64 protein-coding genes (2 of these 64 only partly in view) are annotated in these 54,116 nt (G+C 58.5%); 25 read left to right on the plus strand and 39 right to left on the minus strand.

Going from position 1 to position 54,116, the window contains the following annotated elements; genetic code table 11:
• A protein-coding gene (locus ACR0LI_RS15990) for a LysR family transcriptional regulator (protein WP_171329880.1) crosses the window boundary here: on the minus strand, window positions 1–598 show its 5' portion. It extends 299 nt beyond the left edge of the window; 598 of the gene's 897 nt are visible here — the first part of the coding sequence; its start codon is at window positions 596–598; its stop codon lies beyond the left edge, outside the window.
• Window positions 599–735: 137 nt separating this feature from the next.
• On the opposite strand from ACR0LI_RS15990, the gene ACR0LI_RS15995 reads away from it, so the two are divergent.
• Complete coding sequence (locus ACR0LI_RS15995; RefSeq protein ID WP_171364712.1) at window positions 736–1,056, plus strand: monooxygenase; 321 nt, start codon at window positions 736–738, stop codon at window positions 1,054–1,056.
• Between the two features lie 43 nt (window positions 1,057–1,099).
• Window positions 1,100–1,480, plus strand: coding sequence for a hypothetical protein (locus ACR0LI_RS16000; protein ID WP_171329884.1), 381 nt, complete (start codon window positions 1,100–1,102; stop codon window positions 1,478–1,480).
• A 245-nt stretch (window positions 1,481–1,725) separates the two neighbouring features.
• Here ACR0LI_RS16000 and ACR0LI_RS16005 read toward each other — a convergent pair whose 3' ends face one another.
• Window positions 1,726–2,217 carry an RNA pyrophosphohydrolase gene (locus ACR0LI_RS16005; RefSeq protein ID WP_480718836.1) on the minus strand — a complete coding sequence of 164 codons (492 nt, stop codon included), beginning with the start codon at window positions 2,215–2,217 and terminating at the stop codon, window positions 1,726–1,728.
• A 137-nt stretch (window positions 2,218–2,354) separates the two neighbouring features.
• On the opposite strand from ACR0LI_RS16005, the gene ACR0LI_RS16010 reads away from it, so the two are divergent.
• Window positions 2,355–4,382, plus strand: coding sequence for an NADPH-dependent 2,4-dienoyl-CoA reductase (locus ACR0LI_RS16010; protein ID WP_171637327.1), 2,028 nt, complete (start codon window positions 2,355–2,357; stop codon window positions 4,380–4,382).
• 21 nt (window positions 4,383–4,403) lie between these two features.
• Here the strand turns inward: ACR0LI_RS16010 and ACR0LI_RS16015 are convergent, their stop codons facing one another.
• Together ACR0LI_RS16015 and ACR0LI_RS16020 are read right to left on the minus strand one after the other, a co-directional pair.
• Window positions 4,404–5,012, minus strand: a complete 609-nt coding sequence (locus ACR0LI_RS16015; RefSeq protein ID WP_210093663.1) for a LysE family translocator — start codon at window positions 5,010–5,012, stop codon at window positions 4,404–4,406.
• Between the two features lie 99 nt (window positions 5,013–5,111).
• Window positions 5,112–5,552, minus strand: coding sequence for a DUF4399 domain-containing protein (locus ACR0LI_RS16020; protein WP_210093662.1), 441 nt, complete (start codon window positions 5,550–5,552; stop codon window positions 5,112–5,114).
• A gap of 227 nt (window positions 5,553–5,779) precedes the next feature.
• Here ACR0LI_RS16020 and ACR0LI_RS16025 point away from each other — a divergent pair, with 227 nt between their 5' ends.
• On the plus strand, window positions 5,780–6,685 hold the full coding sequence (locus ACR0LI_RS16025; RefSeq protein ID WP_152459401.1) for a LysR family transcriptional regulator: 906 nt from the start codon (window positions 5,780–5,782) through the stop codon (window positions 6,683–6,685).
• Between the two features lie 52 nt (window positions 6,686–6,737).
• Here ACR0LI_RS16025 and ACR0LI_RS16030 read toward each other — a convergent pair whose 3' ends face one another.
• A complete protein-coding gene (locus ACR0LI_RS16030) occupies window positions 6,738–7,655 on the minus strand; it encodes a hydrogen peroxide-inducible genes activator (protein WP_171172024.1) in 918 nt (305 codons plus the stop codon).
• A 98-nt stretch (window positions 7,656–7,753) separates the two neighbouring features.
• Here ACR0LI_RS16030 and ACR0LI_RS16035 point away from each other — a divergent pair, with 98 nt between their 5' ends.
• Window positions 7,754–8,716: a sodium-dependent bicarbonate transport family permease gene (locus ACR0LI_RS16035; RefSeq protein ID WP_171637331.1), complete on the plus strand. Its 963-nt coding sequence runs from the start codon at window positions 7,754–7,756 to the stop codon at window positions 8,714–8,716.
• On the opposite strand, the gene ACR0LI_RS16040 is transcribed toward ACR0LI_RS16035, so the two are convergent.
• Genes ACR0LI_RS16040 through ACR0LI_RS16055 form a run of 4 tightly spaced genes read right to left on the minus strand, consistent with a single transcriptional unit; the run spans window position 8,709 to window position 11,625 of the window.
• Entirely contained in the window at window positions 8,709–9,611 is a 903-nt protein-coding gene (locus tag ACR0LI_RS16040; protein ID WP_210093660.1) for an OmpA family protein, read from the minus strand. The two genes, ACR0LI_RS16035 and ACR0LI_RS16040, sit on opposite strands and share 8 nt — an antisense overlap.
• Window positions 9,608–10,165, minus strand: coding sequence for a peroxidase-related enzyme (locus ACR0LI_RS16045; RefSeq protein ID WP_152459932.1), 558 nt, complete (start codon window positions 10,163–10,165; stop codon window positions 9,608–9,610). Before ACR0LI_RS16045 ends, ACR0LI_RS16040 begins: the two co-directional genes overlap by 4 nt.
• A gap of 30 nt (window positions 10,166–10,195) precedes the next feature.
• Window positions 10,196–10,906: a GNAT family N-acetyltransferase gene (locus ACR0LI_RS16050; protein WP_209835209.1), complete on the minus strand. Its 711-nt coding sequence runs from the start codon at window positions 10,904–10,906 to the stop codon at window positions 10,196–10,198.
• Window positions 10,903–11,625, minus strand: coding sequence for a competence/damage-inducible protein A (locus ACR0LI_RS16055; protein WP_171117137.1), 723 nt, complete (start codon window positions 11,623–11,625; stop codon window positions 10,903–10,905). Before ACR0LI_RS16055 ends, ACR0LI_RS16050 begins: the two co-directional genes overlap by 4 nt.
• 50 nt (window positions 11,626–11,675) lie before the next feature.
• Between ACR0LI_RS16055 and sfsA the strand changes: the two genes are divergently transcribed.
• Complete coding sequence (sfsA, locus tag ACR0LI_RS16060; protein ID WP_480718837.1) at window positions 11,676–12,383, plus strand: DNA/RNA nuclease SfsA; 708 nt, start codon at window positions 11,676–11,678, stop codon at window positions 12,381–12,383.
• 1 nt (window position 12,384) lies between these two features.
• On the opposite strand, the gene ACR0LI_RS16065 is transcribed toward sfsA, so the two are convergent.
• Window positions 12,385–12,780 (minus strand): RidA family protein, encoded by a 396-nt coding sequence (locus ACR0LI_RS16065; protein ID WP_245218178.1) that lies wholly within the window; start codon window positions 12,778–12,780, stop codon window positions 12,385–12,387.
• Between the two features lie 269 nt (window positions 12,781–13,049).
• Here ACR0LI_RS16065 and map point away from each other — a divergent pair, with 269 nt between their 5' ends.
• A complete protein-coding gene (gene map / locus ACR0LI_RS16070) occupies window positions 13,050–13,862 on the plus strand; it encodes a type I methionyl aminopeptidase (protein ID WP_171637336.1) in 813 nt (270 codons plus the stop codon).
• Here the strand turns inward: map and ACR0LI_RS16075 are convergent.
• The 4 genes from ACR0LI_RS16075 to ACR0LI_RS16090 form a co-directional block, all read right to left on the minus strand.
• Window positions 13,850–14,029 (minus strand): hypothetical protein, encoded by a 180-nt coding sequence (locus tag ACR0LI_RS16075; protein WP_171724698.1) that lies wholly within the window; start codon window positions 14,027–14,029, stop codon window positions 13,850–13,852. The genes map and ACR0LI_RS16075 overlap by 13 nt on opposite strands.
• Before the next feature lie 25 nt (window positions 14,030–14,054).
• Complete coding sequence (locus tag ACR0LI_RS16080; RefSeq protein ID WP_480486360.1) at window positions 14,055–14,690, minus strand: HAD family hydrolase; 636 nt, start codon at window positions 14,688–14,690, stop codon at window positions 14,055–14,057.
• An 89-nt stretch (window positions 14,691–14,779) separates the two neighbouring features.
• Complete coding sequence (rsmD, locus tag ACR0LI_RS16085; protein ID WP_171724700.1) at window positions 14,780–15,337, minus strand: 16S rRNA (guanine(966)-N(2))-methyltransferase RsmD; 558 nt, start codon at window positions 15,335–15,337, stop codon at window positions 14,780–14,782.
• Window positions 15,334–16,545: an NAD(P)/FAD-dependent oxidoreductase gene (locus ACR0LI_RS16090; protein ID WP_171233428.1), complete on the minus strand. Its 1,212-nt coding sequence runs from the start codon at window positions 16,543–16,545 to the stop codon at window positions 15,334–15,336. The genes rsmD and ACR0LI_RS16090 overlap by 4 nt, the downstream gene beginning before the upstream one ends.
• Before the next feature lie 99 nt (window positions 16,546–16,644).
• On the opposite strand from ACR0LI_RS16090, the gene ACR0LI_RS16095 reads away from it, so the two are divergent.
• From ACR0LI_RS16095 to ACR0LI_RS16110, 4 genes are all read left to right on the plus strand, one after another.
• Entirely contained in the window at window positions 16,645–17,130 is a 486-nt protein-coding gene (locus ACR0LI_RS16095) for a redoxin family protein (RefSeq protein ID WP_480718838.1), read from the plus strand.
• Window positions 17,131–17,232: 102 nt separating this feature from the next.
• Window positions 17,233–17,478, plus strand: coding sequence for a glycine zipper 2TM domain-containing protein (locus ACR0LI_RS16100; RefSeq protein WP_171637346.1), 246 nt, complete (start codon window positions 17,233–17,235; stop codon window positions 17,476–17,478).
• Window positions 17,479–17,489: 11 nt separating this feature from the next.
• Window positions 17,490–17,837: an EF-hand domain-containing protein gene (locus ACR0LI_RS16105; RefSeq protein WP_480718839.1), complete on the plus strand. Its 348-nt coding sequence runs from the start codon at window positions 17,490–17,492 to the stop codon at window positions 17,835–17,837.
• Between the two features lie 21 nt (window positions 17,838–17,858).
• Window positions 17,859–18,167, plus strand: a complete 309-nt coding sequence (locus tag ACR0LI_RS16110; RefSeq protein ID WP_171637348.1) for a hypothetical protein — start codon at window positions 17,859–17,861, stop codon at window positions 18,165–18,167.
• Here ACR0LI_RS16110 and ACR0LI_RS16115 read toward each other — a convergent pair.
• Genes ACR0LI_RS16115 through ACR0LI_RS16130 form a run of 4 tightly spaced genes read right to left on the minus strand, consistent with a single transcriptional unit; the run spans window position 18,164 to window position 20,906 of the window.
• Entirely contained in the window at window positions 18,164–18,457 is a 294-nt protein-coding gene (locus ACR0LI_RS16115; RefSeq protein ID WP_152459417.1) for a 4a-hydroxytetrahydrobiopterin dehydratase, read from the minus strand. The genes ACR0LI_RS16110 and ACR0LI_RS16115 overlap by 4 nt on opposite strands.
• Complete coding sequence (locus ACR0LI_RS16120; RefSeq protein WP_171637349.1) at window positions 18,454–19,641, minus strand: GNAT family N-acetyltransferase; 1,188 nt, start codon at window positions 19,639–19,641, stop codon at window positions 18,454–18,456. The genes ACR0LI_RS16115 and ACR0LI_RS16120 overlap by 4 nt, the downstream gene beginning before the upstream one ends.
• Window positions 19,642–19,686: 45 nt before the next feature.
• On the minus strand, window positions 19,687–20,454 hold the full coding sequence (locus tag ACR0LI_RS16125) for a glycerophosphodiester phosphodiesterase family protein (protein ID WP_480718840.1): 768 nt from the start codon (window positions 20,452–20,454) through the stop codon (window positions 19,687–19,689).
• Entirely contained in the window at window positions 20,451–20,906 is a 456-nt protein-coding gene (locus ACR0LI_RS16130) for a RidA family protein (protein WP_152459420.1), read from the minus strand. Before ACR0LI_RS16130 ends, ACR0LI_RS16125 begins: the two co-directional genes overlap by 4 nt.
• 345 nt (window positions 20,907–21,251) lie before the next feature.
• On the opposite strand from ACR0LI_RS16130, the gene ACR0LI_RS16135 reads away from it, so the two are divergent.
• Together ACR0LI_RS16135 and ACR0LI_RS16140 are read left to right on the plus strand one after the other, a co-directional pair.
• A complete protein-coding gene (locus ACR0LI_RS16135) occupies window positions 21,252–22,022 on the plus strand; it encodes an MlaA family lipoprotein (RefSeq protein ID WP_171117280.1) in 771 nt (256 codons plus the stop codon).
• Window positions 22,012–22,611 carry an MlaC/ttg2D family ABC transporter substrate-binding protein gene (locus tag ACR0LI_RS16140; RefSeq protein WP_171637351.1) on the plus strand — a complete coding sequence of 200 codons (600 nt, stop codon included), beginning with the start codon at window positions 22,012–22,014 and terminating at the stop codon, window positions 22,609–22,611. The genes ACR0LI_RS16135 and ACR0LI_RS16140 overlap by 11 nt, the downstream gene beginning before the upstream one ends.
• A 103-nt stretch (window positions 22,612–22,714) precedes the next feature.
• Here the strand turns inward: ACR0LI_RS16140 and fliP are convergent, their stop codons facing one another.
• Genes fliP through fliF form a run of 4 tightly spaced genes read right to left on the minus strand, consistent with a single transcriptional unit; the run spans window position 22,715 to window position 25,902 of the window.
• Window positions 22,715–23,443 carry a flagellar type III secretion system pore protein FliP gene (fliP, locus tag ACR0LI_RS16145; protein ID WP_171637353.1) on the minus strand — a complete coding sequence of 243 codons (729 nt, stop codon included), beginning with the start codon at window positions 23,441–23,443 and terminating at the stop codon, window positions 22,715–22,717.
• Window positions 23,443–23,730, minus strand: coding sequence for a FliM/FliN family flagellar motor switch protein (locus ACR0LI_RS16150; protein WP_152459423.1), 288 nt, complete (start codon window positions 23,728–23,730; stop codon window positions 23,443–23,445). The genes fliP and ACR0LI_RS16150 overlap by 1 nt, the downstream gene beginning before the upstream one ends.
• Complete coding sequence (locus ACR0LI_RS16155) at window positions 23,723–24,322, minus strand: FliH/SctL family protein (protein ID WP_253283337.1); 600 nt, start codon at window positions 24,320–24,322, stop codon at window positions 23,723–23,725. Before ACR0LI_RS16155 ends, ACR0LI_RS16150 begins: the two co-directional genes overlap by 8 nt.
• Entirely contained in the window at window positions 24,319–25,902 is a 1,584-nt protein-coding gene (gene fliF, locus ACR0LI_RS16160) for a flagellar basal-body MS-ring/collar protein FliF (RefSeq protein WP_480718841.1), read from the minus strand. The genes ACR0LI_RS16155 and fliF overlap by 4 nt, the downstream gene beginning before the upstream one ends.
• 119 nt (window positions 25,903–26,021) lie before the next feature.
• Here fliF and ACR0LI_RS16165 point away from each other — a divergent pair, with 119 nt between their 5' ends.
• The 5 genes from ACR0LI_RS16165 to ACR0LI_RS16185 are packed head-to-tail and all read left to right on the plus strand — an operon-like array spanning window position 26,022 to window position 30,635.
• Entirely contained in the window at window positions 26,022–26,519 is a 498-nt protein-coding gene (locus ACR0LI_RS16165; protein WP_171637356.1) for a flagellar basal body-associated FliL family protein, read from the plus strand.
• A gap of 9 nt (window positions 26,520–26,528) precedes the next feature.
• Window positions 26,529–27,005 (plus strand): hypothetical protein, encoded by a 477-nt coding sequence (locus ACR0LI_RS16170; RefSeq protein ID WP_480718842.1) that lies wholly within the window; start codon window positions 26,529–26,531, stop codon window positions 27,003–27,005.
• Window positions 27,002–27,586 (plus strand): MotE family protein, encoded by a 585-nt coding sequence (locus tag ACR0LI_RS16175; RefSeq protein ID WP_480718843.1) that lies wholly within the window; start codon window positions 27,002–27,004, stop codon window positions 27,584–27,586. Before ACR0LI_RS16170 ends, ACR0LI_RS16175 begins: the two co-directional genes overlap by 4 nt.
• A 47-nt stretch (window positions 27,587–27,633) precedes the next feature.
• Complete coding sequence (gene motA, locus ACR0LI_RS16180) at window positions 27,634–28,503, plus strand: flagellar motor stator protein MotA (protein WP_171637362.1); 870 nt, start codon at window positions 27,634–27,636, stop codon at window positions 28,501–28,503.
• A complete protein-coding gene (locus ACR0LI_RS16185) occupies window positions 28,500–30,635 on the plus strand; it encodes a hypothetical protein (protein ID WP_480718844.1) in 2,136 nt (711 codons plus the stop codon). Before motA ends, ACR0LI_RS16185 begins: the two co-directional genes overlap by 4 nt.
• 595 nt (window positions 30,636–31,230) lie before the next feature.
• On the opposite strand, the gene betB is transcribed toward ACR0LI_RS16185, so the two are convergent.
• Window positions 31,231–32,685: a betaine-aldehyde dehydrogenase gene (betB, locus tag ACR0LI_RS16190; RefSeq protein WP_480718845.1), complete on the minus strand. Its 1,455-nt coding sequence runs from the start codon at window positions 32,683–32,685 to the stop codon at window positions 31,231–31,233.
• 187 nt (window positions 32,686–32,872) lie between these two features.
• Between betB and ACR0LI_RS16195 the strand changes: the two genes are divergently transcribed.
• Window positions 32,873–33,202: a hypothetical protein gene (locus tag ACR0LI_RS16195; protein WP_152459432.1), complete on the plus strand. Its 330-nt coding sequence runs from the start codon at window positions 32,873–32,875 to the stop codon at window positions 33,200–33,202.
• A gap of 7 nt (window positions 33,203–33,209) precedes the next feature.
• Here the strand turns inward: ACR0LI_RS16195 and ACR0LI_RS16200 are convergent, their stop codons facing one another.
• Both ACR0LI_RS16200 and trhO read right to left on the minus strand, forming a co-directional pair.
• Window positions 33,210–33,719 (minus strand): potassium channel family protein, encoded by a 510-nt coding sequence (locus ACR0LI_RS16200; RefSeq protein ID WP_480621475.1) that lies wholly within the window; start codon window positions 33,717–33,719, stop codon window positions 33,210–33,212.
• A 65-nt stretch (window positions 33,720–33,784) separates the two neighbouring features.
• A complete protein-coding gene (gene trhO / locus ACR0LI_RS16205) occupies window positions 33,785–34,690 on the minus strand; it encodes an oxygen-dependent tRNA uridine(34) hydroxylase TrhO (RefSeq protein ID WP_209835193.1) in 906 nt (301 codons plus the stop codon).
• 96 nt (window positions 34,691–34,786) lie between these two features.
• Between trhO and pncA the strand changes: the two genes are divergently transcribed.
• Window positions 34,787–35,380 carry a bifunctional nicotinamidase/pyrazinamidase gene (pncA, locus tag ACR0LI_RS16210; RefSeq protein WP_480718846.1) on the plus strand — a complete coding sequence of 198 codons (594 nt, stop codon included), beginning with the start codon at window positions 34,787–34,789 and terminating at the stop codon, window positions 35,378–35,380.
• Here pncA and ACR0LI_RS16215 read toward each other — a convergent pair.
• Window positions 35,377–35,907 (minus strand): hypothetical protein, encoded by a 531-nt coding sequence (locus ACR0LI_RS16215; protein ID WP_480718847.1) that lies wholly within the window; start codon window positions 35,905–35,907, stop codon window positions 35,377–35,379. The genes pncA and ACR0LI_RS16215 overlap by 4 nt on opposite strands.
• Window positions 35,908–36,071: 164 nt before the next feature.
• Here ACR0LI_RS16215 and pncB point away from each other — a divergent pair, with 164 nt between their 5' ends.
• Both pncB and ACR0LI_RS16225 read left to right on the plus strand, forming a co-directional pair.
• On the plus strand, window positions 36,072–37,364 hold the full coding sequence (gene pncB, locus ACR0LI_RS16220; protein ID WP_480621473.1) for a nicotinate phosphoribosyltransferase: 1,293 nt from the start codon (window positions 36,072–36,074) through the stop codon (window positions 37,362–37,364).
• A gap of 234 nt (window positions 37,365–37,598) precedes the next feature.
• Complete coding sequence (locus ACR0LI_RS16225) at window positions 37,599–38,612, plus strand: hypothetical protein (protein ID WP_480718848.1); 1,014 nt, start codon at window positions 37,599–37,601, stop codon at window positions 38,610–38,612.
• Between the two features lie 16 nt (window positions 38,613–38,628).
• On the opposite strand, the gene ACR0LI_RS16230 is transcribed toward ACR0LI_RS16225, so the two are convergent.
• The 6 genes from ACR0LI_RS16230 to ACR0LI_RS16255 form a co-directional block, all read right to left on the minus strand.
• Entirely contained in the window at window positions 38,629–40,080 is a 1,452-nt protein-coding gene (locus tag ACR0LI_RS16230; protein WP_480492013.1) for an aldehyde dehydrogenase family protein, read from the minus strand.
• Window positions 40,081–40,113: 33 nt separating this feature from the next.
• Window positions 40,114–41,712 (minus strand): ABC transporter ATP-binding protein, encoded by a 1,599-nt coding sequence (locus ACR0LI_RS16235; protein WP_480718849.1) that lies wholly within the window; start codon window positions 41,710–41,712, stop codon window positions 40,114–40,116.
• Complete coding sequence (locus tag ACR0LI_RS16240) at window positions 41,709–42,524, minus strand: ABC transporter permease (protein ID WP_480492016.1); 816 nt, start codon at window positions 42,522–42,524, stop codon at window positions 41,709–41,711. Before ACR0LI_RS16240 ends, ACR0LI_RS16235 begins: the two co-directional genes overlap by 4 nt.
• A complete protein-coding gene (locus tag ACR0LI_RS16245) occupies window positions 42,521–43,468 on the minus strand; it encodes an ABC transporter permease (protein ID WP_171724716.1) in 948 nt (315 codons plus the stop codon). Before ACR0LI_RS16245 ends, ACR0LI_RS16240 begins: the two co-directional genes overlap by 4 nt.
• Before the next feature lie 40 nt (window positions 43,469–43,508).
• Complete coding sequence (locus tag ACR0LI_RS16250; protein WP_209835186.1) at window positions 43,509–44,579, minus strand: ligand-gated ion channel; 1,071 nt, start codon at window positions 44,577–44,579, stop codon at window positions 43,509–43,511.
• 62 nt (window positions 44,580–44,641) lie between these two features.
• Entirely contained in the window at window positions 44,642–46,129 is a 1,488-nt protein-coding gene (locus ACR0LI_RS16255; RefSeq protein WP_480621468.1) for an ABC transporter substrate-binding protein, read from the minus strand.
• A gap of 169 nt (window positions 46,130–46,298) precedes the next feature.
• Between ACR0LI_RS16255 and panB the strand changes: the two genes are divergently transcribed.
• The 3 genes from panB (at window position 46,299) to glpK (ending at window position 49,534) form a co-directional block, all read left to right on the plus strand.
• Window positions 46,299–47,138 carry a 3-methyl-2-oxobutanoate hydroxymethyltransferase gene (gene panB, locus ACR0LI_RS16260; protein ID WP_480718850.1) on the plus strand — a complete coding sequence of 280 codons (840 nt, stop codon included), beginning with the start codon at window positions 46,299–46,301 and terminating at the stop codon, window positions 47,136–47,138.
• Entirely contained in the window at window positions 47,135–47,986 is an 852-nt protein-coding gene (panC, locus tag ACR0LI_RS16265) for a pantoate--beta-alanine ligase (protein WP_480492020.1), read from the plus strand. Before panB ends, panC begins: the two co-directional genes overlap by 4 nt.
• A 69-nt stretch (window positions 47,987–48,055) precedes the next feature.
• The gene (gene glpK, locus ACR0LI_RS16270) at window positions 48,056–49,534 is read left to right on the plus strand and encodes a glycerol kinase GlpK (RefSeq protein ID WP_480492022.1); all 1,479 of its coding nucleotides are present in this window, start codon (window positions 48,056–48,058) and stop codon (window positions 49,532–49,534) included.
• Here the strand turns inward: glpK and smpB are convergent.
• The 7 genes from smpB to ACR0LI_RS16305 all read right to left on the minus strand — a co-directional run.
• Entirely contained in the window at window positions 49,531–50,007 is a 477-nt protein-coding gene (smpB, locus tag ACR0LI_RS16275) for an SsrA-binding protein SmpB (protein WP_480492024.1), read from the minus strand. The two genes, glpK and smpB, sit on opposite strands and share 4 nt — an antisense overlap.
• A 58-nt stretch (window positions 50,008–50,065) precedes the next feature.
• Window positions 50,066–50,608 (minus strand): isopentenyl-diphosphate Delta-isomerase, encoded by a 543-nt coding sequence (gene idi / locus ACR0LI_RS16280; protein WP_171724719.1) that lies wholly within the window; start codon window positions 50,606–50,608, stop codon window positions 50,066–50,068.
• Between the two features lie 201 nt (window positions 50,609–50,809).
• Window positions 50,810–51,223, minus strand: a complete 414-nt coding sequence (locus ACR0LI_RS16285; RefSeq protein ID WP_209835180.1) for a c-type cytochrome — start codon at window positions 51,221–51,223, stop codon at window positions 50,810–50,812.
• A gap of 113 nt (window positions 51,224–51,336) precedes the next feature.
• Entirely contained in the window at window positions 51,337–52,353 is a 1,017-nt protein-coding gene (locus ACR0LI_RS16290; protein ID WP_171724720.1) for a P1 family peptidase, read from the minus strand.
• A gap of 82 nt (window positions 52,354–52,435) precedes the next feature.
• On the minus strand, window positions 52,436–53,182 hold the full coding sequence (locus ACR0LI_RS16295) for an SDR family oxidoreductase (protein ID WP_171637403.1): 747 nt from the start codon (window positions 53,180–53,182) through the stop codon (window positions 52,436–52,438).
• A gap of 60 nt (window positions 53,183–53,242) precedes the next feature.
• Window positions 53,243–53,662 carry an alternative ribosome rescue aminoacyl-tRNA hydrolase ArfB gene (arfB, locus tag ACR0LI_RS16300; RefSeq protein WP_171229972.1) on the minus strand — a complete coding sequence of 140 codons (420 nt, stop codon included), beginning with the start codon at window positions 53,660–53,662 and terminating at the stop codon, window positions 53,243–53,245.
• 263 nt (window positions 53,663–53,925) lie between these two features.
• A protein-coding gene (locus tag ACR0LI_RS16305) for a queuosine precursor transporter (protein ID WP_171637404.1) crosses the window boundary here: on the minus strand, window positions 53,926–54,116 show its 3' portion. Its footprint extends 457 nt past the window's final position; only the last 191 of its 648 coding nucleotides appear in the window; its start codon lies beyond the right edge, outside the window — the gene reads right to left on this strand; its stop codon occupies window positions 53,926–53,928.

Below are 54,116 nucleotides of genomic sequence, written 5' to 3' on the forward strand. Positions count from 1 at the left end.
CACCTGTAATAGCAAAACAGACCCCGCTATGTGCCGCCACATCGGCCGGTTTCTCTAGGGGCGGGCAATTGGCTAGATATTCGGGGGACGCGACAATCGTCATCTTCAGTGTAGGGCCAATTGCGATGGCATATGTATCAGGATCAAGCAGGGTCTCAGCACGGATAGCAGCATCAACCCCGCTGGTTACGAGATCGACTTTTGTTTCGTCATAAATTAGTTCAATCGCCACCGCCGGATGTTCTTTTGCAAATCCTGTGATTAGGGCATCCAGAAACAATTGGCCCGCGGCGGTCGGGGCCGTTAGCCGAAGCGTGCCCGACAGATCTTCGTTTAGGTCGTGAATACTTTTCAGTGCTGTTTCCAGATCATTGATTGCTGGCAGGCTACGGCGAAAAAGAAGTTCGCCCGCTTTGGTCAGGGCGATGGCCCGAGTCGATCTTTCGATCAGGCGCACGCCAAGGCGATCTTCGAACCTCTGGACAGCTTCACTTACCGAACCCGCTCCAAGTTTCAGTTTTTCAGCCGCCGCGCGGAAACCGTTCTCTTGAGCAACCGCCACGAATATCGACACGTCGTTCAACTCATTTCGCCTCATTGTTAGATATTCCTTACATCGCGATCTAAAAATGGCTGTTTATCTAACAAATATCCCTGACTATCTTGCTTGGCAATGGAAACCACACGCTTCGCCACACGCAAAACCGGAGCGAGAAAGTCAAAAGGACAAAGCTGATGAGCACGATGAAAATCTGGGACCTACACATGACATATGACGGCCCCATGACCGAAGAATTTGCCGAGGGCACTAAGCGGTTGGCTGAAAGCATTGCGCAGGAAGCTGGTGTGATCTGGAAAATCTGGACCGTTGATGAAAGCAGTGGTGATTTCGGTTCGACCTATTTGTTCCGGGATCTCGCCGCCCTGGAAACCTACAAGGCGATGCACGTGAAGCGTCTGGCGGCAATCGGTGTCACCGTAACGTCGGACCATGTGTTTGATATCATGGAAGACCTCAGCTCAATCACCAACGCCCCCTTGCGCGAGGTAGTCTGATCAGGATCCCTCTTAAACTTGCGCACATACAAGGAGCTTTCAAATGAGCAATCGAACATTCCTGACCCTTCACAGCACAATCTATGCGTTGTTTGCCTTTGCGCTGTTTTTTCTGCCTGGTTTTCTGTGGCCAAACTACGGATTGGAGCTGAATGACCGCTACGCCTGGTTCCTGTCGCAGCACAACAGCATTTTTCTTGGAGGGATTGCCATTATTGGCTTTCTTCTTAGGGATGTGACCGACGGTGCAACCGCCCGGAAGCTGCTGACCGGGCTGATGGCAACCAACGCACTTGGTTTTGTCGTAACGCTATATGCGGCGCTGACAGGTATCTTCACTGGCTTTGGTTGGTCGGATCCCGCATTCTTTGCGTTTCTTGCGGTGATGAGCTTCCTGCAACTCAAGAAACTTAGTCAGTCCTGATGGTAGGGAACGCGGCTCGGAGCTTTCCGCTCCGAGCTTTCTGCCAATAAGAAGTGGATTTATGTTAAGATCTAGAGCGGAGCTTTCAACAAAGCCACGTGTTTGCCCCCGCAATTAAGGTTCGCTACCTTTCCTGCATGTGAGAATGTAATGTCTGTATTGGGCGCATAGCTGTCTTTGGAGCGATCACATCAAAAGTCCGCTTCGTCCGCCTAGCGGATCAATCTGAAACGCAACCCAAGCGATCAGAATTCGCTTAGATAGTCGGAAAAAGCCTCGACCACGCGCTCATACACCTCGCGCTTGAAGGGTACGATCTCGGCGATCAGCCGGTCGGGGTCCTGCCATTTCCAGCAGGTGAACTCGGGGTGGTGGGTTGCGATGTCGATCTGATCGTCGGTTCCCAGATACCGCATCAGGAACCATTTCTGCTCCTGCCCGCGGAAGCGGCCCTTCCATATCTTGGGCACGATGTCATGCGGCAGGTCATAAGGCAGCCAGCCCTCGGTTTCCGCGATGATTTCAACCAGATTAGCCGTGACTCCGGTTTCCTCCAACAGCTCTCGCAAGGCCGCATCACGAGGGTCTTCGCCCTTGTCCACACCGCCCTGCGGCATTTGCCAGGCGTTCGCGTGGCGGTCGTTGCGCTGTCCGACAAAGATCTGGCCCTGATCGTTCATCAGCATCAGCCCGACGCAGGGGCGGTAGGGCAGTTTTGCAATATCTTCGGGGGTCATGCGCGGCCTCATCGGGTTGTTCCGCCCACCTCTAGCAACCACCGGCGCAACAGCAAAGAGGGTGACGTGGGGTTTCGCGTGACAAAGTTTACGCGAACGTCAATCTATCACGCAAATTCAGGAGGGAGAGTTTTGCCATGACTGTGTACCCAAACATGCTGGCACCACTGGATCTGGGCTTTACCACGTTGAAGAACCGGGTCCTGATGGGCTCGATGCATACCGGGTTGGAAGAAACCGGCGACTGGAACCGGGTGGCCGAGTTCTATGCCGCCCGCGCGCGCGGTGGCGTGGCGCTGATGGTCACGGGGGGAATCGGGCCGAACCTTGAAGGCTCGGTCCTGCCGGGGGCGGCGATGATGACCAGCGACAAGGACGTGGCCAATCATTCCGTCGTCACCGACCGTGTGCATCAGGCAGGTGGCAAGATCGCGATGCAGATCCTGCATGCGGGCCGCTATGCCTATGGGCCGAAATGCGTGGCGCCCAGCCCGGTGAAGTCTCCGATCTCGCCCTTCCCCCCCAACGAGTTGGACGAGGACGGCATCGAGAAACAGATCAGCGACATCGTCAACGCCGCCGTGCTGGCCCAAAAGGCGGGCTATGACGGGGTCGAGATCATGGGGTCCGAGGGTTATTTCATCAACCAGTTTCTGGTGACCCACACCAACAAGCGCACAGACCGTTGGGGCGGGTCCTATGAGAACCGCATGCGCTTGGCTATCGAGGTGGTTCGCCGCACCCGCGCGGCGGTGGGAACCGATTTCATCATCATCTACCGGCTGTCGATGATAGATCTGGTACCCAACGGCTCGACCCATGACGAGGTGGTGCAACTGGCGCAGGAGATCGAAAAGGCCGGGGCCACGATCATCAACACCGGCATTGGCTGGCACGAGGCGCGGATTCCGACCATCGCCACCAGCGTGCCGCGCGCGGCCTTTTCCTGGGTGACCAAGAAGCTGATGGGCAAGGTGGGGATTCCGGTCATCACCTCGAACCGGATCAACACGCCCGATGTGGCCGAGCAGGTGCTGGCCGAGGGCTGTGCCGATATGGTCTCTTTGGCGCGGCCGATGCTGGCGGATGCGGATTTCGTGGCCAAGGCGATGGCCGGCGAGTCGGCCAGGATCGCGCCCTGCATCGCCTGCAACCAGGCCTGCCTGGATCACACCTTCAGCGGCAAGCTGACATCCTGCCTTGTCAACCCGCGCGCCTGCCACGAGACCGAGCTGGTGATCGAAAAGGCCGCCACGCCCAAGCGCGTGGCCATCGTGGGCGCGGGTCCGGCGGGCCTGTCCACGGCGATGACGGCGGCGGAGCGCGGCCATAACGTGACCGTGTTCGATAAGGCCGACGAGATCGGCGGCCAACTGAACATGGCCAAGCAGGTGCCGGGCAAGGAAGAGTTCTGGGGCTTGGTGGACTGGTACCGCACCATGCTGAACGATCTGGGCGTCAAGGTCGAATTGGGCCGCAAAGTCGGCGCCGACGATCTGGGCGGGTTCGATGAGGTGGTGATCGCCACGGGCGTCAACCCGCGCGACCCGCAGATCCCGGGCGAAGACAGCGACAATGTCGTGAACTATATCGACGTGCTGCGCGACAAGGCCCCGGTGGGCAAATCGGTGGCCGTGATCGGCGCCGGCGGCATCGGCTTCGACGTGTCGGAATACCTGTTGGAGGAAGGCCATTCGCCCACCACCGACCTGCCCTTGTGGATGAAGGAATGGGGCGTCGCCGACCCTGAACAGCACCGCGCAGGCCTGGCGCCCGAAGGCCCGCAACCCGAGGCGCCCAAGCGGCAGGTCACGCTGCTGCAGCGCAAGAAGCAGGCGCATGGCAAGGGGCTGGGCAAGACCACCGGCTGGATCCACCGCGCCACGCTGAAGATGAAGGATGTCAACTTCGTGGGCGGCGTGAACTATGAACGCATAGACGACGAGGGGCTGCATGTCTCGTTCGGAGAAGAGCGCGCCGATCCGACCGTCATCAAGGCGGATACGATCGTTCTGTGTGCAGGACAGGTGCCCGAGCGGTCGCTGGCCGACGCGCTGATCGAACGCGGGATCACCCCGCATGTGATCGGTGGGGCGGACGTGGCGGCCGAACTGGACGCCAAACGCGCGATCAATCAGGGCACACGCCTTGCCGCAGAGTTCTGAAGCCACTCGTTCAGAGTGTCTTCAGTCCGACAGCGCGAGCTTTGCACCCAATGCACCAAAAGCGGTTGCGAAACACCGCTTTATCCACGCCATCACAGCAGGGCGCCGGATCACATAGTCCCGCGCCAGTGCGGCGCATGCCCCATACCCGACAAAAACAACAAATGTCATGGCCATGAAGGCCAGCGCCAGTTTGGCCAGTTCCATTCCTGCATTTGCTGCGTTCGCCGGCAGGAATTGAGGCAGAAAGGCCAGGAAGAATAGCGACAACTTTGGGTTCAAAACGTTGATCAGCGTTCCTGTCACGGCAATTCCAAAGTCGCTTTTTGCGGATTTCTCCGCCGCGACATCCATGGCACCGCCGTCCTTCAGGATACCCCATGCCATGTAGAACAAGTACAAGACGCCAAGATATTTGATGAATTGAAACGCGACGGCACTGGTGTGCAGCAAGGCTGCAAGTCCGATGATGCCGGCCAAGGCCGCCGGAACGATCCCAAGTGTGCATCCGAAGGCTGCGGCAAGACTTGCGCGAAACCCGCGCCCAAGACCGACAGCCAAAGTATAGATGACGCCGGTACCCGGCAGCAAAACAACAATCAATGATGTGACGAAGAATTCCAGCGACATTATTACCCCCTGCAAATGCAGGCAGATTCACTAAGTGCGCCGAAAATGTAAATGCCTTTCCATCACATGAACCGAACGGACGGTTTCAACGACCTGCGGCTATTCCACGGTGATCGTGATCACTTCGGATACAATCGGCGGGGAATGCGGCACATGCCCGGCATCGCCCAGAACCAATTGCAGGGTGTGTTGGCCCGGCGACAGATTCAATGCTACTTCGGTCTGACCGCCTCCGAAGTGCATGTGATTATCGTCGGCGGGCAGGCCATTGGCCAACTCATCCGCGCCATCCTCGCCTTCACCCAGCGGGGGACGGTCAAGCAGCAGGTGGTGGTGCCCGGTGTTTTCTTTGTCGGTTCCGGCGGGCGCGACGCCCATGCCGCTTAGGCCAAAGACAACCGTGACCGGTGATTGCACGGTATCGCCATCCGACAGGTTGACGAAATAGACTTTTGCATCAGGATTCGACGGGGTCTCTCCTCCGGCATGCGCAAAGCCCACAGAAAGGCAAAGCGCAGCAATGGCGAAAAAGGTTCTCATGATCTCCTCCCTGGTCACAAAAATGCCATTCTCAATGAGAGATCTTAGCGCGATTGCCTGAAAAACACAGCATCACAATGCCTGAGGTGAGTTTGGAAACCACTGTTTCTGCGTTTCTCATACGCAAACGATCCGATTCAAATCCCTGATATTATCCCATGTCTGCCCCGTTTCCGCCCAGATTCAGCGCCATAGTCAGGACGGAAATCAAGATCTGGGGAACGAGTATGGACCGACTGACCGAAATGGAAGCCTTCGCCAATGTGGTGGACCAGGGTGGCTTCACCGATGCGGCCAAAAAGATGGGCATCTCCAAATCAGCTGTGTCCAAACACGTATCGAGCCTTGAGGCGCGTCTGGGAGCGCGGCTGTTGAACCGCACCACGCGCCGGGTTTCACCAACGGAAATCGGGCTGGCCTATTATGACCGCGCGCGGCGCGTGTTGAATGATGCCGGAGAAGCGGATTCACTGGTCACGTCAATGCAATCGGCCCCGTCTGGTCTTTTGCGCATCAGCGTCGCCACGGATTTCGGCGTCAATCACCTGTCACCTGTTCTGTCCGAGTTCCTTGCAGCCTACCCCGACATCACCGTGAACATGGTTTTGAACAACCGCTATGTCGAGCTGATTTCCGAAGGATTTGACGTGGCCGTGCGCATTGGTGAGCTGGAAGACAGCACGTTGCGCGCCCGCAAACTGACCGAGACGGTCAAACGCATGGTCGCCGCGCCCAGTTATGTCGAAAGATTCGGCCGGCCGCAGAAGATCGATGATCTGAACGAACACAAGCTGCTGCATTATTCCAGCCAATCCTCGGGCAATGTCTGGAAACTGACCGCGCCGTCCGGTGAAAAACGTCAGGTTCGTACCGCCGGGTGGTTGAGTGTCAATGATGGCCAATCCCTGTTGAACGCAGCGGTTTCCGGCCTGGGTATCGCCTATCTACCCAGCTATCTTTACGCCGAAGCCCTGAAGGCCGGGCTGGTTGTCGATGCAATGCCGTCCCTGCCTGACGAAGTTCAAGGCGTTTACGCCGTCTACCCGCCGGGCCGCTTTACGCAACCCAAAGTGCGGGCCTTCATCGATTTCCTCGTTGATTCCTTCCATGGGAAGGGTCCGATGGACTGGTAATTTCTCCCTGAAGACCAACCTTTGGCCCGCGTATGAAAGTGCGGGCCTTTTTTTACGGGTCGATCACTGACAGTCCCATGGACCGGGCGGAAGTGCGCAAGCTGTCCGTCAGCACATTCTGACCCGGCGGTGGGGTCTCGGAACTGCGTGCCAAAAGAGCAATATCGCGATTTGCATTGGCGATGGACAGCGGTCGCAAGCGCACCTCGTCGCGGTAGATCCCCTGTCTGCGAGCATAAAGATCAGGCAGTACCGCAACACCAACACCCGAAGCCGCCATCAGAACAATGGAATCAAGCGTCGTGCCTTCATACTCATCCGAAACAACCCCACCGCATTCCGCCGCCAATGCATAGACGATGCGCGACAGGCGGTGGCTTTGATCCAGGGTGAGGAAGATCCGGTTCTGAAGATCGGTGGCACTGACACCCTGCAAGTCCCGCGCCAGAACGTCATCAACGGCAACCGCGACCCAAAGAGGTTCGTTGAACAACCGGTGTTGCACGGTATTCGGATGGTCTTCGGGCGTGGACAATATCAGATCAAAGCGACCGGATTTCAGACCCTGTTCCAGATCCAGTGTGTTTTCCTCGCGAACCGCAATACGCAATCCGGGGCGAATCCGGTGCACCTGTTTGATGGCTTGCGGCAACAGATAAGGCCCGATCGAAGGCAAAACCCCCAGTCGCAATCGTCCTCCGACGGGCATATCGTTCGACATGGCGTGGCGAAGGTCCTTGACCTCTGCCAGGATCTTCTGTGCGCGCAAGATGAATTCTTCTCCTTTCGCCGTCACCTGGATACCACCCCGGTTACGCTCAAAGATCCGAACGCCAAGCTCTTGTTCTACAGTCGCAATTTGCGTCGACAGGCTGGGCTGGCTGACATTCAGCACCTCGGCAGCCAAACTGAATCGCCCAAGGCGACTGACCGTAACGATGTATTCCAACTGTCGCAATGTGGGACGCACTTCATAGCCTGAAACTATATATAACTTAGAAAGATAGTATTTGGCGAAATCAGTTTTGCAAGGCACCTAACCCGAAAACGAGGGATCAGGAGTCAATTATGCCCGGAGTGATCGAGACGCTTTCCAGCAACCTGCTTGTGCCGACCATACTGTTTTTTGCCCTTGGGCTTCTGGCTGCCTTTGTACGCAGTGACCTGTCCATTCCGGCGGGCGCGGCCAAGTTCATGTCGCTTTACCTGCTGCTGGCCATCGGGTTCAAAGGCGGTGCCAGTCTGGCCGCGCATGGCATTCACCTGCAACTGTTCCTGACGCTGCTGGGCGGTGTCGCCTTGTCCTTTACCATCCCCTTCGTGGCCTTTGGCCTGCTCAGGGTGATGACACGGCTGGATGCGCTGAACGCGGCGGCGGTGGCAGGGCACTATGGTTCGATCTCGATCGTCACCTTTGTTACGGCCACCAGCCTGCTGGATCTGGTGGGGCTGACCCATGACGGATTCATGGTGGCCGTTGCGGCTGCGATGGAGGTGCCCGCAATCCTGTCGGCGCTTTGGTTGGCGCACAAGACCGGAAGCAATGGCGTCAAGGATGACAAGCTGTGGCGCGATCTGCTGGCCAATGGCTCGATCGTGCTGCTTACCGGTGCCTTCCTGATCGGAGCCATCACCGGTGGTGAAGGCATGCAGATGATCGCGCCCTTCATCGTGACGCCTTTCACAGGAATCCTGTGCCTGTTTCTGCTGGATATGGGCCTGTCGGCAGGGCGCAGCCTGATCAGCAACCGAGACAAGCTGTCGGTTGGCCTGTTCGCCTTTGGTGTTTTGATGCCCCTGATCGGCGCATTTATGGCCTGGGCGGTAGGTGCCGTGATCGGCTTGCCACAGGGCAGCTTGTTCCTGTTCATGGTGCTGTCAGCCTCGGCTTCGTATATCGCGGTTCCCGCCGCGATGAAGATCGCCCTTCCAAAGGCCGAGGCCGGGATCTATCTGACCTTGTCGCTGGGGGTGTCGTTTCCGTTCAACATCACCGTCGGATTGCCGCTGTACCTGTGGTGGGTCAGTTGACCAGCAATACGGCTTCGACCCGACGGTTGAGATCACGCCCTTCCGGAGTTGCATTCGATGTGAGCGGAGACAGATAGCCAACACCCTGCGCTTCGATCCGGTCGGGTGCCACGCCATGCGCATCGATCAGGCGGGTCCTCACCGCCTCGGCCCGGCTTTTGCTAACCGCAATATTTGCCTGTAAGGCACCGGTATCGTCAGTGTGCCCTACCAACGCCAGGCGTGTGTTCGGGTTGTCGGTCAAGTATCCGGCCAGCAAGGTCAGCGAGTCAAACGGCCCTTCGCCCAGGGCAACCTCGCCCGTCGGAAAATGCAGGTCATCCAGGATCACGTGGCCCGTTGTCGCCAAGGCCTCCAGCAATCCGACCGGGCCTTCCACGGCTTGCTCGATCACCACAGGGTCCGGGTCCGGCGCGTCCTGGGGTGTGACCCGGATCATCTGAACATAGCCATCCGGGGGATTGCGGCTGACCAGCAGGCTAAGGGCAACCGGCCCCTTGGTGGCCGACAAAAACCGGTAATCCTGAATGGCGACATACATGTCCGGGGTTGGCACGACCTCGGTGCCAAAACGGAAATCGAAACCGCCACAAACCCGCGCGTCGCATTCGAACAGGATCTTGTAGCCCTGCGCCTCGATCTGTTCCCGCAACGGTGCCAGCAGCTGCAATGTCGTGCTCGACCCCGCCTGAAGCCGCCACGTATAGCGTTCCACGCGCCCTTCGAGCGTTTCTGCGGGAACCGAGCCATTTGCATAAGGCCCCGTCGGCAGGTCATAGCTGTCCAGTGGCGATGTTCGGTCGCTGATCTGTCGGGCACTGGCCGGCAGGGTCAGGTCCTGTGCGGCAACAGGTCCTGTCATCAGCAGGGCAACAAGGGCGGCGGCGCGGATCATCGAAACTGTGCGTGATATTCTTCGTTGGGCACCATCGCCGTTGCGCTGGCGACCCGGTTTGACATGTTGAAAAACCCGGCGACATTGGCGATGTCCCAGATGTCGCGGTCGGAAAAGCCTGCATCGCGCAGGCGCTGGCGGTCGGGCTCTTCGATCTCGGCGCTGGCGGTGGTCATCTTTGCGGCAAAGTCCAGCATCGCCCGTTGACGCGGCTCCAGCGGGGCGACGCGATAGTTCATCACCAGCATTTCGCCCAGTTGCGGATTGCCCGAAAGCTGACGCACCGCCGCCCCATGGGCGACCAGACAGTAGAAACATTTGTTGATTGACGAGACGACGACCGCGATCATCTCGCGTTCCAGTTTGGTCAGCCCGCTGTCAGCCAGCATCAGGTCGTTATACATCGCGGTGAAGGCGTTCAGCTTGTCGATGTCGAATGCGTTGGCTTTCAGCACATTCGGCACCATGCCCAGTTTTTCGACACAGATATCAAAGTATTTCTGCGTTTCCGGCGGCAGCGGATCGACCATGGGCAGGTTCAGCGCGGTAGGCATGTCTTTTTGTGTCACGGCGGCCTCTTCGGTTCAGACAAGATGACGGTAATGGTATTCGCCCGCGATCTCCATCCCGAGGGCACGATAAAGACCGTTGGCGCCCGCATTGGCCTTGGTGCAGATCACGCTGAGGTTCTGCGCACCGTGATCACGCGCCCAGAATGCGGCCGCGCGCATGGTCCAGTGGCCCAGCCCCTGACGACGGTGTTCGGGCAACACTTCCAGCGCGTGGACCATCGCAGTGTCTGCATGCATCGCCACAAAAGCCACGCCGCTGGGTTTGTCGTTGTGACGCAGCAAAAATCCTGTCTTGGGTCCCTTGGCACGTTCCATCACCGCGATCCGCTCGGGTCCGATCCCGCCCGAGGCCCAGATTTCGCGCATGATCTCAAGCGGTTCCCAGATCGAAAACACCATGACCGGTGGGATCGGCTGATCGATCAGCCGAGAGATGGGGCAGACATAAATGTTGACCGGGTCAAGAATGTCGTATCCCCGCTGGGCCAGCATTGCATCCAGAGCTTCATCCCCGGGCCGCAGGCAAAAGATGCGTTTTTGCCCCATGGACAGCATCGCGGCCTCGGCGGCGTCGATATCGTCTTCGTTGGCCGGGCCCAATGCACTGGCCGCTGATACGCGCGACCCTCCGCCCCGCCCCTCACGCAGCAGAAACGGGCCAAGCCGCTGATAGCGTGCGGCGGGCCATGTTCCGTCGACTATTTCCGCCCAGTTATTGCTCAAAGCTCAAGCTCTTTCGCCAGGCGGGTGGTGGCCGCGTCGATCCGGCCTCCGTCGGTGCCGCGTACAACCACGTTGGCCCCGAAGGCACCGTTGATCTGAAACGGATAGCACCCGATGGACAAGTCACTGAAATCTTCGGCCAAGGCCGCCAGGGTTGCGGCGATATCACCTTCTCCGCGGTCCACACGCAGAGTTTGCGACAGCAAAGGGCGGCCTCCGGTCAATGTTGGCAACACGCTCGCCACCATCGCCTGAAAAACCGACGGCACACCCGCCATGACATGCACATTCGCAAGCGTGAACCCGGGCGCTGTCGAAACCGGATTTTCGATCAGCGTCGCCCCGTCCGGAATACGCGCCATGCGCAGGCGGGCGGCATTCAGTTCCAGCCCGGATTTGTCGTAATGGGCCTGCAACAGCGCGCGCGCGTCATCGCGCACATCAATGGGTGTATCGAAAGCGCGGGCAATGCAATCCGCCGTGATATCGTCATGGGTCGGGCCGATGCCGCCACTGGTGAAGACATTGTCATAGGCATCGGACAACGCTTTGACGGCCGCTTCAATGGCAGGGGCATCATCGCTGACAATGCGGACCTCTTTCAGGTCGATGCCGTGTTTGGTCAGCTCCTGCGCCAGAAAATGCATATTCGCATCGCGGGTGCGACCCGACAGGATTTCATCCCCGATCACCAGCATCGCTGCGGTTGGATTGGCCATGGCGCTGTCCCCTCTTGATCGTTTTCAGGGGCAGGTATAGGCCGTGAGACATGCGTTTTGAAACCCCTCTTGTCCCCGCCCGGCTGATCCGCCGCTACAAACGCTTTCTGGCCGATTGCAGGCTTGAGGACGGGAGTGAGGTAACGGCCCATTGCGCCAATCCGGGATCGATGATGGGGCTGGCCGAACCGGGTGAGAAAATCTGGCTGGAACCCAACGACGATCCGAAGAAAAAGCTGAAATTCGGATGGCGGCTGGTGGACCACGAGAACGGGCATTTTACCGGGGTCGATACCTCGGTCCCGAACCGGGCGCTGCGGGCTGCTTTGGAAGCCGGTGATATCCCCGAACTGGCCGCCTATGACACCGTCCGGCCCGAGGTGAAATACGGCGACAACAGCCGCATCGATTTCCTGCTGACGGAGCCGGGCCTGCCGGATGCCTATGTCGAGGTGAAAAGCGTGACACTTTCACGCCAGCCCGGACTGGCCGAGTTTCCCGACAGCGTCACAGCCCGTGGCACCAAGCATCTGGGCGAGTTGGCCGCGATGGCGTCACAAGGGCACCGGGCGATCATGCTGTATTTGGTTCAGCGAACCGATTGCGACCGGTTTGCTTTGGCGGCCGATATTGATCCAGCCTACGCGGCGGCATTTGAGGCGGCGCAGGCGCAAGGGGTGGAACGGATCGTTTGCGGGACGCGGATAACGCCGTCGGGGGTTTGGGTGCAGACTGAAATGAGGATCTTGGCCGGCTGAGTCAGTCCGCAACGACAGCATCAACCTCAATCTCGACCAGCCACTCGGGATTCACAAATCGTTCGATGGCCATGATAGTATCTACAGGGCGAGCATCCAGACAATACAGCTTTCGGGCTTCGATCGCCTGTTTCCAGTTTTCGATTTCGGTCAGGATGACACGCGTTCTGACAATATCGTGCAGCCCTGACCCGGCACGCTCAAGCGCATCTTTGATGATTTCGAAACATTGTCTGGTTTGCAGATAGACATCGCCGACACCCACAGTGTTGCCGTCAGCATCGACTGGTGCGGTTCCCCCGACCGCGATGAAGTTCCCGACCCGAACCGCTCGGCTGAACCCAACGATGCTTTCCATGGGGTTTCCGTTAGAGATCAATTCTCGTTTCTGTGACATGCATCCGGTTCCCTGATTTTCTCAAGAAAAAGTGCAATCATTAGATACTGATCCGCCTGCCGTGAAAAGTGTCCAAGCCAGTAGCCGTACGGATTGCAGTCGAGGCGGTGGGGTCCGAGATGCTGCAATGCAGCCCCTACTCTTGAATCCTGAGCCAACGGAACCAAGTTTCCCGCATGGTTTACGCAGTCTGAACACGCGCCCTCTGGTACTTTCTGCACAAGCAGCGTAAAAGGAATGCTGCGCGCAACATTTGGAGCTTAGCGTCGATGAAAGAGCATCGTGGCCGCCTGACCAAGGACGGCATTCGCATCTATGAACAAGGTGACTTCGCCGGGATGCACGCGGCGGGGGCTTTGGCGGCGCGGATTCTGGATGATATTGCCGAACATGTGTTTCCCGGACAAACCACGGGCGCCATTGACGGGCTGATCACGCAGATGGTCGAAGACGCCGGTGCGACCTCGGCCACCATAGGTTATAAAGGCTATCAGCACGCCAGCTGCATCAGCGTGAACCACGTGGTCTGCCACGGTATTCCAGGTGAGAAAAAGCTGAAGGACGGCGATATCCTGAATATCGACGTCACCGTCATCGTCGATGGCTGGTTTGGCGACACCTCGCGCATGTATGTGGCGGGCAAGCTGCCGCGCAAGGCGGAACGGCTGATCCAGGTGACCCATGACGCACTGTTCAAGGGCATCGAGATGGTCAAGCCGGGCAATACCTTTGGCGACATCGGCCATGCCATCCAGTCCTATGTCGAAGCACATCGGATGAGCGTCGTGCGTGATTTCTGCGGTCATGGTCTGGGTCGTGTGTTTCACGCGCCACCGAACGTATTGCACTATGGTCGCCCGGGCACCGGTGCCGTGCTGGAAGAGGGTATGTTCTTTACCATCGAACCCATGGTCAATCTGGGTCGCCCGGAAACCAAGACTCTGGCCGACGACTGGACAGCCGTGACCCGCGACAAATCGCTGTCGGCACAGTTCGAACATTCGGTGGGCGTCACCTCGGATGGGGTCGATATCTTTACCCTGTCACCCGCTGGCAAATTTCACCCGACCTATTCCTCCTGATCCGCGGCCTGTTCGCGAAGGAGTTTCAGCAGCATCGTTTCGTCCGCCCACGGCGTGACCGCGTCGTGGATGAAGACCGGCGCGCGCATGGGTTTACGCTCGGGGCCGGTTGAGGCTTCGGTGTCACTGGAAAAGGTCCAGGCAAAAGGTGTCAGGGTGCGGTCCATGCGTGCACACTAGCACAACCGCGGGTCAAAGTCCCAACAACCCATGCGCCTGTGACATGTCCGTGATCACCTCGGCCCCCAGATCCGCCAGCTTTTCACCGCCTCCATGAGGCGCATAAGCAAGGCAACGCATGCCCGCGCGGATCGCCGCCGTGACACCACTGTGGCTGTCTTCGATCACCACCGGAGCCGTCGCGCCAAAGTGCTCGGCGGCCAGGCGGAACATCTTTGGGTCCGGCTTTCCGGTGCCCAGCACATGGGCCGAGAACAACACGTCTTTGAAACGGTCCCAAAGCCCGTTCTGACCCAGAGTGATCTTCATCTTGTCCGGGCTGCCATTCGACGCGACGCAACAGGGGATACCCTTTTGATCCAGCCCCGCAAGCAGGTCTGCGATGCCGGGGACCAATGGCACACCTGCGCGTAGGCGGTCATAGGTTTCGGCATAGACCTGATCTATCCAGTCTTCGGGCAGAACGGCGCCCATCGCGCGGGCCTTGTCCCGCACCCCCACCATGGTTCCGCCCACGAACAGGGACATGCATTCACGCAGTGCCAGTTGCAGGCCATGATGCGCCAGATTGTCCACCAGCACCTGGTTCGAGATCACCTCGCTGTCCACCAGAACGCCGTCGCAATCGAAAATGACAAGATCGTGCATATGGGATTCCTGCTGTGCCTCGCGCTCGGCCTATCCAAGCTGTCCGGTCATTGCAAACACAGGCCCCGGGCCAAACCGCACGGAACATCTCAGCCTGGCACATCTTTCCACATCAAGGAAATATGCGTGTCGCCATATTTGCGACTGTCTTGCAATGTGAACCCGGCCGGCGCCTGCATCGGGGCATTTTCTTCCCAGACCAACAAGGCATCATCCGCGATCCAGCCATTGGCCAAGGCGGCGACGGCCTTCTGCCCCATGGATTTCCCGTAAGGCGGGTCCAGAAAAACCAGATCGTATGGCGCGCCGGGATTGTCGCCCAACCGGGTCGCATCGCGACGGACCAAGTCGGTACGGTCGGCGCTGCGGGTCAGGTCGATATTCTTGCGTATCAACCCCTGAGCCACCCGCCCGTCATCGACGAAGGTGACATGCGACGCCCCCCGCGACAGCGCCTCGAGCCCCAGCGCCCCGGTTCCCGCGAACAGATCCAGCACGCGCAAACCGTCAAAATCGATCTGGTGGTTGAGCACATTGAACAGGCTTTCACGCACGCGGTCGGTGGTGGGGCGCAGATGCGCGCCCGCATCACCCTTGCCAACCGAGGCGAGGGCGCGGCCCCGGAATTCTCCGGCTATGATCCTCACGCCTTGAGCAGCGGTTTCAGGTCCGCGTTGGGGTCTGCCACGACTTCGGGATCAGCGGTCTTGCCCATTTCGATCAATCGCTTGCCGACCATGTATGCCCGCGGGTCATTCATCGCGTCCACAGCAATCAGCCTGTCGCCTTTGTAATACCAGAAAGACACGGTCTGACCCTCGCCCTTGCGGGTCACCACGCGATCATATCCGGTGTTCAGGCCCGCGATCTGAAGCTTGACGTCGTACTGGTCCGACCAGAACCATGGGGTCGCCACATAATCCTTGGCGGCACCTAGCATGTTCTGCGCCACAATTTCGGCCTGGTCGATGGCGTTTGGGACGCTTTCCAGACGGATACGCCCTTCGCCATGCGGAAAAGAGGCGCAATCGCCCGCCGCCCAGATCGACGGATCAGACGTGCGACCATGGGCATCGGTTTTGATGCCGTTGTCCAGTTCGAGCCCTGCCATCTCGGCCAGTTGGGTTGAGGGGGTGATGCCCACACCAACCACGACGAAATCAACGTCCAGCGTCGTGCCGTCCGTCAACACGGCCCCCACAACCCTGCCATTTTCGCCAATCAGACGATCCAGCCCGACGCCTTCGCGGATGTCGGCACCGTATTCGCTGTGTAACGCGCGGAAATACGCGCTGGTTTCTGGCGCAGCGACCCGTTGCAGGATGCGGTCGGCCATCTCGACCAAGGTGACCTTGACGCCGCGTTTCGCGCAGACGGCGGCGGCCTCGAGCCCGATGTAACCGCCGCCCACAATCAACGCGCGGGCGCCTTCGGTCACTTTGGGTTCCATCTCGTCAATATGGGCCAGGTCGCGCACCACGTGCACGCCGTCCAGATCACCTCCGATGGCGGCAGGCAGGCGGCGCGGATCTGACCCGGTGGTCAGCGCCAGTTCGTCATACGGGATGACTTCATCCCCAACAGTGACCGTCTTGGCCTTGGGGTCGATGCCGGTCACGCGCTGGCCAAGCCGCAGAGTGATGTTGTTTTCGGCATAGAAGCTTTCGGGTCGCAGGAACAGGCGCTCCAGTTCCATCTCTCCAAGAAGATAGGCCTTGGACAAAGGCGGGCGCTGATACGGCAGATGCGGCTCGGCCCCGATCAGAGTAATCTCTCCGTCGAACCCGTCCTTGCGCAACCGCGCCACCAAGGACGCTCCTGCCTGACCCGCGCCAATCACGACAATATGGCTCATGCTTTGCCCACCCTGCAGATTTCCCGTGGTCTCTCTGATTTGACCACCTATATTGCGGCTTAGCCCAATTCTGCAAATCCAAACGACAGGAGCTGAAAAATGATTTCAACAGGAGACACTCTGCCCGAGGCCACACTGATCCAGATGGGGGCCGACGGGCCAGAGGAAGTTCGGATTTCAGACAAGACCAAAGGGCGCAAGGTTGTCATTTTCGCTGTGCCCGGCGCCTATACCGGCACATGCACCACCGCACATGTGCCAAGCTTCATTCGCACCAAAAAGCAGTTCGACGACAAGGGCGTGGACGAGATCATGTGCCTGTCGGTCAACGACCCGTTCGTCATGCAGGCCTGGGGTGAATCCTCCGGCGCGACCGCAGCCGGACTGACCATGGTTTCAGACGCGGCCTCAGAATTCACCAAAGCCATCGGCATGGATTTCGACGCCCCGCCCGTTGGCCTGTTCGCACGCTCGAAACGGTATGCGATGCTGGTCGAGAACGGCAAGGTCACGGCCCTGAACCTGGAAGATAACCCCGGTGCTTGCGGGATCTCGGCGGGTGAAGGTCTGCTGGAGGTGATCTGAATTTGGCCGGCCCCGGTCTGTCCGGGGCCGCGTGAACCCAATTTAACTTGAAGCACTGCCTCAATGCGCGAATACTCGTCGCACAAAATTGGGGAGACTTTTATGAAACTTAAGGTATTTCCATCCATCCTGACCAGCGCAGCCCTTTTGGCAGCCTGCGGTCCGGCCCCAACTCCGCAACAGCAAGCCGCCCGACAGCACGAAATTGCCTGCCTCAGCGGCACATTGGGCGGCGCCTTGATCGGCGGCGCGATCGGCAACCAGTTCGGCGGCGGATCGGGCAAGACGATCCTGACCGCAGCCGGCGCTGCTGCCGGTGGCATTGAAGGCCAAAGGTTTGCATGCTGAGGAGATTGGACATGAAACGGACGATTTTTGTATTCATGGCTGCATTCCTAGCCTCGGCGACCAATGCCGAAACCGTGGCCGAGCTGCATGAAAAAGAATTGAATGCCATCGACGCAAACAATGACGGGTTCCTGTCCAAAGACGAATTCGACGCTTTTTCAGACTATGCGTTTCAGGCCATGGACGAAGACAAGAACGGCACACTGGGTCTGGCCGAGGCCAAGCCGTTTCTGGACATAAAGCAGTTCCAGGATGTTGACCGCAACAAGGACAGCTTTATCTCAAGATCGGAATATGATGCACAGATGAATGAAGATTTTGGCGTGGCAGATCAGAATGGCAATGGTCAACTGGACTAAGCCCGCTTGAGGGAGCTTGCTATGAAAAAATGGATCGGAATGGGTGCTTTGGCACTGGCCGCGGCCTGTGACGTTCAGCAATCTCCTGTGGTGACGGGGCCTGACGGACAGGCCCGCATCCAGATCAATCCGTCTGGCCTGACCTGCTATGAAAACCGGTGTCTGGATATCAACCCAGCGGCGCGCAGCGTGCGCCAGATCGGGAACAAGACCACTGGCATCCCAAGGTCCATCGATGTCAGCGATGGCACCGTCACACCTGCGGAATTCAAGCAGATGGGCACGGCTGCGTCGCTTGCCGGTGGCCAAGGGTCAGGCAACGACCGCTAGCACAGACTGTCCATCTTTCGGGCCAGTTTGGCGTCCAGTGACGACAGGCCGCCTACGTCATGGGTGGACAGAACCACCTCGACCGTGCGGTAGACGTTGGACCATTCTGGATGATGGTTCCATTTCTCGGCCCAGATCGCCACTTGCGTCATCCAGCCAAATGCGTGCACGAAGTTGTCGAAAATGAAGGTCTTGGTGATCGCGTCGCGGCCTTCGACCATGGTCCAGCCGTTTTTGAACAGCGGATCCAGCAGCGGGCCACGGGTCTCGGCGGACAAAAGTTCAGTCATTGCTGTTCCTCCGGGTTCGATTTCCTGAACGGGCCGTAATCCGTCAGAATCTCGATCTCTTCTCCCACTGCGCGGCCTTCGGCGTCCAGATATTTTTTGACGGCATCGGCAAACCCCGGATCGCCGACCCAGTGCAAGCTATGCGTGCGCGTCGGCAAATAGCCCCGCGCCAGCTTGTGTTCACCCTGAGCGCCCGCTTCTACCCGGGCCAGACCGTGGGCAATGGCAAAGTCTATCGCCCTATAGTAGCACAGTTCGAAATGCAGGCAGGCATGATGTTCAATGCAGCCCCAATACCGCCCAAAAAGCGTTTCGCGGCCTATGAAGTTCAGCGCACCCGCAATGGCATGACCATCCCGTTCAGCCAAAACCAGGGCCATGTCCTTCGCCATCGTCTCTTGTGCGATGTCAAAAAACTGACGCGTCAGATAGGGCGACCCCCATTTTCGCGCCCCGGTATCCTGATAGAACCGCCAAAATGCATCCCAGTGTTCCGGGCGCAGGTCATCGCCCGTCAATGTGTGGATTTCACCGCCAAAACCATTGGCCTGCGCGCGTTCCTTGCGGATGTTCTTGCGCTTGCGTGAGGACAAGGCCGCTAGGAAGTCATCGAATTCGGCGTAGCCATCATTTAGCCAGTGAAACTGCTGCGAGCTGCGAAGCATTAGCCCCATCTGCTCTCCGGCCAATGCCTCGGCTTCTGTACAGAAGGTTACGTGAACCGAAGAGACCTGATTGTCGGCCGCCAGTTGAACGGCACCCTGCACCAAAGCCGACATTCCGATCCTGTCATAACCCGGGCGCACCAGAAACCGCCGCCCGGTGGCGGGTGTGAACGGCACCGCAATTTGCAGTTTGGGATAATACCGCCCGCCTGCGCTTTCATAGGCATGGGCCCAGCTGTGGTCAAAGATGTACTCGCCCTGGCTGTGCGATTTGGCATACATCGGGGCCGCTGCGATCAGGATCCCGTCAAGAAAGGCTGTCAGGTATTGCGGTTGCCAACCCGTACCGCGCCCGACCGAGCCGCTTTCCTCGAGCGCCAGCAAAAAGCGATGCGTGGTGAAGGGATCAAGGGGCCGCCCACCATCAGCGGCCTCGGGGCAGGCGCAGGCATCCCACTCGGCCGCTGAAATCCGCGACAGAGACCCAATGACCTGAACTTCGATTTGGGCCTGATCCATGTTTCCTCCGCACCAGCCCTATATCTGTGACCGAGGCGGCAAGGTTCAAGCTGAATGCGCGGCCAGATACCCTTCGAAGGTCACATTGTCGGCAACCATGCGGGCCTCTGCCTCTTGTTCAGGCGTTCGGACGGTCCAGCACAGGATCGGCACGCCCTGCGCCTTCAGTTCGGCCACACGCGGGCGGGAAAGATCTTCCGACTCGTGACTGATGAAACCGGCCCCGACACGGTCAAAATCAGGAATGTCGCGCAGGGTGTCGCAGACGTCTTGCGGCAGAAGCTCGACACTGGGCTCATAGGCGCAAGTCGTGATGCCGCGCGGCAGATGCGGGGCCAGCCGCGCCAGTTCCGCAACCGAGTTTGGATTGAAGGACATCAGGGCCACCGGGCCGTCATAGCCCTGCAATGCGCGCACGGTGTCGTGCTCGAGGGCGCCGATATTCATACCCATAACGCCGTCCTGATCCTTCAGCTCGATCAGCAGCGGCACCTGGCCTGCGACCATGTCCAGCACTTCATCCAGCGTTGGAATGCCGTCATCCCCATACAGAAGGGTCAATTCAGACGCCGCCGCCGCCGACACCTGCCGGATCGGCCCGGGCTGGCCGGTCAGACGCCCCATGTCGTAATCATGGAACACGACGGCACGATCATCAGATGTCAGCTGAAGGTCGATCTCGATCCCGTATCCGGCATCAATGGCGGCACGAATGGCCGCCCGGCTGTTTTCCGGGCGGTTGTTCGAGACGTCATGCAGCGCCCGATGAGCAATTGGGGCCTGCAAAAACGCAGTTGGCAGGGGCGGTATCATTCGATCTCGAATATGCCTTCGATCTCGACCGCCACGCCCAAAGGCAGCGACGCAGCACTTACGGCAGAGCGCGAGTGGCGACCGGCGTCGCCCAGCGCTTCGACCAGAAAGTCGGATGCGCCGTTGATCACTTGCGGCTGCGCAGTGAAATCTGCGGTCGAGTTCACGAAACCGGTCAGCTTGATGACACGCACCAGTTTGTCGATATCTCCGCCACAGGCCGCCTTGACCTGTGCCAGCAGATTGATCGCGCAGACCCGCGCCGCTGCGGCTCCGGCCTCGACATCCATATCATCGCCCAGCTTGCCGGTGATCAGCTCGTCTGATTTCGATATCTGGCCGGACACGTACACGATATTGCCCACACGCACATACGGCACATAATTTGCCGCTGGAGCGGGTGCGTCGCCCAGCGTGACACCGAGGCTTTCCAATTTTGCAGCGATGCTCATTGAGAGGGTCCTTCCCTGATTGACTCTGCCGGACGCTAACCGGGAAGCACAGCCGTGGAAAGACGGAATGCGGCAAATTCCGGCTTGCATGCGATCTGAGCATATCTTTACTTATTATGACTTGTAGATACTCAATTACTTTACCCGGACCTGACGGACAGGTTACACGCTAGGTGTTTCATTTGAGACCTGAAACGACTATGTGACAAGAACTTGTGCCTTACCGGCGTGTAAGTATTGGTGAATTGTGATTGTTGGCCCGACAGAGCGGATGTCGGGCATTTGGGAGAAGCAAAGATCGTGTCGAGCAGATTTCGCCTGAAACACCTGGTTGTCCTGTCACTCATGGCCATTCTGTCCGCCTGTGCAACGACCCCGCCCGAGGGTGCCTCTCGCAGCGACGTGTTCGACCCTTACGAAAACACGAACCGGGGAATTCACAAGTTCAATCTGGGCGTTGACCGATTTCTGTTTCGACCTGCGTCGAAAGGGTACGTGAAGATCGTTCCTGATCCCATGGTCACCAGTTTCAGCACATTCGCCGAAAACATCTCGTTGCCCGGACAAGCGGTCGACTACCTGCTTCAGGGCAACCCGAAACAGATGGGCAATGCGCTGCTGCGATTTGTGATCAACATGACCGTGGGCGGCTTTGGCCTGTCCGCGCCCGCAGATGAGCTGAACCTGCCGCCCGTCGATACTGATTTCGGCGAGACCCTGCACGTCTGGGGGGTCGGTGAAGGGGCTTATGTTGAACTGCCTTTCTATGGCCCGTCGACCCAAAGGGATGCCATCGGGGTCGTGATTAACCTGTTCTCGAATCCGATCAATTTTACCCCGGTCCGGCCCGCCGACAATCTGGGCGTTTATGCCGAAGTCGTTCGCCGCATGGGCGATCGTGGACGGTTCTCGGATACCGTGGACTCGATTCTGTATGAAAGCGCAGACAGTTATGCGCAGGCCCGCCTGATCTATCTGCAAAACCGTCGCTTCGAACTGGCAAGAGATGACGAAGACGCCTATCTGGATTTGTATTCTGACCCCTATGCCGAAACCGGGACAGACCCGGTCAGGGACCCCTATCTAGACCCCTACGAGGACCCCTATGCTGAATAACGAGTTGAACCGCCGTAACTTTGTCGCAGCTGGTCTGGCTTTGGCCGTCTTGCCCAAATCCGCGTTTGCCCAAACCGAGGCATCAGCCAAGGCACTGGTCAACAGTGTGGTCAACGACATCAACAGGGTTATCGCATCGGGCAAGTCAGAAAATGCGATGCTGCGTGATTTCGAGAAGATCTTTGTGCAATATGCCGACGTCCCGATCATGGCGCGTTATGCCCTCGGTGCCGATGCCCGCACGGCCACCCCATCCCAGCTAAAGCAATTCACCAAGGCTTTTCAGGGCTATATCTCGCGTAAATATGGTCGCCGCTTCCGCGAGTTCATCGGCGGTGAGGTCAACGTGCGCAATGCCCGCAAGATCAAGGCCGGATATGAAGTGCGCACAATTGTCAAGCTGCGCGGCTCGGCTCCGTTTGATGTGACGTTCCTTGTTTCGGACAAGTCAGGGCGTGAAAAATTCTACAACATGTTCATCGAAGGCGTGAATTTGTTGCTGACCGAGCGTACCGAAATCGGCGCGATGCTGGATGCCCGCAAAGGCAACCTGGACCAGTTGATCAAAGACCTGAACAAGACGGGCTGATCCATTTCACTTGCGGCGGGACATTGAATTACGCCTTTGGCAACAGTGGGGCAGAGGCGTCTGACCACCTGTTTTTTCAGCGCGCCGCGGCTACATGTCGAGGTCACGGCATGTAACTGCGCACCAAAGCGCCTGCAATCAAAGCCCACCCATCGGCGATCACGAAAAACGCCAGCTTGAATGGCAAGGATACGATGGCCGGAGGCACCATCATCATACCCATCGACATCAATACAGCGGCCACGACAAGATCGATGATCAGAAACGGCAGGAAAATCAGAAACCCGATCTGAAACGCCCGCGCGATTTCCGACAGCATGAAGGACGGCATCAAGACAGACAACGGCGCTTGTGCGGACAACTCCATAGCCTCACCGCCGGGGCGCAAAGCCGCCATGGCATAGAACGTGTCCGCATCCAGTCGGGCCGCCATGAAGGCACGGAACGGCTCTAACGCGCGCTCCAACGCTGGTTCCACTTCCATCGTCTCTTCCATCATCGGTCGTATCCCTGTCGCCCATGCTTCTGAAAACACCGGGTCCATGATGAAATAGGTCAGGAACAACGCCAGGCTGACCAACAGCATATTGGGCGGAGATTGTTGCAGGCCGATCCCTTGCCGCAGGATCGACAGAACGGTGATCAGGAAGGGAAAGCAGGTGATCATGATCGCCAACCCCGGAGCGATGCTCAGGACTGTGATCAGCAGAATCAGCTGGATCGTCCGGGCGGAAATCGAGCCGCCCTCGCCCAGGGACAAGGTCAAATCCTGGGCAGCGGCCAGTGAGGGCGTCAACACGGCCACCAAAGCCAGGCAGAATACATAGCGCATCAACCGATTCCGTTGTGCAAATCCGCAATCTCGGTCAAGCGCACTGCAAGTTGCCCTGCCTGATCGCCTTCCATTTCTTCCAACAGCCCGCGCGCCACCAACTGATCCCCAACATAGAGGTCAACCGGATCTTCGATCCGTTTGTCCAGGGTCAGCACGGCATTCTCTCCCATGTTCAACAGGTCCTTGATCAATGGGCGCGCACGACCAACGGAAACGGTCACTTCAATCGGGACCGAGTCGAAGGGGTTGGGTTTTTCAGATTTCGGGATCTGGGTGTCATTCATTGGACAAAGCCTCTCTTGTCTCAAAGACATAAGCGTCAAAGGTCTGTTCGATGGCGGCGAGCAAAGCGGTGCAATCAACCTCACGCCGGCTCGTGCCGACCTGAAGGCGGGCCTGACCCGGCTCCAGTTCAGAGTGTTCGATCACCTGAGGAGTAGAATGCAGATCTTGCGGCAACAGCGCTGCGACACTCTCGGCACATCCCAGCGGCACCAAAATCTGCATTGGCTGCTCTATCCGCGAACGCGCCATTTCACAGAGTTGCTCCACAATGCGGGCTGCCAGGCCCCGATCGGCCATCTCAGGCAGTACGGTCTGAACCAGGCTGGTGAACATGGGCTCCAGCGACAGGGTCATGCGGGCGATGGCTTCGTGATAGGTGAAAGACATATCCTCAAGCGACCTTGCCAATTCAGCCGAAATCTGGCTGCGGCTTTGCTCCTGCGCCCGCGAGGCATCTTCCCAACCGGCCCCATACCCGTCTTCGAAGGCAGAGAGCCGTTGTTCTTCCAGCGTGTCCTCATTCAAGATCAGAACGGGCCCCGTACCGGTCTGGGTGGTGAAATCCTCAAGAAGATGGGCAATCGACATCATACCCGCTCCTCGCCTTCTTCAAGCCAACTGCGCAGGATCTCGACAGTTTCTTCCTGCTTGTCACCGATCATGGCGCGCAGCCGGTCGACAGGATCCTCAGTGGCGTTCGAGCCGAGAGCCGGAACACCACGCTCTGCCGGCAGGGTCGAGTGCTCTGCCGGTTCCTCCGGTGCGATTTCACCTGTCAGTGCCAGGGTATCCGAATCCGCCCCTCCTGCCGCCGCCAGCAGCGCCGGTGTCGGTGTTGCATTTGTCAGGATCGGGCGGATCACGAACAAGGCCAGCACGAGCGAAACCAAAGCCAGCACAGCCATCTGTATCAAGGACATGACATCCAGATGGATTTTCTGCCAGAGCGACGACGAAACCAGAGTGCCCTGTGGTTCGACCGACGGCAAATCCATGGATTTCAGTGTAATAACGTCCCCGCGCGCCGCATCGTACCCGACTGCCGACGCCACGAGCTCTTCCAGAGCGGTAAGCTCTTCCTGAGGCAAGGGCGTGAAGACTTCGACACCGGAGGCGTCCACCGATCTTTTCCCATTGACCAGAACTGCAACCGTCAGACGCTTGATCGCGCCGGGGGCTTTATGGACTTCCAGCTCTGTCTCGGAGACTTCGTAGTTCACCCGCTCACGAGTCTGGGTAGCCGTCGAGTTCGATTCGTCCCCGCCCGCCGCATCGCCATCCGGCAGGTTCGACGCCACGGTGACATCCGATGACTGATTTCGGGCGCTGTCTGAACGTTCTTCGACATCCGTGCTGATCGCCACGCGGCCTTTGGGGTCAAAGCGCCGCTCGCGAATGGATTCCGTCCTGGTTTCGGTATCCACACTTACCTCGACCACGGCATTGCCTGTACCGACACGCGCCTCGACCAGACGCAGAACGCGTTCCCGCAACTGGCGCGACTTGTCGTCCGAAGTGTCCGCAGGCGCTGCGGTATCCTGCCCGCCAATCACGGCCCCGTGCGAATCAACCACCGTAACGTTCTCGGGCGTCAGGCCGCTGACGGCCGAGGCAACGAGGAACCGGATGGCCTTGGCCTGATCCCCGGTAATTTCGGTCCCGGATGGCACGAGGTAGACCGAAGCCGTTGGTGACACGCTGCGCTGAAACGGGTTTGCCGTCCCGTTGGCAATATGGACGCGCGCCTGACTTATATGCGGGCTACCGACAATCGTCCGCGCCAGTTCACCCTCTTTCGCGCGCCAATAGGCAGCATCGAACATCTGAGAGGTAGTGCCAAACCCGCTTAGCGAATCAAGCAGTTCGTACCCTTTATTGCCGTTTGCGGGCAGGCCTTCGCTGGCAAGGGTCATTCGCAGCTCGTCGCGCTGCGCGCCGGATACGTAGATCGATCCGCCCCGAATTTCATATGTGACGCCGCGCTGGTCCAGCGCGCGTACTATTTCCCCGGCGGCACCGCTTTCCAGACCCGCATAAAGCAGCGTCATGGACGGAGCCGTCACGAGGCGCGACATGCCAAGGATTCCCAGAAACACCAGCGCAACCGCACCGGCGACGATGATTTGTTTACGCCTGTCCAAATTAGCCCAGACAGTTCCGATCTGCTGCACGCTCACCTCCGACTCGCCGGCATTCTGCCCGACGCACCCTCTGTTTGGACGATTGCTCTTAACAATCGGTTAGTCCCTGCGCGGTTATGACGGGGTCGGAACGGATGAATGAGGACGTCATGACCGACGCAACCGACGAACTGGCGGAACCCACCGGGAAAAAAGGGAAAAAGGGAATGCTGATCGGTATGCTTCTTGCCATCGCCGGCGCTGCGGGCGGGTATTTCCTGACGTCATCCGGATTGATTCCGCTGGGTGGCAAGGCCGCGGTTGAGGCCGGCAAGGACGAGGCGGAAAAGGAACCTGCCAAAGCGCTGGCAGATGTCGGGTTCATTGATCTGCCGCCGGTTGTTGTATCGGTGAATTCCGGCAAGTCACGACATTTGAAGTTCCACGCTCAGCTCGAAGTTAACGCGCCGTACATAGCTGATGTGAAAAAAATGCAGCCACGAATCATGGATGTCCTGAACGGATACCTGCGAGCCGTCGAATTGAAGGACCTGGAGGATTCGCTGGCATTGACGCGCATCCGAGGTCACCTGCTGCGACGCATTGGAATTGTCGTTGGCGAAGGGCGCGTTCGCGATGTGCTGGTGATGGAATTTGTACTGAATTAGGAGGCGGAATTGGAGCTGATTGCGGATATTTTGCTGGTCGCCGGTGCGTTGGGCGCGGGTCTTTATTGTTTTGTGCTGTCGCGCCGCCTCAGGCGGTTCACCGATCTTGAAAGAGGCGTCGGTGGCGCGGTGGCCGTGTTGTCGACCCAGGCAGAAGAGCTGAAGAAATCCCTGGACAGCGCGCGAAATGCCTCTGATCAATCGGGGGATCAGCTGAAGGCGCTGACGCAAAGGGCTGAGACCGTGGCGCAGCGCCTGGAGCTGATGATGGCATCTCTGCATGATGTCATCCCCGAAGAAGAAGCTGCTGCCCCCGAAACGGCAAAGCCTGTCCAAGACGAGCCCCAGCCTGAAGAGGAACAGGGCACCAAGCACGAGAAAGCAGCGGAACCGGTCGAAACTGGTGCGCGTGAAGAGCAAACCAAGGCGCCAGAGGGCCTGATGTTCTTCCGCCATGACCGCAAGCAGAACGGGGCGCAGGTATGAGCCTTGCGCGCAACGCCAAACACGATACACGCCCGCACGGTGGTGTGCTTGCTGTCATCTCATTGCTGATGATCGGCTCGGCAGCCATTCGCGTTGGCTTGGAGGCAGGACCCGCGCTCGCCAAACCGGCGACACCCGAAGCCGTGGAAAACGAGCCTGCCGCGTCCGAAACACGCGATGTTCAGGTTGTGCTGGCGGAGCTTTTGCGCCGGGAGGATCGCGTCAAACAGCGAGAGGCTGAATTACGCGATCAGGAAAAAGCACTGGATATCGCAACCCAGGCCGTTGAAACGCGTCTGACGGCCCTGAAGGAAGCAGAAGATGCCCTGCGTGCCACGTTGGCGGTTGCGGACAAAGCGGCAGAGAACGATCTGGCGCGCCTGACGGATGTTTACCAGAACATGAAACCCAAGGACGCAGCCGCGTTGTTTGAAACCATGGACCCGACCTTTGCCGCAGGGTTCCTGTCCCGCATGCCGGCGGACGCAGCGGCTGGCGTACTGGCGGGCCTGAGCCCCGAAGCGGCCTATACAATCAGCGTTGTCATGGCCGGACGCAACGCCTCGGCCCCACAGGAGTAGTCGCTCGTGTTGCCCGGTAACGCACAGAACTCATCTGGAGATCTCAAATGATTGGAATTGTTGGAATTGTTGTCATCTTCGTAATGGTCTTCGGCGGCTATCTCGCGGCAGGTGGCAAGATGACCATCATCATGAAATCTCTTCCCTTCGAAATGATGATGATCGGTGGTGCTGCCGTAGGAGCCTTTCTGATCAGCAATGACATGGGCGGCGTGAAACATACGATCAAAGACATGGGCAAGGTGTTCAAGGGCCCGAAATGGAAGCCCGAAGACTATCGTGACCTTCTGTGCCTTCTGTTTTCGTTGATCCGCATTGCCCGAGCCAACCCTGTTGAGGTCGAGCAGCATATTGAAGACCCCGAAAACTCCAGCTTGTTTTCCGCATACCCCAAGATCCAATCAGACAAGGAGGCCGTCGACCTGATTTGTGACACCATGCGGTCGGCGGCGATGAATTATGACGATCCGCATCAGGTTGAAGAGGTTCTGGAGAAGCGCATGGAGGCGAATTTTCATCACGCCATGCACTCAAGCCATGCACTTCAAACAGTGGCAGACGGCCTGCCCGCGCTGGGGATCGTTGCTGCGGTTCTGGGCGTGATCAAGACGATGGGATCAATCGATCAGCCGCCCGAAGTGCTGGGGAAGCTGATTGGGGGTGCCCTTGTGGGCACGTTCCTGGGCGTTTTTCTGGCCTATGGTCTGGTCGGCCCCTTCGCAGGCAAACTGAAAGCCGTGGTTGAAGAAGACAACCACTTTTATCAGCTGATCAAAGAAGTATTGGTGGCCAACCTGCACAACCACAATGCTGCCATGTGCATTGAGGTCGGACGCCAGAACACCCCAACCCATAACCGCCCTGGCTTTTCCGAGCTGGAAGACGCATTGAAAGAGCTCAAGCAGGCTGCAGCATGAAGCGCATCGGGTTTCTGATTGCGGTTTTGGTCACGGCTGCATCTGCCGTGACCGCACAGGACGTGGTGGTGCGATCCGGTGAGCATGACGGATTCACACGTCTGGTTTTCGACGTGCCACCGGATACCCGCTGGGTGCTGGCGCAACGGAAGAACGGCGCCAGCCTTACAATTGCCCTGGACGACGTGACATTCAAGACCAGCTCGGTTTTTGGGCGTTTGAACACGAACCGACTGGCCTCATTGTCGCAGGAAAACCCCGGCAGCGCGTTGGAGCTGGAGTTCGGGTGCGACTGCGTGGCGTCGGCGTTTCTGTACAGAAACTCGATGATCGTATTGGACATCGCACCAGGGGAATTGATGCCGCCGCTTCTTGAGAATGTACCGCCACCCTTGATCGGAAAAACGGCCAAAGGCAAACCGCCCTCGGTGGAGACAGGGTTGCACCTGCCGCTTCTCACCATGACTGAGCAGGGGATAAAAGACCAGCTGTCCACTCGTCTTCTGCAAGGGACCGATCGCAAGCTGCTGGACTTGGAGCTTGCTCCTGTCGGGCCACGCAACACCGCCCCGTCCGGTACACGCGTTGTGCCGCCCCAATTGAGTTCGAACCTACGTCTGACCACGGTTCTGGACGATTTGCAGAATGTTCTGAACGCAGAACTGCAACCAATTGACCAAAGACCGGCCTGCATCTCGACTGCTGAGCTGAATTTTGCGTCCTGGTCAGGGAACACGCCTTTTCCGGATCAGGTGTCAGCTCTCCGCTCTGGGCTGTACAAAGAGTTTGACAAACTTGACGGCGAAAAGGTCATGACCCTGGCCAGACTCTACGCCTCTTTCAGTTTCGGAGCCGAAGCGTTGAGTGTCTTGAGGCTGTTGGAGACGCCGCCAGCGGGCTTCGAACCCGTTGCGGCAATTGCGCGGGTTGTAGATAACCGGCCGCCGCTGCCCAGGAATCCATTCAACGACCTGCAACGATGTGACAGCGATGCCGCGCTTTGGGCTGTGTTGTCCGAAGGGGAACTGGCACCTGACGCAAACGTGGAAGCAATCGAACACGCGTATTCAAGACTGCCGGATCATCTTCGCCGCCAGCTGGGGCCGCGGTTATCAGGAATACTGGTGAGAGCACAACACCTGGAGGCTGCCCGCAGAATCCTTCGCTCGGTTGACCGGATTGAACCGGAAACGACATCCAGTGTCGCTCAGGCCAAAGCCAGCGTTGCCAAGGCGGAAGGAAACAGTGACCGTGAAGAAGAGTTGTTGACCGAGGTTATAACCTCTACCGACGCCGCCGCTGAATCTCCGCTGGCTTTGGCGCGCTTGGTGGAAAAACGTTGGTCTGAACGCAAAGCTGTTTCTTCTCAGGAGCTTGATCTGGCGGCATCTTATGCGGTCGAGCTCAGGCGATCGGAGCTGGGCCCGATGATGAACCGCACCTATGCGATCGCTCTGAGCCTGAGCCAGGAATTCGACCGTGCATTTGACGTGATCAAAGCGCAGCCACCCGGACCCGGTAGTGACGGCGCGATCAATCGGCATCTGCAATTGCTTGCTGAAAGATCGGATGACGCAACCTTTCTACGCCAGACGATGGAGGTAATGCAGCCGGACATGACGGTGGTGCTGACAACCGATACTGCAATTGCATTGGCAAGCCGCCTTGCTGATCTGGGCTTTGCTGAGCATACATTTGCGCTGGCGAACAGACCGGAAGATCAGTCGCGGCGCTCGGATCGGGCTCGGTTGCGGGCTCGGGCCGCTTTGCTGTCGGGGCGCCCTCATCAAGCCTTGTTAGAGCTGGCTGATGACAATTCCGAAGAGGCGATCGCCTTGCGCGCGCAGGCGATGGTTTCAACAGAAGAATTTGCAGCCGCCGCCGATATGCTCCGAGATCTCGAACAAATCGAAGCGGCAAACCGGTATTTCTGGCTGGCCGGGATGTCGGATGAAAGGTTGGAACCTGCGGACGGGAAATACGCGGCATTGAACCAAACGACCCAAGCCTTGTCTGACCTGCCGGAACGGTTGGCGGAAAAACCGCTGGCGGTTGCGGAAAACCTGTTGAAGGACAGCCAGTCGGCCCGCCAGCGGATCGATGAGATGTTGAACGCAGTTGGGGTAAAATGACGTATATCGCGACTGTTCCGGCCGCACCCGGCAAAGTGAACGCTGGTCCCTAAACCGGTATACCCTGCGATGCGTTTCAACCGCTGGCAGCGTTGGGAGCCCGGCGCCGTTGCTTCAAAGCGGGTCCAATCAGAACGCCCGATCAGGCGGGGATGCAAACATGGCTCCAACTTCTTTCAAGGATGTTGTGTTCCAGACATGACACAGAAGAACAGGCCGCCGAATTTCAGGCCACGTTCCTCAACCAAAAAGGTCACGACGGCTGACCGCCCGTAAAGCAACCGGTGCCGTGGCATTAGCGGCATAAGCGTGAAAACGAGACGCCACATCCGAAATACGGCGGTAAAAGTTCCTCGCCTTCAATGAGTTCCGTGGTCAGAGAAATCGCGGACGTGTCTCCTCATCAAACCTGGCCAACCGGCTTGGGATGGCAACGTCTTTGGACACAAATTCTGCAAGCCCGCCTTTTCCGACACGCTAACAGGCATCGGTATTGCCAGTACAGTATTGCCCGCCACTGGCTGGCGTTTCCTCAGCTCCCGGTGCCGGGCACCGGGAGCTGAGGCGTCAAAAACAGCGGACAACCGTCCTTGATTCAGTACGGAGCCTCAACATCATTCATCGAGACATAGACGGTTTTCATTTCCGAGAAGTGATTGATCGCCAGTTTCGAGTTCTCGCGCCCGACGCCGGACATCTTCGATCCACCAAACGGCGCTTCGACCGGGGCAAGGTTGTAGGTGTTGATATAGCAAGTGCCAGCTTCGAATCCGGCCACAATTCGATGCGCCCGGGTCAGATCATTGGTGAAGACACCTGCGGCCAGACCGAACTCAGTGTCATTGGCGCGGGCCATCACCTCTTCTTCAGTCTCGAAATCCAGCACCGACATGACGGGGCCAAAGATTTCCTCGCGCGCGATGGTCATGTTGTCCGTGACGTCAGCAAAAACCGTGGGCTGCACAAAATAGCCGTCTCTTTCGATCCGTTCACCGCCATAAACCAATCTTGCGCCTTCGGCTTTGCCCTTTTCGATATAGCCCAGGGCGATGTTCATCTGGTTCTCGCTGACCATCGGGCCAAAGCTGACGTCCTCGTCCATTGGATCGCCGATTTTCGCGTGATCCAGACGTTCTGACAGACGTTTCAGGAAGGCCTCTTTGATACCTTTCTGAACGAAGACGCGGGTGCCATTGGAACAAACCTGGCCCGAAGAGTAGAAGTTGCCCAGGATCGCACCTGAAACAGCGTTTTCGATGTCGGCATCGTCAAAGACGATCATCGGGGATTTGCCGCCAAGTTCCATGGTCACATGCTTCATGCCGTCCGCCGCAGCAGCATAGACCTTGCGGCCTGTCGGCATAGAACCTGTCAAAGAGACCTTTGCCACGCGCGGATCGGTGACCAGCGAAGCACCGACATCGCCGTAACCCTGGATCACGTTGTAGACACCCTTGGGCGCGCCGGCCTCGACAAGAATTTCGGCCACTTTCAATGCCGAAAGGGGCGTGGTTTCCGAAGGTTTGAATACCATCGTGTTGCCGCAGGCCAGTGCAGGTGCACCTTTCCAGCAGGCGATTTGCGTGGGGTAATTCCATGCGCCGATCCCGACGCAAACGCCCAGCGCCTCGCGGATGGTATAGACGAAATCCCCCCCGCCCAGCGGAATATGCTCGCCAGTCAGAGAGGCGGCCAATCCACCAAAATACTCCAGCGCATCGGCCCCCGAGGTGGCATCGGCCACTGTGGTTTCCTGAATCGGCTTGCCGGTATCATGGGTTTCCAGAACGGACAGGTCGTAATTGCGTTCGCGCATAATATCAGAGGCGCGGCGCAGGATGCGGCCACGTTCCGTCCCGGACAGGGCCGCCCATGCTGCCTGAGCGTTTTTTGCGCTGTTTAGAGCCTGTTCCACGATCGCCGGCGTCGCCGAATGCAAACGTGCAATCACTTCGCCTGTAGCGGGATAGATCACTTCGATGGCCGCGCCGTTTGTATCTTCGACATATTCGCCATCAATGAAATGGCTGGCCCGGGGCTGAAACTTCATACCGTGTCCTTTTCTTTCGTACCCGTCAGGACGGGACAAATGGTCAGTCGAAAATCGGCCTATCGGTTATTGATTGACCAGTCAATAAAATCATCGAAGGGGTGGCTTCACGCCTGCCAAACCCCGCAAACCTTGAAATTTTTGGTTAATGTTCTATTTATGTTCTGCATAGTCAGAGGACAAACCGATGACCCAGCAAACACGCCCCACAGCACTGAACGGGCCGAACAACGACTATCACTTGCTTCCGGTCACCGATCGGCAGATGCGGTATGCGCGAGCGATTGCCGAGAAGTCAGCCCTTGAGATTCCGGTTGAGGCACAGCGTGACCGGCGGCTTTTATCTGACTGGATTTCAGCCCACAAACCACGCGGGACCTCGCAGTTCGACAATTACCCGACGGGAAAACAAGTCGCGTTTGCCGAGCGGATTTCACGCAGTAAACGTCGCCCGATCCCATCCGAGTGTTTCCGCGACAAGAAAATGATGTCGCGCTGGATCGATCACAACAAATAGCCCCGAATTAGGGTCTATCCGGATTGTGGTTGCGGGCATAAAGCGAAACTGCTGCGGCAACAAACATACCCAGTAGGATATAGCCTGTTACGGCCTCGGACACGGCGAGCCCACGGCACATACCGGTCGGGGACATGTCGCCATATCCGACTGTGGTAAAGGTAACATAGGAAAAATACAGGATATCCCCCGGACCCTGCGCACCAACGACACAGTGGTCGTTATACCCAAAGGCCCCGTAAACTGCGGCGAACAGGAATGGAACAACCTGTATGAACGAAACACCCATCAGAAACAAAAGCCTGCGGGGCGATTTCACCTGTGTCATGTAATACCAGGACTGTGACACCAGCCAGATCAACAACCCGATCGAGGCGACTGTGCCAATCGTATCGCCTGCAGCCGCCTCGCTCAGGCGGGACAGGCCATACCAGGCCAGGAAGCTAGCAAGAACCAGCCCCAGTGCCGCAATCAGGGTCGATTTCCATTCGTCCAATGTCGTGGGTTTGCGGTGCATGAACGCCCCCTCAATCCGGTCTTCGGGCAATCATCCGACCTAAAGGCATCGCCCGCAACCCGAATTCAATCCTGCCGCAGATGCGCCTCACCCCGTTCCCGCGCCAGCAGGATCTGCTTTTGCCGCTCGCGAAAGCGCATTTTGTCAGCATCGGACGTCTCATCGATGCATTGATGGCATGAAACGCCGTGCTCGTATTCCGGGCGCTTCATATCCTCGGGCAGGATAGGACGCCGGCAGCCATGACAAAGCTTGTGCGGCCCTTCAACAAGCCCGTGGCCAACCGAAACGCGATTGTCGAATACAAAGCATTCACCCTGCCAGGAACTGTCTTCGGCTGGGATTTCCTCCAGATACCGCAGGATACCGCCTTTGAGGTGATAGACATCCTCGACCCCCTGCCCCAACAAGTAGTTGGTGGATTTCTCGCAACGGATACCGCCCGTGCAGAACATGGCGACCCGCTTGTTGTGAAAGCGGTCCTTGTTCTGTTCCCACCATTCCGGGAAATCGCGGAAACTGGCTGTTTCAGGGTCTATAGCGCCTTCAAACGTCCCGATTGCCACTTCGTAATCGTTTCGCGTGTCGATCAGCACCACATCGTCAGAACGGATCAGGTCATTCCACTCCTGCGGGTCGACATAGTTGCCGACACGGGCGCGCGGGTCCACGTCGGGCTGGCCCATGGTCACGATCTCTTTCTTCAGCCGCACCTTCATCTTGCCGAAAGGCGGGTGGTCCGAGGTCGCTTCTTTCCACTCCATATCAGCGCAACCGGGCAAGGATCGGACATGTGACAGCACAGCGTCGATTCCGGCCCGCGGACCAGCGATCGTGCCGTTGATCCCTTCCTGGGCAAGCAGCAGCGTACCTGTGACAGACTGCGCGCGGCACAGGTCCAGCAAGGGGTCGCGCAACGCGGCCGGGTCCGCGAAACGTGTAAAGTGATAGAGGGCAGCGATTGTGTACATACGTGCGATCTACCTTTGCAGACCCAGAGTCGCAAGGGATTGCATTGACGCCCCGCGCGCCGCCGCCTACCGATAGAGCGGTAAAAGGAGGCCGCCATGACCCATGCCTTGCTCGTGATCGATGTCCAGAACGACTTCTGCCCAGGCGGGGCACTGGCCGTGGCAGAAGGGGACGAGATCGTCGCACCGATAAACGCCATGATGGATGGATTCGATGCCGTGATCCTGACACAGGACTGGCATCCGACGGGACATTCTTCGTTTGCCAGTTCCCACGATGGCAAAAACCCGTTCGACCTGGTCGACATGCCCTATGGCCCACAGGTTCTGTGGCCCGACCACTGCGTGCAGGGCACGCGCGGCGCCGGTTTTCATCCCGACTTGCGCACGGATGGCGACCTGATCCTTCGCAAAGGATTCCGCAGTACCATCGACAGCTATTCCGCATTCTTCGAGAATGACCACCAGACACCGACAGGCCTGAAAGGCTATTTGGATACACGCGGTATCGACCGTTTGACCCTTGTGGGATTGGCCACCGATTACTGCGTGCGTTATTCCGCGGTAGATGCCGCCAGGTTGGGTTTCGATGTCACGGTCCGCATGGGCGCGTGCCGCGCGATTGATATGGACGGTTCGCTGGCAGCCGCCGAGCAGGCGATGCGAGATGCCGGAGTCGTATTGACCTAAGGTGTGGCCCCTGCGGCGGCCAGAAGCTTGATCATCACGAACAGAACAACCGCCAGACCCAGCGCAAACCCAATGCGCCCTGGTATCGTGCGACGTTCCGGGTTGGTCCGGTCTGGCGGAGGTGACGGAACGCGCATCGGTCGGCTGCGCACGATCCCAGCCATGGGTTGCGCGGTTCGCACATAATGCAGGAAATCCCAAAGGTTGAAATCGCCGCAATATTCACCCTGAATTCCACGCGTCCTGATGTTGTCAAACAGCGACCGCAGAATTCGCACCCGATCCGCATGATCCTCGGCCGGAAATACACCTGGCACGATGCCACTGTTGCGCGACTCGAGGCTGAACCCGGCATCCATGAAAATCTTGCGGATTTTCGGCGATGTTCCACGCAACGCGTCCGCGGCTCTGATGTCGCGGAACACCGCACATACCTGGCGTTCCGTATCAGAGGCAGACCCCAGCTTTTCGGGGTCCAGATCTTCCAGCGCTACGTTAACAATATCAAAATCGTACTCGATACCCATTTACAAACTCAGTTTCGACTTTCCATCCCCTCTTCTCACTAACCGGTAAAAACAATGCACAATATGCCGGTATTGTGACGTCAAACTGGCATTGTCACCAAATCAGTGACTCTTGCCATTTCCAGAGTCGATTGATCTAACTACGGAAATCGCAGGAGTTCCCCATGGTCGACATCGCGACCCGCGTCTACAATCACAAATGGAAGATTGACCCGATTGTACGGTCTTTGATCGATACTGATTTCTACAAACTGCTGATGTGCCAGTCAGTGTTTCGAAACAAGCCCCAAACAGATGTCGTTTTTTCGTTGATCAACCGGTCGAATCACGTTCCTCTGGCGCGTTTGATCGATGAAGGCGAGCTGCGGGAACAGCTGGATCACATCCGCTCTCTCAGCCTCAGCCGTGGGGAAAGCACCTGGCTGCGCGGCAACATGTTCTACGGAAAACGGCAGATGTTCCGCTCGGACTTCATGGAGTGGTTCGAGAATTTGCGCCTGCCGCCCTATCATCTTGAACGCAAAGGCGACCAATATGAACTGACCTTTGAAGGCAAGTGGCACGAGGTCATGCTGTGGGAAATTCCCGCGCTGGCGGTGTTGATGGAGCTGCGCTCGCGCGCGGTGCTGAACGATATGCGCCGGTTCGAATTGCAGGTGCTTTACGCCCGCGCGATGACCCGGGTTTGGGAAAAGATCGAAAAGTTGAGCTCGATATACGGGCTTGGGATCGCGGATTTCGGCACCAGACGGCGGCATTCCTTCCTGTGGCAGGATTGGTGCGTGCAGGCGATGATCGAAGGGCTGGGCGCATCCTTTACCGGCACTTCGAACTGCCTGATCGCCATGCGACGCGAGGTCGAGGCCATCGGCACCAATGCGCATGAACTGCCCATGGTCTATTCCGCGCTGGCCGATACGGATGAAGCGTTGGCGCAGGCGCCTTATGACGTGCTCAGCGACTGGCATGACGAACATGACGGCAACCTGCGCATCATCCTTCCCGACACCTATGGCACCAAGGGGTTTCTGGACAATGCTCCTGACTGGCTGGCGGGATGGACCGGCATTCGCATCGACAGCGGAGACCCGGCAGCGGCGGCCGAGGTCGCAATTGACTGGTGGAATGCACGCGGCGAAGACCCGACAGGGAAACGGATCATTTTCTCTGACGGTCTGGATGTCGAGAAAATTCAGGAATTGCACGCCCAGTTCGCGGGCCGCGCCAATATTTCCTTCGGCTGGGGAACTTTGCTGACCAACGATTTTCGTGGGCTTGTTCCCAATGACGCGCTGGCGCCGTTCTCATTGGTCTGCAAAGCGGTATCCGCCAACGGCCGCCCGACGGTGAAACTGTCGGACAACCCGGAAAAGGCGATGGGTCCGAAAGACCAGATCGAACGCTACAAGCGGGTGTTTGGGGTCGGAGAGCAAAAGGCGATCGAGGTGATCGTCTGAACCACGGCGGCGCATTCATCATTTATCGGCAACTCACCTGATGCTATTTTGGAAGGCATTCCCATTGAGCATTAAGGTTGAGATACAATGATTTTTGAACCAAGGAACTTCAACGAAACCGGCGGATCCCGGGATGAGCTTTCACTTTTTTCCTACGCCGCATACCTGATATCCCGCGCGCAGTTTCTGCAAGCCGAAAGCAATGACAGCGATCTTTTCCTGTTGGACGGCGATTTGGAGGAAACTGACGATGCCGTTCTGTCCAAACAGCTTGTCATGCTCGGATTCCGGCCAATTGACGACCGCCAAATATCCGCCCACGAATACATGCGTTTCTTTGATGGCCCCGGCGACCTGAGGCCCTTCGACCTGTTTTCTTTGCCGGAGCCTGAGGGGTATTACCAACGTTTGTTCGAGGCGATCATAGCAGCAGAAGAACAGCCGAACGTCGAATATATCGACGCTGCTTTGAAGCTTGGACTTGCGGCCCCTGATTCAATTGTTGCTCTTGCCGCACTGAGTTCGTGCCTCAAACTGTATTCGCCAGAATCCTTTCCGCCACGTCTTTGGCTTGGTGTGTTTTCGGCACGTTGGACGCAATTGGATCCGCTCTCGCAAGATTTGCTTACTGTGTTGTCGTCCGCTCTGATTTCAGACCCGCCCGCTTCACAGGTTCCACCGGTGCCCGCACAACAATTAACCGGTGTCCCGGGGTTGCTTCTTGTTCATGGCACTCACTTCGAAGTCAATCCTGACCCCACATGGTACTATCCCCATGTCGGAGATTTGCACAATTACATCAAGCCGCATCGCAACGACATCTATTCAGGGCAGAACTACTATGAATGGGAGGGCCGGTGGTCCGACCGCGGCCGACATATTGCTGCCAAACACTTGAAAAACTGGATAGACCTTGAGACTTATCACGGCTGCGATGTGGTTGCCCACAGCCACGGCTGCAATGTCGTCATGAAAGCCGCCGAGATGGGGGCACATTTCAACAAGGTCGTTTTCTTGAGCTGCCCGGTACACTGGCACAAGTACAACCTAATTTCTAGCCGGATCAATGTGCCGTATTCAGTTCGGGTCTGGTTTGACTTCGTGATCCTGGCAGACGGCGGCAGACAAAAGTTCCCCGCCAGTGCCAACGTTTCCGACGAGGTGGTCGGAGGTTGGTTCAGTGGGCATTCTGCCACGCGGACATCACAGATTTGGGGCAATCATACATTGGAAGCAAAGCTGATCTGAATTGCCTGGGTAAAAGCTATCCGTGAAACGCGGCAACTGTCTTTAACTGTGAAAAGCCGTACAAAGCTTCGAACCCTTTTTCGCGGCCATGGCCGGATTTTCCCACACCGCCAAACGGCAGTTCAACACCACCGCCTGCACCGTAGTTGTTGATGAAAACCTGACCGGAGTGCAGCGCTTTCGCCAACCGCATCTGCCGCGCGCCATCCCGCGTCCAGACGCTGGCGACCAGGCCGTAATCCGTACTATTCGCTATATGCAGAGCCTGTTCTTCGGTGTCGAACGGGATCAGAACCTGAACCGGGCCGAAAATTTCGTCCTGTGCCAACTGATGATCTGGCGGCACGTCCGCGAACAAAGTGGGCCGGACATAGGCTCCGGCCTCTGGCGCGTCTTCGACAATCTGTCCCTGCGCAGCGATCGTCAGGTCCGTGGCGGTTTTCAGAAAGCCCCTGACAATCTGTCTCTGCCGGTCCGAGATCAACGGCCCAACCCGCAGATCCTGCATCGCCGGGCCGACGGTCAGTTCTTCATAGGCCTGGGACATGCGCGATCTGACCTGCTCATAAACGCCCCGCTGCACCAGGATCCGGGACGAGGCCGAACAGGTCTGGCCCGCATTTTGGATCCCCGCATTCACCAGAAACGGCAGCGCCGCATCCAGATCGGCATCGTCAAAAACCAATTGCGGGGATTTCCCGCCCAGTTCCAGCGTCACGGGCACCACGTTGCGTCCCGCCGCCTGCTGCACAAGGGCCCCTGTGGCAACAGAACCAGTGAACGAGATGTGGTTTACACCCGAATGTCCGGACAGCGCCGCACCCGCCTCGGCCCCCAGACCGGGCACGACATTCAAAGCACCGGCCGGCAGCCCGGCCTGTTGCGCAAGATGGGCAAAGGCCAACGCGGTCAAACAGGCCTCTTCCGCAGGTTTCAGAACACAGGCGTTGCCCATGGCCAACGCCGCCCCGACCGAACGCCCGATAATCTGCATCGGATAGTTCCAGGGCACGATATGGCCCGTCACCCCATGCGGTTCGCGCAGGGTATAGACGGTGTAGCCATCGAGATAGGGAATGGTCTCACCCATCACCTTGTCGGCCGCGCCGCCGTAGAACTCGCAATAGCGCGCCAGGGCGACCGCGTCTGCCCGGGCCTGCGTCAGCGGTTTGCCGACATCCTTCGCCTCAAGCCGCGCCAGATCGTCTACCCGTTCCAGCACCAGCTGGCCCAGCCGGGTCAGGATGCGGCCGCGTTCCAACGCCGTCTTTCGCCCCCAATCACCATTCAACGCAGACCGGGCGGCTTGTACCGCCGCGTCGATATCCGCCTCGGACCCTCGGGCGATCCGGCAGATCTCGGTCCCGTCCGAAGGGTTAATCAAGGGCAGGCTGTCGCCCGCGGCCGCCCGGATCCAGCGCCCGCCGATCAGGCACAAGGTGGGATCAAACCAAATCTTCTGGGTCATTTTGGGCCTCCAATCAGGCTCTAACAAGGAACTCTACGCCGTCAGCGGCCTTATCTCGGGCAACCGGGGCGCGGCGGCAATCAGGGTTTGCGTATAGGGATGTTGCGGGTTTTCGAACACCTGCTTGGTCTGACCCTGTTCGACGATCCGCCCGGACTGCATCACAAGCACACGGTCGGTGATCGTGCGGACAACGCTCAGGTCATGGCTGATGAACAGATAGGTCAGGTCATAGGCGTCGCACAGTTCAGCGAGCAGATCGAGGATCTGAGCACGGACCGAAACGTCAAGCGCCGAAACCGCCTCGTCGAACAGGATCAGATCGGGCCGGATGATCAGGGCGCGTGCAATGGCGATCCGTTGTCGTTGCCCGCCCGAGAATTCGTGGATGTATTTGCCCGCATCATCAGGGCCGAGGCCCACTGCCGTCAGAATTTCCGAAATCCGGTCCTGGCGTTCTGATCCGGTGGGCGGGGTGTCCAGCAGGTGGAAAGGCTCGGTGATCAGGCGCGCGACGCGGTGGCGGGGGTTGAAGCTGCCATATGGGTCCTGAAACACAACCTGCATCCTCCGACGCACGGCAAGGTTGGGCCTGTGGCCGGTGAAAACCGGCTGACCATCCAGCATAATCTGACCGGATTGGATATCCTCCAACCCTAAAATAGCACGTGTTAGGGTCGATTTTCCGCAACCTGACTCGCCCACCAGCCCCAACCGCTCCCCTCGGTTGAGGGTAAAGCTGACGCCATCCACCGCGCGGTGGTGGCGCGACGCGTCCAGCAGACCTTTGCGGGGAAGGCGGTAATCTCGGACGACCTGCGAAACCTCCAGAAGCGGGCGTTGCTGTGTAGGTTCAGGCAGGGTGACCTGATGACCCGAAGCTTCGAACAACATGCGGGTATAGGGGTGCTGCATATCTCGAAACAGGTTTCGGGTCGCGCCACTTTCGACGACCTCGCCGTGACGCATGACGACAATCTGATCGGCCATATCAGAGACAACGGCCAGATCATGGGTGATCATCAGCAGCCCCATGTCGTATTCGCGCACCAGCCCCTTGAGAAGGTCGAGAATCTGCGCCTGTGTCGTGACGTCCAGCGCTGTCGTCGGCTCGTCCGCGATCAGCAGCCTGGGGCGCAGAGCGATGGCCATGGCAATGACCACGCGTTGCCGTTGCCCGCCGGACAGTTCGTGCGGATAGCGGGAAAGGGGGAACCGATCAGGTGGCAGGCCAACGCGGGTCAGCACCTCTTTGGCACGGGTCCGGGCCTGAGCAGGAGGCATCGCCTTGTGGATCAGGATCGTCTCCATCACCTGATCGCCGACGGTTCTTACCGGATTGAGCGCTGTCATCGGTTCCTGAAATACCATCCCCACGGACGCGCCGCGCAAGGCGCACAAATCGGGCTCTGACCGTGTCAACAGATCTTGACCGTCCAGCCAGATCGCACCTTCCGTGCTGGCCCCATGCGGCAGCAGTTGCATCACCGCCAATGCGGTCATCGATTTGCCCGAGCCGCTTTCACCCGTCACCGCCACGATCTGGCCGGGGTCGATCGACAAGTTGACCTGTTTCAGGATTGGCATCCCGTGGATCGTCAGCGACAGGTTTTCAATCTGCAACAAACTCATGCCCGCGCCACCCTGATCCGGGGATCCAGCCAGTCCCGCATTCCGTCGCCCAACAGGTTCAGACCCAGCACCGTGACGATGATCGACAGACCCGGAATCAGAGCCAAATGCGGGGCAAAACTGACCATCGTCTGTGCGTCTGCCAGCATCCGACCCCAGCTGGGCGTCGGAGGTTGAGCGCCCAGACCGACATATGACAGGCCCGCTTCGGCCAGAATGCCAAGGCTGAACTGGATGGTCCCCTGCACGATCAGCAGATTGGCCACGTTGGGCAGAATATGCTCAGCTGATATCCGCGCGGCCCCTTTGCCCGACACACGGGCGGCGAGGATGAACTCTCTCTCCCAAAGCGACAAAGCAGCCCCGCGGGTGATACGGGCAAAGACGGGGATGTTGAAAATACCGATCGCAACAATGGCGTTGATCGCTCCGGCGCCATAGACGGCCGTGATCAGGATGGCGATCACCAGCGAAGGGAAAGCGAAGACCAGATCGTTGCCACGCATGATGACCTCATCCACCCATGAGCCTTTGCGCGCGGCCGCTGCCAGGCCAAGAGGAACGCCGATTGCCATGCCAATGCCGACGGCCACCAACGCCACCGCAATCGACGTACGCGCACCGACCATGATCATCGAGAACATGTCGCGGCCGAAATGATCGGTTCCAAACCAATGCTGCCCGTTTGGTGGCTGCAATTTATTGGGAATGTCCAGCGCGGCATGGTCGTAAGGGGTCCAGATGAACGAGACCAACGCGGCCAGAACCACCAGCGACGATAACAAGGCCCCAAGGATCAGGTTCCGGTTCATGTCCTGCTCCTCAGTCGTGGGTCCACGGCCGCATAAGCAAGATCGACAAGGAAATTGACCGTTATCACAGCAAAGACCAGCAGCATCACGACCGACTCCACGACGATGAGGTCTCGGGCAGAAATGGCCTGAAACACCAGCCGCCCGAGGCCCGGCAGATAGAACACCTGTTCGATGATGATCGACCCCGCCAGCAGAAAGGAAAACTGCAAGCCGATGATGGTCAGCACCGGAATCAGCGCATTTCGCACCCCATGCCGCCAAAGGGCCTGACGACGGGACAGGCCCTTGGCCCGAGCCGTGCGCATGAAATCCTCACCCAGAATGTCCAGCAAGGCCGACCGCATGACCCGCGCCAGAATCGCCGCCTGTGGCAAGGCAAGAGCCACGGCAGGCAGGGTCAGGGAATGCAGGCCGGCCCAGATCCCGCCGTTCCAACCGACAAACCCGCCTGCATTGAACCAGCGCAGATTGATGGCGAAGATCAGCACAAGCATCATCGCGAACCAGAAGTTCGGGACTGCGATGCCAAGCTGCGTCGCCCCCATCACTGCAAGGTCCCCCGGTTTGCCCCGACGCGCAGCGGCATAGATTCCGGCGGGAAAGGCGATCAATGTGGACAGCGTCAGCGCATAAAGCGCCAGGGGTAACGACACCCACAGCCGGTCAGCGATCATCTGCGACACTGGTGTGCGATAGGTGTATGACGTGCCGAAATCGCCCACCAGCATGCCGCCAACCCAGTGGAAATAGCGCTGTATCTTTGACCCATCCAGGCCCAGCTCGGCCCGCAGCGCCGCCAGCGTGTCCTCCTGCGCATTGACGCCCAGCATGAACGATGCCGGATCACCTGGGGCAACCTCGATCACGGCGAAGATGACCACCGAGGCGACGGCCAGGCTGACAAGCAAGGAAATCAGTCGTTTTAGGACGTAGCGGAGCATTGGCACCACGTTAGGGTCACATCAGGCACGGGTCCAGCGTCTAAGGCACCAGAAGGAAAGCGGAAACCGCATAGGCAACGATCGCGGCATAGCCCAGTGGATAGATCCACTTGATCGCATAATTGTCCAGGGTGCGCGCCGCCCCCTCCTTGCCGGACACTTTCAATCGTCGCAGCGCGACGTTGAACACGATCAGCGCCCCGGTCATCAGGAACATGCACTGAAGGACAAAATCCAGAAAAGTCAGATAACCCAGCTTGGGCAGATCTGCGGATATTGCCCAGTTGAACGCGACAAAGACCAGCAAGTTGCCGCCCGCAATCTCGATCCTCCGGCGGTATTCATCCAGAAAAAACAGCGCCCAGCCGACCGAGATCAAGACAAGCATCGGCAGGAAAACCCGAATGACGTAATAGGTCAGATGTCGATTGCCCTCAAAAACAAGCGCGACCTGATCGCTTTCTTTCCCGGATAGACCCAAGACCCTGGATGTTTCCAACCGTGCATTGTTCAGAATCCATTCTTCTTCGCCCAGCTGATCTCCGAGGCCCGAGAATTCGTTCAACGGATGGTAAGTGACGTATTCAGAGGGAAAGACCGAAACCACCTCGAAATGAAACTCCTGCGTGTCGAACGGGTATTTTCGGAAATCGAAATGAGGCGCCTGGAGTGTAAGAGACGATTTTTCGACATACAGCACTCGACCGTCGTAACGCAGGGATGCGGCGGATTCGTGGATCCACTTGTTGGACTGCTGATTGTGAATGACAAAAGCCGGCAGAACGGACCCGATACTTGCCGCATGATTGGCAAGGTCGGGTGGGTTGAAGACCCTGATATCCCTCCCCAGTTCCTCGGGATCAAATGCCAGCGCGGGATCGGTCCATTCCACCCGCAAGACAACAACAGCGCCATAGTTTTCGGCCTTTTGATCAACACCGGTGATCTGGTCGATGCGAATTCCGATCCCAACATTCAACGGATTCTCGGGCGTTCCGGGCAGGGCATCCATCCGACCCCCCAACACATTCTGCGCCGTGGCCGCGATCGAAGAACCGAACACCAGGAAGAAACCTAAAACCAAGACGGGAATGGCACGGAGCAAGAACATACGTGAGAACACCCTGACACAAAGGAAGGCCCGGGCCGCCCGGCGCGGCCCGGGCTGTAACATCACTCGGACCAGCTGATCTGAGTCAGATCGATTGCGGCGGTGGGCGCGTTCTCCCAAAGGCCCTGAACGCCGACTTTCGCAACGCCCAGTTTGGCCAACTGGAACAGGTAGCCATTGACATAGTCGCTTGCGATCAGGCGCTGCGCCTCACCCAGCAAACGGGTGCGTTCTTCGGGGTCGATGGTGGTGTTCAGAGTGTCCATCAGCGCCTGAAAATCCGTGCTGTCATACTGAAAGTAATAATCAGGCCGCGCATAAATGCCGATATCCATAGGCTCGGTATGGCTGACGATGGTCAGACCGAATTCCTTGCCCTTGAACACGGATTCCAGCCATTGGGCCCATTCCACATTGATGATCTCGGCGGTGATGCCGACCTCGGCCAGCTGCGCCGCTATGATTTCGCCCCCACGACGGGCATAAGACGGCGGCGGCAAATGCAATGTGGTCTCAAACCCATTTTCGAATCCGGCCTCTGCCAGCAACTCTCTGGCTTTTTCGGGGTCGTAAGCGGATTGCGCGGTCAGATCGACGTAGGCCGGATTGTGCGGCGCAAAGTGGGTTCCGATCGGCGTGCCATAGCCAAACATTGCGCCGTCGATGATCGCCTGCCGGTCAACGGCATGGGCCAATGCCTGACGAACAAGGATATCATCAAACGGAGGCTGCTTGTTGTTGGTGGACAGGATCGTCTCACCTTCGGTCGACCCCACCAGGACCTGAAAGCGCGGATCGGCCTCGAACTGGGGCAGGTTTTCCGGCGCCGGGAAGTTGTCAAACACGTCGACATCCTCGGCCATCATGGCGGCAAAAGCGGCGGTCGGGTCCGAGATGAACTTGAACGTCGCAGTCTCTAATGTGGGCTGTTCGCCCCAGTAATCGGAATTTCGGTTCAGCGTGATACTGTCGCCCTGCACCCAGTTTCCAAAGGTATAGGCACCGGTACCAACCGGGTTGGTCTTGATGTTGCCTATGCTTTCCGGCGCGACGATGACGGCATCCCCCCAGGCCAGGTTGAACAGGAAATTTCCGTTCGGCTCTGACAGGGTGACTTTCACCGTCAGCGGGTCGACGACCTCGACGGTTTCGATACCGGCAAACAGGGCCTTCTGCGCGTTGGCGCTGTCTTCCGCGGTTGCGCGGTCAAGGCTGAATTTGACATCCTCGGCGTCCATGGTGGTGCCATCATGGAAGGTCACCCCGTCATGCAGGTTAAAGGTATAGACCGTCCCGTCTTCGGAAATCTCCCAGCTTTCCGCCAATCCGGGCACGACCGAGCCGTCGCCCATGAAACGTGTCAGGCCTTCGAAGATATTGGTGTAAACCACCGAGTCGATGGCTTGCGCTGCGGCGCTTGTCGGGTCCAGATGCGGAGGCTCAAGCTGCATCGCAATGGTGATGTCCGACTTGGCCAAAGCCTGCGTGGCAAGCAGGCTGGCCCCCACGGCCAGGGTCGAAGCAAAGGTCCGGAACAGGAATTTTGTCATGTGAACTCTCCCTACTGAAACGGGTTGTGCCCTTGTTTTCAGGGCCATTTTACTGACAGTCTTCCTGTAAACCTCAGGTCAATCAAGGGAATGTTCGCGCAACCGGGGTTTCTTCGGCCCCTCCCGATCTGCTATGCCGCACTGCAACATAATACTGCAGGAGCGATCCATGAGCGCCACCGCCCGCAAGAAAGCCCCGAACGCCGAGGACATTCGCGCCCGAAAAGGCGGCGAACCTCTGGTCTCTTTGACCGCCTATACCACGCCAATGGCGCGCCTGATGGACGCCCATTGCGATTTCGTGCTGGTCGGTGACAGCGTCGGCATGGTGCTGCACGGGCTGGAATCCACGCTGGGGGTCACGATGGAGATGATGATGCTGCATGGTCAGGCCGTATCACGCGGCCTAAAAAGTGCGATGATGGTCATCGACATGCCTTTCGGAAGCTATGAGGAAGGCCCGGCACAAGCCTTTCGTAACGCCGCACGCCTGATGGCGCACACAAATGCAGGCGCGGTCAAACTGGAAGGCGGGGTGGAAATGGCTGAAACCATCCGCTTTCTGGTGAAACGAGGCATCCCGGTGATGGCTCATATCGGACTGACGCCGCAGTCGATCAACACGCTGGGCGGCTACAAGGTGCAGGGCCGTGACGATCAGGCTGAAGCCGTCATGGCAGACGCCCGCGCCGTAAACGAGGCTGGTGCGTTCTCGGTCGTTCTGGAGAAAGTGCCCCAAGGTCTGGCGAACCAGATCACCGAAGAGATTGCGATCCCGACCATCGGCATCGGTGCATCTGCGGGGTGTGACGGGCAGATTTTGGTCGTGGACGACATGGTTGGCTTTTTCACCGCCTTCAAACCCAAATTCGTCAAACGCTATGCCGAGCTAGGCCCGTTGGCGGAAGCAGCCATCGCAGAATACGCCGCCGAAGTGCGCGCGCGGACCTTCCCGGCGGACGAACATGTCTTTGCCGATCAGGCTCCGGCCAAAGGACAAAAGACATGACCGCACCGATTTTGCGCTCTCTGGCCGAGCTGCGTGCCAAAACCACCACATGGCACCGAAACGGTGAGGGGATCGGCGTGGTTCCGACCATGGGTGCGCTGCACGAGGGGCATTTGTCACTGGCGCAGGCTGCGAAACAGGGCTGCGACCGGGTGATCGTGACGATTTTTGTGAATCCCAAGCAGTTCAACAATCCCGAAGACTTGGCAAATTACCCCCGCACCGAACATGAAGACGCTCAAAAGCTGGCCCCGTATGGTGTGGATGCGATCTATGTACCGGACCCGCAGGAAATCTATCCGGAAGGTTTTTCGACGACGGTATCGGTTGCCGGTCTGACCGACGTGATGGAAGGCCCATTCCGCCCCGGACATTTCGAAGGCGTGGCCACGGTGGTCGCCAAGCTGTTCCTGCAAACACAGGCGGATCGAGCCTATTTTGGGGAAAAAGACTATCAACAGCTGCTGGTTGTCCGCCGGATGGCGCGCGATCTGAACATCGCGATCGAGGTGATCGGCTGCCCGACTGTCCGAGAACCTTCGGGCCTGGCGATGTCGTCGCGCAACCTTCTTCTTTCCCCCCAAGGGTTGAAGATCGCAGAGCAAATGAACGGCGTCATGCGTCAGGTGGCGGACGATCTGGCCAAGGGAGCAGACTTTGCCATGCTGGCGCAGGAGGCCAAGGAAACCCTGCTGAAGGTCGGGTTCACCGAAGTCGAGTATATCGACCTGCGCTGTGTCGAGACGCTGGAAAGCCTGTCCAGCGCAAGTCAACCCGCCCGCCTGTTCGTCACGGCCTGGGCCGACGGCGTCCGCCTGATCGACAATATTCCTGTCAATCCGGCCTGATTTCTGCACTGGCCCCTTCGCCATTGTTTGCGCTAAAGTCCGGCAAAACGATACCGGGAGAGAGCGGAAATGACCCATATTCTGGCAATCGATCAAGGCACCACATCCTCGCGCGCCATTCTGTTTGACGCGCAGATGCGGCCTGTTGGCACCGCCCAGCAGGAGTTTCCTCAGCACTTTCCGCAGGAAGGCTGGGTTGAACACGACCCCGAGGATATCTGGTCAAGCGTTCTGCACGTGTGCCGCGAGGTGATGGAGACCACCGGTGTTTCAGCGGATCAGATTGCCGGTATCGGCATCACCAACCAGCGCGAAACGACGGTTGTCTGGGACAAACAGACCGGCAAGGCCATCCACAATGCCATCGTCTGGCAGGACCGACGCACTGCCGATATCTGCGCGCGCTACAAACAGGCCGGGTGCGAGGATGACGTCACAGCTCAGACCGGTCTGTTGCTGGATCCTTATTTCTCGGGCACCAAGGTCAAATGGCTGCTGGATACCGTTTCGGGCGCCCGCGAGCGCGCAGAAGCCGGAGACCTGCTGTTCGGCACGATCGACAGTTTCCTGATCTGGCGGCTGACCGAAGGCCGTGTTCATGCAACCGATGCCACCAACGCCGCCCGTACCCTTTTGTTTGACATCCACAAAGGCACATGGAGCGCCGAGATTTGTGACCTGCTGGATGTGCCCCTGAACCTTTTGCCCGAAGTGAAGGATTGCGCCGCGGATTTCGGAACCACCACTTTGTTCGGCGGCGACATTCCCATTCTGGGCGTTGCAGGCGACCAGCAAGCCGCCACCATCGGGCAGGCCTGTTTCCAGCCCGGTATGATGAAATCAACCTATGGCACGGGTTGCTTTGCGCTGCTGAACACCGGCGCGCAGCCGGTTCAGTCGAATAACCGCCTGCTGACGACGATCGCGTATCAACTGGACGGCCGGCGAACTTATGCGCTGGAGGGTTCGATCTTTATCGCGGGGGCCGCAGTGCAATGGCTGCGCGACGCGTTGCAGATCATCGACGCGGCGCCACAAAGCGGCGAACTGGCGGCTCAGGCCGATCCGAACCAGCATGTGGTGCTTGTGCCCGCCTTCACCGGCCTCGGCGCGCCTTATTGGAAACCTGACTGTCGCGGGGCGCTGTTTGGGCTGACGCGCAATTCCGGCCGGGCCGAGATTGCCCGCGCCACGCTGGAAAGCATCGCCTTCCAGACCCGCGACCTGTGGCATGCCATGCAAGGCGACTGGGGCGCCGATGCCGATGTCATCCTGCGCGTCGATGGCGGGATGGCCGCGTCCGACTGGACCATGCAAGGCCTGTCGAACTGTCTCGGCGCGCCTGTGGACCGCCCCGTCATGCAAGAGACGACCGCCCTTGGTGCCGCATGGCTGGCAGGCATGAAAGCCGGAATTTATCCCGATCAGGCCGGGTTTGCGGAAACATGGGCGCTGGATCGCCGGTTCGAGCCAACGCAGGAACAATCCGAACGCGATGCGGCCTATGACCGTTGGCAACTTGCGGTACAGGCTGCGATGGCGTTCTAGCTGTGGTCTTTCAACAAACGCTGTTTCTGCCGTGACCAATCGCGTTTGGCTTGGGTTTCGCGCTTGTCATGGGTTTTCTTACCCTTGGCGATGCCGATCTTGATCTTGGCCAACCCCTTGTGGTTGAAATACAAAACCAGCGGCACCAGCGTCATGCCCTTGCGCTGGGTCGCATTCCACAAATCGGACATCTGTTTGCGGGACACCAGCAGCTTGCGACGGCGGCGTTCTTCGTGTTTGAACATTTTGGCCTGCTCGTACGGCGCGATATAGCTGTTGACCAGCCACAGCTCGCCGTCATCGACGGTGGCATAGCTTTCCGCGATGTTGGAGCCACCCGCGCGCAGGGATTTGACCTCGGATCCTTGCAGAACGATACCACATTCGATGTCGTCCTCGATCGCATAATCGAAGCGGGCGCGCCGGTTTTCGGCGATCACTTTGTAATTCGGGTCTGTCTTCTGCTTGGCCATGACGGGTTGATTTAGGCGGCTTGCGCCGCCCTTGCAAGGCACGGATTTCCAGCCGGGGTCATGATTTGGCAGAAATGATCAGATCCGGGCCAAAAATCGTGTCCGCGTGGCTGTGGAGATATATCTTCAACCAGGGTGTAAACCGGTCCGGGTGGCGTTTCACTTCGGCCAACAGATCGTGATAGTCGATCCAACGGATATCCATGACTTCATCCGGGTTGGGCGCGATTTTCAGCGGGCCGCGGACATGGGCCAGAAAGACGTCGACAACCTCGTTTTCCACCATGCTGTTGCCCACATCGGCGTGATATTCCAGCCGGTGTCGGTATTCGGGATACAGGCCTGTGATCCCAAGCTCCTCATGCAGGCGGCGCACGGCACAGGTGGACGAGCTTTCGTCCCAATCGGGATGCGTACAGCAGGTGTTCGCCCAAAGGCCGGGCGTGTGGTACTTGCCCAAAGCGCGACGCTGCAGCAGGATCTCGGTCCCCCGTACGACAAAAACCGACACAGCCTTATGCTTGAGCCCCTTTTCGTGAACTTCAAGCTTGTCTACAGGGGTCAACTCACCATCGACCCAAGCTGGGATCATGATACCCATCTGTCCTCTCCTGCTGCCAATCCGCCTGACGAGCCCTGATGTTGATTATAGCTGTTGCCGGACCGGCTTGGCTTTGCGGCGTTGCTTGGCAATCCGCCGTCTGACTTCAAAGTGCGGCTGTTCCACATTGTTATCAATCGCACCAAAGGCCGCAGGGGCTGCGGCCTTTGGTCCTTGTGCAGTGGTGCACAGTATCAGGTGTTATTCACCCGACACGCTTGCGATATAGGCATAGACGTCTTCACCGCCCTTTTTCAGCTTAAAGGTCATTTTCGATTTGGCGGATGTGTCATCCAGATAGGTTTTCAAAAATGCCTTGGGGTCCTGAGCATACTCGACAAAAGTGGTTTCGTCCCAGACCAGACCCTTCTCACCGGCGGCAACGATGCTGTCTCCGTATTTGAAACCCTCAACGGTACCGGCGGTGCGGCCCGCGATTCCATAGAGGTTGGGGCCGGTCTTGCCACCTTTGACGATCACTTCGCCTGCCGGGTCGGCGATCATGTGGCAGGACTTGCATTTGTTGAAGGTTTTCTTGCCCGCCTCAGCGTCGCCTTCAGCATAAGCAGGAAGGGCCAGAAGGCCCATGATTGCGGTAGCGAGGATACGATTCATAGCTTTTGCTCCGATAGAAATTGGCTGCACCGAATGGACCGTCGGCGCAAAAAAGAGTCAACGCGCAGATTGCCGCGCGCGCTTACTGTGCCACTGCGACAAATAGGATGTCCTTAACTTTTGTCATGTACATCGGACCAGCAAGGCAACAGATCGCCCACGGACGGAGTCGCCAGATACACGGCGCGCGCAATAGCTCGCGCGAGGCACAGCGAGGCCGCATGCCCGATGACACCTGGTTCGGTGTCGGTGGCGACACCCCGCGCGCCCGTGCTGACCCCGAATACCAGATCACCATCCCCCGGCGTGTGGGCGGGTACAATAGCACGGGCAATACCGTCATGGGCGGCAACGGCCAGTCTCTGACACTGCGGTTTGGTCAGGTCCGCATCTGTCGCAACGATGGCAATCGTGGTATTGGCCTTGTCCGGCCTCGCGGACTGCATCACCTGCGCTTTGCGACTGACCGTTGGTTGGCCCAGTCCGGCATTGGAATCAGGCCCTAATCCACCGAATTCGCCGTCCATTTCAAATGGGGCGGCCCAGAAATGCCTGTCACCCGGCGTGGTGACACTGCCCAGCGGATTGACTGCAACCAATGCGCCAACGGTAACACCGCTGTCCAGAACAACCGAGGCCGAACCCAACCCGCCTTTGTGCATCGCGGTCAAAGCCCCGGTTCCTGCACCTGCTGTTCCGAGTTCGAACCGGTCCGACGCGGACTCGAACGCCGCACGGCCCAATGCGCGATAGGGATTCTCGTGCCACGCCTTGTCGCCGCCATTCAGCAGATCGAACAGGATCGCCCCGGGCACGATCGGAACCACGGCGGAACCCACCTTAAACCCGCGGCCCAGGGCATGCAGCGCGTCCATGACGCCCGAACAGGCATCCAGCCCGAAGGCCGACCCGCCCGAAAGCACGATCGCATCCACCTGTTCAACGGTCTTGTCGGCGGCCAGCAAATCTGTCTCGCGCGTGCCGGGTGCGCCACCCATCACGTGCACCGAGGCTCGGAGTGGTTGCGCGCCGGTCAGGACGGTGACGCCTGATTTCAAAGGTGCGTTCTGTGCGTTGCCGACCTTCAGGCCGGGGACATCCGTGATCAGGTTTCTGGGTCCGGGGATCATGCAAACCTCGGTGGTCGAGCTGGAAAGCGCGCTGGCGCGCGCTGCCTCCGGCGGGGATATTTTTGGCCAGATGAAGAGCGGATCAGATGCATCGGCCTCCGTCCACCTCGAGCGCGGCGCCGGTGATCATGCTGGCCTCGTCCGAACACAGGAAACAGGCGGCATTGGCCATATCTTCGGGGGTTGAAAAGCGGCCCAACGGGATGGTCGACAGGAATTTGGCACGGATTTCGGGCGTATCCTCGCCCATGAAGGATTTCAATAGCGGCGTTTCCCCGGCAACCGGGCAGATCGCATTCACCCGCACGCCGGACGGGGCGAGCTCGACCGCCATCGTTTTAGTTGCGGTGATCATCCAGCCCTTGGAGGCGTTGTACCAGTTCAGGTTTGGGCGCGGCGACAGGCCTGCGGTTGAAGCAACGTTCAGTACTGAACCCGCCCCGCGCGCCTTCATAGGTGGAACCAATGCACGCGCGGTCAGATAGACGGATTTCATGTTCACGTTGAAAACACGGTCGAAATCCGCTTCGCTGACCTCCTCCAGCGGCGTCGGCAGGTGGGTCACACCGGCATTGTTCACAAGGATGTCCAGATGGCCGAAGGTTGAGAAAGCCGCATCCGCCATCTTTTGAACCGAGGCGCCCTTGCCTACATCGACCTGCTGAGCAATCGCCTCGGACCCAAGCTGGGTTGCGAATTCATGCGCGGCATCGCCATTGATGTCAGCAATCATGACACGCGCACCTTCGGCGAGGAACTTCCTTACGATCCCCGCACCAAACCCGGATGCACCGCCAGTGACGATTGCGGTTTTCCCCTCCAGCCTCATGGCGTTACTCTCCTGCACCTTTTGCAGGCCAGACTATCAATGCCCGGACGAGATGCCAGATCAATCTTCGGACACCTTGCCGCGCAGCGCCTTGACGTCGCCCCGCGCCTTTTTCGCCGCAAGCCTGCGTTTGACCGAACCATAGGTGGGTTTCGTCGCGATGCGCCGCTTAGGTTTGACCAGCGCCTTGCCGATCAGCTCGGCCAGCCTTGTTCTCGCAATTTCCCTGTTGCGGGCTTGGGAACGTGTTTCTTCGCATTGAATGATAATCGCACCATCCTTGGTCCAGCGGCGCCCGGCCAGTCGTTTCAGCCGCGCCTTGACCGGATCGGGCAGCGAGGGTGAGCGCGCGGCTTCGAAGCGCAGTTCAACGGCGGTCGAGACCTTGTTCACGTTCTGCCCGCCAGGCCCGGAGGAACGCATGAAGCTCTCGGTCATTTCCCAGTCTTGCAGTGTGATATCGTCAGAGATGCGCAACATGGGCAAGACCATAGCTGGAGCGGGTAAAAACAGAAAGGGCCGCCCCGATGGGACGGCCCTTCGAAAGTTCAGGAGGTCGGGTCGGTTAGATCAATCGACCAGCCGGAGCGTACGCTCGGCCAAGGGCTGCCCTAGCAGGCGGTCCTCCCGGTTGTTCCGACACCTCTCTCCAATCTCTTTCTCGACACTGGATCACCTCCTTTTCTATCTGTTGCGGTTGAAAAGAAGCGTGACACAAGATGCGCCATTCTCAAAGCACTTTTTTACGCAGGCCGTGCAGCGGTCAGTCGCGCAACGATCACCTTGAACGGAATCAGCGCGATCAGAGCCAGCGACAGTTTCACCAACCAGTCGGCAAAGGCCAGCGTCACCCACAGCGGCGCCTCGGGGCCTGACAGCATGAAGGGCACGGGCTCCCACGCCCAATTGATGGCCGCATCTGCATCGGCACCAA

Source organism: Ruegeria sp. CL7 (assembly GCF_056536445.1).

Excerpts from the sequence above, each read along its gene's own strand:
- ACR0LI_RS15995 (WP_171364712.1), top strand. The coding sequence starts at position 736 with ATGAGCACGATGAAAATCTGGGACCTACACATGACATATGACGGCCCC.
- ACR0LI_RS16000 (WP_171329884.1), top strand. The coding sequence starts at position 1,100 with ATGAGCAATCGAACATTCCTGACCCTTCACAGCACAATCTATGCGTTG.
- ACR0LI_RS16005 (WP_480718836.1), bottom strand. The coding sequence starts at position 2,217 with ATGACCCCCGAAGATATTGCAAAACTGCCCTACCGCCCCTGCGTCGGG.
- ACR0LI_RS16010 (WP_171637327.1), top strand. The coding sequence starts at position 2,355 with ATGACTGTGTACCCAAACATGCTGGCACCACTGGATCTGGGCTTTACC.
- ACR0LI_RS16015 (WP_210093663.1), bottom strand. The coding sequence starts at position 5,012 with ATGTCGCTGGAATTCTTCGTCACATCATTGATTGTTGTTTTGCTGCCG.
- ACR0LI_RS16020 (WP_210093662.1), bottom strand. The coding sequence starts at position 5,552 with ATGAGAACCTTTTTCGCCATTGCTGCGCTTTGCCTTTCTGTGGGCTTT.
- ACR0LI_RS16025 (WP_152459401.1), top strand. The coding sequence starts at position 5,780 with ATGGACCGACTGACCGAAATGGAAGCCTTCGCCAATGTGGTGGACCAG.
- ACR0LI_RS16035 (WP_171637331.1), top strand. The coding sequence starts at position 7,754 with ATGCCCGGAGTGATCGAGACGCTTTCCAGCAACCTGCTTGTGCCGACC.
- ACR0LI_RS16040 (WP_210093660.1), bottom strand. The coding sequence starts at position 9,611 with ATGATCCGCGCCGCCGCCCTTGTTGCCCTGCTGATGACAGGACCTGTT.
- ACR0LI_RS16045 (WP_152459932.1), bottom strand. The coding sequence starts at position 10,165 with ATGCCTACCGCGCTGAACCTGCCCATGGTCGATCCGCTGCCGCCGGAA.
- ACR0LI_RS16055 (WP_171117137.1), bottom strand. The coding sequence starts at position 11,625 with ATGGCCAATCCAACCGCAGCGATGCTGGTGATCGGGGATGAAATCCTG.
- sfsA (WP_480718837.1), top strand. The coding sequence starts at position 11,676 with ATGCGTTTTGAAACCCCTCTTGTCCCCGCCCGGCTGATCCGCCGCTAC.
- ACR0LI_RS16065 (WP_245218178.1), bottom strand. The coding sequence starts at position 12,780 with ATGTCACAGAAACGAGAATTGATCTCTAACGGAAACCCCATGGAAAGC.
- map (WP_171637336.1), top strand. The coding sequence starts at position 13,050 with ATGAAAGAGCATCGTGGCCGCCTGACCAAGGACGGCATTCGCATCTAT.
- ACR0LI_RS16075 (WP_171724698.1), bottom strand. The coding sequence starts at position 14,029 with ATGGACCGCACCCTGACACCTTTTGCCTGGACCTTTTCCAGTGACACC.
- ACR0LI_RS16080 (WP_480486360.1), bottom strand. The coding sequence starts at position 14,690 with ATGCACGATCTTGTCATTTTCGATTGCGACGGCGTTCTGGTGGACAGC.
- ACR0LI_RS16090 (WP_171233428.1), bottom strand. The coding sequence starts at position 16,545 with ATGAGCCATATTGTCGTGATTGGCGCGGGTCAGGCAGGAGCGTCCTTG.
- ACR0LI_RS16095 (WP_480718838.1), top strand. The coding sequence starts at position 16,645 with ATGATTTCAACAGGAGACACTCTGCCCGAGGCCACACTGATCCAGATG.
- ACR0LI_RS16100 (WP_171637346.1), top strand. The coding sequence starts at position 17,233 with ATGAAACTTAAGGTATTTCCATCCATCCTGACCAGCGCAGCCCTTTTG.
- ACR0LI_RS16105 (WP_480718839.1), top strand. The coding sequence starts at position 17,490 with ATGAAACGGACGATTTTTGTATTCATGGCTGCATTCCTAGCCTCGGCG.
- ACR0LI_RS16110 (WP_171637348.1), top strand. The coding sequence starts at position 17,859 with ATGAAAAAATGGATCGGAATGGGTGCTTTGGCACTGGCCGCGGCCTGT.
- ACR0LI_RS16115 (WP_152459417.1), bottom strand. The coding sequence starts at position 18,457 with ATGACTGAACTTTTGTCCGCCGAGACCCGTGGCCCGCTGCTGGATCCG.
- ACR0LI_RS16120 (WP_171637349.1), bottom strand. The coding sequence starts at position 19,641 with ATGGATCAGGCCCAAATCGAAGTTCAGGTCATTGGGTCTCTGTCGCGG.
- ACR0LI_RS16125 (WP_480718840.1), bottom strand. The coding sequence starts at position 20,454 with ATGATACCGCCCCTGCCAACTGCGTTTTTGCAGGCCCCAATTGCTCAT.
- ACR0LI_RS16130 (WP_152459420.1), bottom strand. The coding sequence starts at position 20,906 with ATGAGCATCGCTGCAAAATTGGAAAGCCTCGGTGTCACGCTGGGCGAC.
- ACR0LI_RS16135 (WP_171117280.1), top strand. The coding sequence starts at position 21,252 with ATGGCCATTCTGTCCGCCTGTGCAACGACCCCGCCCGAGGGTGCCTCT.
- ACR0LI_RS16140 (WP_171637351.1), top strand. The coding sequence starts at position 22,012 with ATGCTGAATAACGAGTTGAACCGCCGTAACTTTGTCGCAGCTGGTCTG.
- fliP (WP_171637353.1), bottom strand. The coding sequence starts at position 23,443 with ATGCGCTATGTATTCTGCCTGGCTTTGGTGGCCGTGTTGACGCCCTCA.
- ACR0LI_RS16150 (WP_152459423.1), bottom strand. The coding sequence starts at position 23,730 with ATGAATGACACCCAGATCCCGAAATCTGAAAAACCCAACCCCTTCGAC.
- ACR0LI_RS16155 (WP_253283337.1), bottom strand. The coding sequence starts at position 24,322 with ATGATGTCGATTGCCCATCTTCTTGAGGATTTCACCACCCAGACCGGT.
- ACR0LI_RS16165 (WP_171637356.1), top strand. The coding sequence starts at position 26,022 with ATGACCGACGCAACCGACGAACTGGCGGAACCCACCGGGAAAAAAGGG.
- ACR0LI_RS16175 (WP_480718843.1), top strand. The coding sequence starts at position 27,002 with ATGAGCCTTGCGCGCAACGCCAAACACGATACACGCCCGCACGGTGGT.
- motA (WP_171637362.1), top strand. The coding sequence starts at position 27,634 with ATGATTGGAATTGTTGGAATTGTTGTCATCTTCGTAATGGTCTTCGGC.
- ACR0LI_RS16185 (WP_480718844.1), top strand. The coding sequence starts at position 28,500 with ATGAAGCGCATCGGGTTTCTGATTGCGGTTTTGGTCACGGCTGCATCT.
- betB (WP_480718845.1), bottom strand. The coding sequence starts at position 32,685 with ATGAAGTTTCAGCCCCGGGCCAGCCATTTCATTGATGGCGAATATGTC.
- ACR0LI_RS16195 (WP_152459432.1), top strand. The coding sequence starts at position 32,873 with ATGACCCAGCAAACACGCCCCACAGCACTGAACGGGCCGAACAACGAC.
- ACR0LI_RS16200 (WP_480621475.1), bottom strand. The coding sequence starts at position 33,719 with ATGCACCGCAAACCCACGACATTGGACGAATGGAAATCGACCCTGATT.
- trhO (WP_209835193.1), bottom strand. The coding sequence starts at position 34,690 with ATGTACACAATCGCTGCCCTCTATCACTTTACACGTTTCGCGGACCCG.
- pncA (WP_480718846.1), top strand. The coding sequence starts at position 34,787 with ATGACCCATGCCTTGCTCGTGATCGATGTCCAGAACGACTTCTGCCCA.
- ACR0LI_RS16215 (WP_480718847.1), bottom strand. The coding sequence starts at position 35,907 with ATGGGTATCGAGTACGATTTTGATATTGTTAACGTAGCGCTGGAAGAT.
- pncB (WP_480621473.1), top strand. The coding sequence starts at position 36,072 with ATGGTCGACATCGCGACCCGCGTCTACAATCACAAATGGAAGATTGAC.
- ACR0LI_RS16230 (WP_480492013.1), bottom strand. The coding sequence starts at position 40,080 with ATGACCCAGAAGATTTGGTTTGATCCCACCTTGTGCCTGATCGGCGGG.
- ACR0LI_RS16235 (WP_480718849.1), bottom strand. The coding sequence starts at position 41,712 with ATGAGTTTGTTGCAGATTGAAAACCTGTCGCTGACGATCCACGGGATG.
- ACR0LI_RS16240 (WP_480492016.1), bottom strand. The coding sequence starts at position 42,524 with ATGAACCGGAACCTGATCCTTGGGGCCTTGTTATCGTCGCTGGTGGTT.
- ACR0LI_RS16245 (WP_171724716.1), bottom strand. The coding sequence starts at position 43,468 with ATGCTCCGCTACGTCCTAAAACGACTGATTTCCTTGCTTGTCAGCCTG.
- ACR0LI_RS16250 (WP_209835186.1), bottom strand. The coding sequence starts at position 44,579 with ATGTTCTTGCTCCGTGCCATTCCCGTCTTGGTTTTAGGTTTCTTCCTG.
- ACR0LI_RS16255 (WP_480621468.1), bottom strand. The coding sequence starts at position 46,129 with ATGACAAAATTCCTGTTCCGGACCTTTGCTTCGACCCTGGCCGTGGGG.
- panB (WP_480718850.1), top strand. The coding sequence starts at position 46,299 with ATGAGCGCCACCGCCCGCAAGAAAGCCCCGAACGCCGAGGACATTCGC.
- panC (WP_480492020.1), top strand. The coding sequence starts at position 47,135 with ATGACCGCACCGATTTTGCGCTCTCTGGCCGAGCTGCGTGCCAAAACC.
- glpK (WP_480492022.1), top strand. The coding sequence starts at position 48,056 with ATGACCCATATTCTGGCAATCGATCAAGGCACCACATCCTCGCGCGCC.
- smpB (WP_480492024.1), bottom strand. The coding sequence starts at position 50,007 with ATGGCCAAGCAGAAGACAGACCCGAATTACAAAGTGATCGCCGAAAAC.
- idi (WP_171724719.1), bottom strand. The coding sequence starts at position 50,608 with ATGGGTATCATGATCCCAGCTTGGGTCGATGGTGAGTTGACCCCTGTA.
- ACR0LI_RS16285 (WP_209835180.1), bottom strand. The coding sequence starts at position 51,223 with ATGAATCGTATCCTCGCTACCGCAATCATGGGCCTTCTGGCCCTTCCT.
- ACR0LI_RS16290 (WP_171724720.1), bottom strand. The coding sequence starts at position 52,353 with ATGATCCCCGGACCCAGAAACCTGATCACGGATGTCCCCGGCCTGAAG.
- ACR0LI_RS16295 (WP_171637403.1), bottom strand. The coding sequence starts at position 53,182 with ATGAGGCTGGAGGGGAAAACCGCAATCGTCACTGGCGGTGCATCCGGG.
- arfB (WP_171229972.1), bottom strand. The coding sequence starts at position 53,662 with ATGTTGCGCATCTCTGACGATATCACACTGCAAGACTGGGAAATGACC.